Raw genomic sequence first — 57,671 nt, 5'->3', positions numbered from 1 at the left:
AGATAGAAGCAGAAAAAGTCTTGTTAGATTTGAGCAATGGCATTGCCGCAGCTCAAGGTAAAGTCATGTTTACTGACCAAGCGACAGGTCAGCAAGTATCACCTAGCAACGCACTAGATAGCAATGCGCCAAACCGCTCATCGAATAACCCCCAAGCCAATTTCACTGAAAAAGCATCAAAAGGCGGGCTTATTGGGGTTGCCGATAGTTTAAATTATAATACTGAAACTGGGCAGTCGACAGCCAATGATGTGGCTTTTGCTAGTGTAGAACTGCAAGCTCATGGTTATGCCAAGCGCTTGAACAGACCAAATGACAGTCAGTATGAGCTAGATGATGTCATGTTTAGTACCTGTCCACCAACTAATCGTAAATGGCAGTTTGATGCCAAAAGCATTGATTTGGATACCGATACAGGTCGCGGCGAAGCCTATAACACTACTTTCCGTATCGCTGACGTGCCTGTGTTCTATTTGCCTTATTTCAACTTCCCGATTGATAATCGTCGCACCAGTGGTTTTTTATTGCCGAATGCCAGTATCAGTAGTGAAAGCGGTCTTGAGGTTGATATACCCTACTATTTCAATTTGGCACCCAATTATGATGCCACGCTCAATACCCATATTTATACCGATCGTAATCCTATGGTGTCAGGCGAGTTTCGCTATCTGACCGAAAGTTATGGCGAAGGTATTTTTAATGGTTCATATTTACCTAATGACAAAGAGTACAATGACGAAGACCGCTCTAGCTTCTTTTATGATCATTATTGGTCATCTAAGAGCATTCCACGCTTAAGCGGTGATGCAAAATACAGCTATGTGTCAGATTCAGACTACCTCAATGATTTTGACACGCTGGGTCTATCAGACAGCACCATAAACTTACCACGCCGTGCGCGTGTCAATTATTACAATGACTATGTTGATGGTGAATTGAAGGTAGAAACCTTTCAAACTCTAGACGCTTTTACCAGTAATGGCAAACCCTTAGAAGACAAAGATAAGCCTTATTCAAGATTGCCGCAGCTCAAACTCGATTATCGACTGCCTTGGGCGAAGAGCTTCGATATCACTGGTGTACACGATTCCGCTTATTTCAAAAAATCCATCGACGATGGCTCTGAGAATGAAAAAAGTGGCGGGCGAATTTATAATAAACTCAGCGCCGTTTATCCAATGGAAAAATCTTGGGGTTATATCAAGCCCAAACTGAGCTTGCAACATCTCTATACCTCTTATGATGAGGATAGCTTAGCCGACAACCAGTTGAGTGATAAAGACGGTAGCCAGTCGGTATTTGTACCGCAAGCCAGTATCGATGCAGGTCTGAATTTCTATCAAGCAGGCTCGCCTTTTGGCGCATTCGACGATACCATGGGTGGCTATCGCTTGCTTAGTCCGCGATTGAAATACACCTACTCGCCATATGAAGACCAAAACGATATTCCGAACTTTAATACGCGTATTGCCTCTATTAACTATGAACAGCTGTTCTCTGACAGTTGGTTTTTAGGACATGATCGCTTGCAAGATTTGCATTCGCTTACTCCTGGTATCAATTATCGTTACATCGATGCAACGGGTGTGACACGTTTTGATGGTAGCATTGCAGAGCAGTTTTATATCGATAATGGACGTGTTACGCTTGATGATCAGCAACCTGTCTTCACATCTTCATCTTCAGGGATGGTTTGGGATACCAGCACACAGCCTTACAACAATTTTTGGGTTGATGTTAGTGGCGCACTGACCAATGATTATGATTTAAATTATATTACGACTGAGCTGCGTTATCAGCCGTCTGACAACAGCTTGTTTAATGTTGGATTTGTCAAACGTCAACGTGATGAAAACACCGATCAGCTGCCACTCTCTGCTTTTACCGCGTCGGCTGTCTTTCCAATCAATAACAGCTGGCGAATCTTGGCTCAAGGTCAATACGATTACAATCGTGATAAAGTTCTTGATTCATTGGTCGGCGTTGATTACGAAGATTGCTGTTTTGGTTTTGCAGTTTATGGTCGTCGTTACTATAATGACTTAAATGTCAAAGACAAACCAACGCAAGCCATTATGGCAGAGATTAGATTGAATGGTTTGGGTAGTGGTAGCAGCCGCCTGACTCGCTTACTCTCTGATAAAATCTTGGGCTTTGAACCTGTCCAGACTGCTTGGAAAGATTAAGACCGTGCTTGTATAAATATTTTTACTATATATTTCATAACCCAGTTTGTAACCCTATTATGGTCAACCCTGTCTAATATTTGACTGTTAAAAGTATTAAACAGCGTTGACCAACTACCATCCGATGCGATGACATTGATGAGGAGCATCATGAGATTTTTTTCTTTACGTCAAACCAGCCATGCTGTATTGCTATCTATGAGTGCCAGCCTTGCGCTTACATTGAGCGCCCAAGCTGCCACCGTTAAACCTGCAAAAGCACAAGCGCCTCAAGCAAATGCCATGACCGCGCAGAATAACGTCAATCGTTTGACGCCAGCCAATAGCACCGACGGCATTATTGCTTTAGTCAATGAAAATGCTATCTTAAAGAGCGATTTGATCGATGCTATCACCCAAGCACAAGCACGTGCACAAGCAGCAGGTGAACCAATAGCAAACTCAGCACAGCTACAGTCTGAGGTGTTAAATGCGCTCATATTGCGTGAGTTACAACTATCAATGGTCAAGCGCGTCGGTTTAAACCCTGATGAAGCGGCTATCAATCAACGCCTTGGTCAAATCGCTCAAGCAGAAGGGCTGACGAGCATCTCAGCTTTGCAACAGCGTTTGGACGCAGCAAAACCTGGTAGCTATGCGGCGCTACGTGCGCAATTAATCGAAGACGCAGCCATTCAAGCCTTGCAACAGCGCCAAATCGGTAACCGCGTGCGCATTAGCGAACAGGATATTGATGCATTTTTGGCCTCGCCTGAAGCCAAGCGCTTAAACCAGAGTGAGTATCAAACGATTCATGTACGAGTGCCTTACATGGATGACTACAGCCGACTATCAGAAGCCCAACGCAATGAGGCGTTAAAGGTAGCAGAAGCTCTGCGTACTCGCCTGCTTGCACCAAACGTTGATGTCGCTGAAGCGGTCGCTGCTAGCCAAGGCAACTATCCTATTCCGCTACAAGGTGGCGATATGGGCTTTCATAAAGCCGCGTCTCTACCTACAGAGCTATCAAGTGAGATTACCAAACTTGAGGTTGGCGCGGTCAGCGCACCATTAATAACGCCTGAAGGTATCGATATCATCAAACTTGCTGACAAAAAAGCCAGCGACACTATGCTGATACCGCAGTGGCGTACTCGTCACATATTGGTGAAAGTTGATGAGCTACAGACAGATGCGCTTGCTGAGCAAAAGATTAATGATTTGTATGAACAGTTACGCAGCGGCGCTGATTTTGCTGGTTTAGCATCGACCTATTCAGATGATCCCGGTTCCGCTGGCCGCGGTGGCGATCTTGATTGGGTGAGCGAAGAAGACATGATTGGTCCATTCGAAGCCATGATGAAAAACACAGCAGTTGGTGACTACTCTGCTCCTTTCAAAACCCAGTTTGGCTGGCATATATTGAAAATAGAAGGCAAACGCCAACAAGATGTTAGCGATCAATATCGTCGCAACATGGCACGTCAAGCGCTTTATCAGCGCTTAGCACCGCAAGCCAAAGAAGACTGGCTACAAGAGCTACGCGCAGGTGCTTACATCCAAGTACTTGGCTAACTGATATAGGCATCGATAAGTCAAATCTAATAATGCTTTGTCAAAAAGGGTATATGCTAATGCATGTACCCTTTTTTTATTAACGTTTATTTATGCGCTAAAAATAATCAGAAGGTAATCTCAAATATATTGCAGCATGTCCAAACACCAGAATATCGAATAAAATAAATGTAAGCATTACACACACAAAGAAAAGCCCCGAACCTAGGGCGATTGGTTCGGGGCCATGGCGCTTCATATTGTTGTTATTATTTCTTCCATGCTGACTCATCCTAAGTCATAAACAGTATCCTATAAGACAGCGGGCTGACCTGTGCTTTTATTGATACTGTCTCAACACTGCATCCATGCGTATCCTTGTGTTGATGCAGGTATTGTAGGGTAATCAGTTTAATGCGACTAGAGGCTAAAGACCTTATTTAACGTAAGCATATGCTTACAGCCTTTTTTAACATTGCATCATACGATGGCTATAGTGTTGGCAGGCTATCAACCCTAACTTCTCTGCTCTTCTGCATGTTCATTTGAGACTTTTTCACCTTCTTTTTTACCTTCTACTATTTTATTATCAGTCTCTTTGATATCTTCCGCTTCTGCAGTAGGGGCATTTTGCGCTTGATTGCTCTCCTCTTCTGGTTCGTATTGTAAAGTCGTCATAACAGGAAAGTGATCCGAGCCTATCGACGGCATACGCCGAATATCCACTACCGTAAAGCAAGCACTATGGAAAATATGATCCAGCGCCCAACGTAAAAATGGATAGCTGACATGAAACGTATTGATAAAATGTCGACCAATACGCGGATCCAACAATCCTGAGATACGTTGAAAGCGTCGCGTGGTCTTTGACCATGCTACATCATTGAGGTCGCCTGCCAATATCGCCGTTTGCTCATTTTCTTTGATGTGCTTGCCAACCATCAATAGCTCAGCATCGCGGGTGGTAGATTTATCTGCTTCCGTCGGGCTTGGCGGCATGGGATGCAAGCAATACAACCAAATCACGCGACCACTTTGCAGGCGCAGTTGTGCATGAATAGAAGGTATGTCATCAATCATCAAGTACTTAACTTCAGGATCAATCAACTCAAGCTTAGAATAAAGATGCATCCCATATAGATTGTCTAATGGCACTTTCACGGTGTAAGGATAATCAGCTTCGATTTGATGCAGCGCTTTTTCCCATTTTTCATCACTCTCTAGCGTAATTAAAATATCAGGCTGTCTTTGCTTCACCAAATCCACCAATTTTTGGGTGTCATCATTGGGCGTTAGTACGTTTGATACCATTATTTTTAGTTGATGCGCCTGCCCTTCTGGCTTGTCTTTTGCCTTTTGAACTTCTTTTTTCCATAGCTTGGTATAAGGCAATACCATCCTGAGCTGAAAGGCTAATGTAATGCTTAAGACGGTAAATAACAGCCACTGTCCCAGCTGCCACTCTGACCAAAAAATCAGCATACCAATCCAAGCGATGACACCCAACACCATGATCTGAATACGCGGAAATTCAACACCGCGCACCCACCAATTATCCAGTGGTATCCAGCCCCAAATCGTCACAAATGCGATGAACCCTGCTAGCCACTGTATGCTGTAATATAATAGTGAGAGATCCATAGTATGTATTAGCCGTCTATTAAATGATGAATATCGCCATGGTTTTAACTGAACTGACGTTAGCTGTTTACTTTAGCATTTCAGGAGGTTATCGCCTACTAATGAGCATGGATTATTCGTTAACCGCTATAAAACATACCCCACTCTCAACTTCGAAAGTGATTGAAAAAAGAAGAGCACCTCACTAATCTATTGTTTTCGACCAAGAATACAATGGAGTCATGAGATGCCCATAGACGAATTTATCATCAATATCTATTTAATGGTAGAGCAATATTACAAAATAGTCGTCACCAAACCCTTGCGAAGTGCAGGTTACGCACCAAAGTTGAGTGATCCTGAGATCATTTGCATGGAGATGGTCGGTGAATTTTTACACCTAGATCAAGACAAACAAATTTGGCAATACTTTACCCAGCATTGGCAAGACTGGTTTCCAGCCATCGGCTCATACCCTAACTTCGCAAAGCACTGCGCCAATCTGTGGCAAGTCAAACAGCAGATACAAGATAAAGTCAGTGAACTCGAGGGCCGTGACAACATCCATTTTATGGATGGTTTTCCGATACCCGTCTGTCATTATGGACGCGCTTATCGGCATAAAAACTATCAAGACTTAGCGGCTTTTAGCTACTGTGCGGCTAAGCAAGAGAGGTACTATGGCTTTGAAGGACATTTGCTTGTTAACTTATCGGGCATGATTAAAGGCTTTACCTTTGCTCCTGCCAATGTTGATGAAAGAGCCGTTGCCCCAGAAATCACCACTCATATTCATGGGCTACTTGGCGCTGATAAAGGGTATATCAGCCCTAGTCTGACATCGTACTACGACGCTCAAGGCGTGGATTTACAAACGCCACTCAGAGCTAACATGAAAGAGGATAGGCCCAAACCTGTGGTAAGACGGCTGATGAAAGCCCGCCGTATCGTTGAAACAGTCATTGGTCAGCTATCAGAACGATTTAATATACAAAGGGTACGAGCAAGAGATTTATGGCATTTGTCTCATCGATTGATTCGTAAGATTCTTTCACACAATCTGTGCTTTGTACTCAACAAAAAACTTGGTAATCCGCCTCTTCAGTTTGATTTGCTTATTTCAAGTTGAGAGTGGGGTAAAACATTACACTTTTAATTCGCCCACCATAACGAGTACTACGGACGAACTTATTTTTAGGGCTATCTACTTGTGGCGAGTGAGGTATCGCCGCTATCGCCATTAGGTTAATAACTTAAAGTTATACTGAACATCATTAATAGTGTATGAAAAACCCCTAAAAACGGCCAAAACGCCTTGCTTTTTATGGCTATTCACGGCATTGTTATCGGCTGGCAATGCAACAATTTATGGTAAAAAGGATTGAGTTTCATGAGTAATTTAACAGTAGGCTTGGTAGGCTGGCGCGGCATGGTCGGTTCAGTATTAATACAACGTATGACTGAGGAAAAAGATTTTGACGGTATTACACCCGTGTTTTTCTCAACCAGCAACGCAGGTGGTGATGCCCCAAGCCTTGATGGTATTCATACCGGCCAATTAAAAGATGCTCATGATATTGACGCGCTAGCAGCTTGTGATGTCATCATTACCTGCCAAGGCGGCGACTATACTTCGCAAGTCCATCAACCGCTACGTGATAGTGGCTGGAATGGCTACTGGATTGATGCGGCAAGCACCTTGCGAATGGAAGATGACAGCATCATCATTCTCGATCCAGTCAATCGCGCCGTTATTGACAGCGCCCTAGCCAATGGCAAAAAAGACTTTATCGGTGGTAACTGTACCGTGTCATTGATGCTCATGGCGATTGGCGAGCTGTTTAATAAAGGCTGGGTAGAATGGGTCAGCGCCATGACTTATCAGGCTGCTAGTGGTTCTGGTGCTAACAACATGCGCGAATTAATCACTGGCATGGGCGTGCTACACGATGCAGTCAAAGACGAGTTGGCTGATCCTGCCAGCGCCATCCTTGAGATTGATAAAAAAATCGCTCAGACTCAGCGCTCAGATGATTTTCCTAAACAGTACTTTGGTGTGCCATTAGCAGGTAGCTTGATCCCCTATATCGATGTTCAGTTAGAAAACAAGCAATCCAAGGAAGAATGGAAAGGCGGCGTCGAGACCAATAAAATCCTTGGTAACGCAGAAGCTGATAAGATTGCTATCGATGGCATGTGTGTCCGCGTTGGCGCGATGCGCTGTCATGCGCAAGGCCTTACCATCAAGCTCAAAAAAGACATTCCGCTAGAAGAAATCGAAGCAGCACTTAAAAACAGCGGCAATGAATGGTTGGACTTGGTCGAAGACGACAAAGAAGCGACCATGAATCGTTTAACGCCAGTGGCAGTGACTGGTACATTGACAGTTGCACTAGGTCGCTTGCGTAAGCTCAATATGGGCCCTGAGTATCTAGGCGCATTTACCGTTGGTGATCAACTATTATGGGGCGCAGCCGAGCCGCTACGTCGTATGCTGAATATCATCCGTGAGCAAAAAGACTAAGTTTATTTTCTTAAAAAGTCAGTACAAAAAAGACAGCAAATGCTGTCTTTTTTTATGAGCATATCATTTCCAAAAATTTGAATAGCACTGCAAACAGATGCAAACACTACTTATAATAAGCTCAGCAAATGTGACAACGCTCATCTTATGCTTTGAGGCTAGTATTACTTTGGCTTGTAAGCAATCATCACTTCATTACGGCGCAAAAAAGGCAGCGTCCAAGGCGGATTATAACGTGCCAGTTCAGGCTCGCCCGTTATAGTCAAATTTTGGGTTTGCATCCAAGATTGTAGCTCTTCCGTTTTAGTCGCTACTTTTTTACTGCCTGCCAACCCTGAAAACTTAATCACACCGTACGTCTGTGCTGGCACCTCGGTAATCGTGATGTTTGGATTATTGGGCTTTGGCAGTGTTTGCATCGTGTATTGACTGGGCATAGTAAATTGTACACGCCACTTACCATCGTCTTGCTGCATGCTTACTGGTGCTGTCATCGCAATTTTCTGTGATTCGCTATCACTCTTTTTGTTATTGGGCTGCATCGTAACGGGCGCAGTCATGCTAATTTTACTACTACCGCCAGTTGGCGCTGTATTATTGCCAAATATATAGTCAGCTAACACCTTAAACCCTTCGCGACTGGCGGAGCCTTGGTCACCACTTACCAACGTTTGCGCCACTAGCTGCTTATCGTAACGACGCAGCTCAAAGTCATCCATTTGCGACAACACTGCATAATTCGGCTCTTCGGTCGCCATAGCTGCTCCTGAGGTTAATAATGAACCACTTAATAATAAGTAGATTGCCTTTTTCATAGTATGTCTCCAGTAGTTGAAACATCGCTTAGCAATGGTTACTGTCTCGCCATTATGATTTCTACTTTACCAACTACTCATAAGTACTGTCTGTGTCTTTTGGTTATGACAAAATACTATTAACCGAAAGACCCATTTGTCAGATATATCAATACCTCATAAACATCCATGTCCAAAAAAACTGCTAACAATGCTATAATTAGCACCATTTTCATAGCTTACATAGCGGTTATCATATGCAATTTGTCTTACATAAAACGGCCAGCGGTGATACGCGTGCGCGCCGTGGTACGGTTCATCTCAATCATGGCGACGTACAAACGCCAGCGTTTATGCCTGTTGGCACTTATGGTACAGTCAAGGGCATGCTGCCACGTGATATTGAAGCCATTGGTGCGGATATTATTTTGGGCAATACCTTTCATTTATGGTTACGTCCAGGCACCGAGGTGATTGATAAGTTTGGTGGCTTGCATAAGTTCATGCATTGGGACAAGCCTATCTTGACTGATTCAGGTGGCTTTCAGGTATTCAGTCTGGGTGCCATGCGTAAAATCACTGAAGAAGGGGTCGACTTTAAATCTCCTATCGATGGTGCGAAAGTTTTTCTGTCGCCAGAAAAATCGATGCAGATTCAGTACAGCTTGAACTCAGACATCGTCATGCAATTTGATGAGTGTACGCCTTATCCAGCCACTCATGACGAAGCAAAAAAATCGTTAGAGCTGTCATTACGTTGGGGACAGCGCTGTGTTGATGAGCACAAAAGACTGGGCAGCACCAACGCATTATTTGGCATTATTCAAGGCAGTATGTATCCTGATTTGCGTCAGCAATCACTTGAAGGCCTGCTCGATATCGGCTTTGATGGTTATGCCATCGGTGGTCTGTCGGTTGGTGAACCAAAAGATGAAATGATAGATGTCCTAGACTACCTCCCTGATGATATGCCAGCAGATAAGCCACGCTATCTGATGGGCGTTGGTAAGCCTGAGGATTTAGTTGAAGGTGTACGTCGCGGTGTCGATATGTTCGACTGTGTGATGCCGACGCGTAACGCGCGTAATGGTCACTACTTCGTCACAGGCGATGCAGACAATGCTGGTGTGGTACGTATCCGTAACAGCCAGTATCGCAATGACGAAGGTCCACTAGATCCTGAATGCGACTGCTATACTTGCCAAAATTTTAGCCGTGCTTATCTCTACCATCTTAATAAGTGTAAAGAGATGCTGGGTGCTCAATTAGCGACTATCCATAACTTGCGCTATTATCAGCGTTTGATGCAAGGTATTCGTGATGCCATTGAACAAGACAAATTTGATGAGTTTGTCAGCGAATTTTATAACAAACGTGGACAAACAGTACCTGAGTTAAATCTACGCTAATCATATTTTTGCCATTGTCATAGCTATAAAAAGGGCTTAAGAATTAATTATCTTAAGCCCTTTTTGGTGTGTTGCTTTTATTATTTCTAGTTAATCAGTACTAGCCCATTAACGAGGTTATAAATACCACGAGCACGGCAATTGGTGCTACAAACTTAGCAACGATTTGCCATAATTGCCATGCACCATTAGACAGACCAAGCTCTTGCTGAATACTGCGTTGATCCATTTGCCAACCAACGAAAATAATTGCAGCAAGACCAGTTAGCGGGAGAAGGAATTTACTGGTAATTTTATCCAATGCATCAAAGATACCGTTACCCATGATAGTAAAGTCAGACCATAGGTTAAATGATAGTAGTGCCGCAACGCCTAATAGCCAAATCACTGTACTGGCAACGATGGTTGATACCGTACGACTCATCGGTGTACGTTCTTCTAAAAACTCAACGGTTGGCTCAAGCAATGAGATTGATGAGGTAATAGCAGCAAAAGTAATAAGTAAGAAGAACAATGTACCAATGATCGTCCCTGCGCCCATGCTACCAAAAGCGATCGGTAAGCTGACAAAGATAAGACCAGGACCTGAAGCAGGGTCTAAACCATTGCTAAAGATGATTGGGAAGATTGCTAGACCAGCAGCCAAAGCAATAACCGTATCTAAAATCACAACGGTACGGGCGGTTTTTAGTAAGTTCACTTCACGACCCAAATATGAGCCATAAGCAATCATAATACCCATACCAATAGATAGAGTAAAGAAGGCATGACCCAATGCTGCAAGCATCACATCGCCAGTCAACTTGCTAAGATCTGGTGTGAATAGATAAGCCACTGCTTCACCAAAACCACCGTTAATAACGTTATAACCAACGATAACGAACAAAATCACGCCGAGTAGTGGCATTAAGACTTTAGCCGTAGTTTCGATACCTTTGGTCACACCAATACCGACAATCAAAGCAGTAATAGCCATAAACACGGTATGCCAAATCGTCAACGTCCCTGCTGAAGCCAACATAGCATCAAAGGTCGCAGCAATAGAATCACTGTCTTGACCAATAAAACTGCCTGTACCTGCTTTAGTAATATAGTTGAGTGCCCAACCGCCAATCACACTATAAAACGATAGAATTAAGAAACCACCTAAAATACCTGACGCGCCAATGATGCCCCAACTGCGCGACTTACCTTCACTTGCTGCAACATCCGCAAAAGTGTTGACTGGGTTCTTTTGCCCACGGCGACCAATTAGCCATTCAGCGACTAGAATTGGAAAACCTACCAGCGCGATACAGAATAAATAAGCGATAACGAAAGCTGAACCACCGCTTTCACCGACCATATAAGGAAACTTCCATATGTTTCCCAAACCAACTGCTGAACCAACCGCTGCCAATACGAAGCCAAAACTTGAGCTCCACTGTGCATGTTCTTGTTTATTAATAGCCATTTTTTCCGTCCTCGTGCTTCAATTAATATCACTGATAATCTTCCTTGATTATCATAAATAGCCATGAAAAATATCAAGCTATTCAATAAACACCTCAATGTGAGGCGTCCAGCAACATTAAGAAAGAATTGTTTACAATATCGTAAAGGCTCAGTTTCTGCTAAGCCACCAAAAAAGTCAAGCGCTCATAAACATAAAAAGCCATAACAATTGGTTATGGCTTCTGGTAATTTTATCTATAACTGACAAGAGTTTGGCTAATTAAAAAAGGCATACTATATATGATTTTCAGCAAAAGCCAGTCGCCGTTCTAACGCACCACACCACGACGGCTTTTTTGTAGTGAATCAATGAGCAACTGGATTTTCGGCTCTTTTGGTAGCAGCTCATTATTCAAAACCTCAAGCGCTTGCACGGTCGTCAGACCAGATCTAAAAATCATACGATAAGCTTGACGCAATACCTCAATTGTCTCTTTTGACCATCCTTTACGACGCATGCCTTCCACATTGAGACCATGAGTCGTTGCTGGATTACCAGATACCATGGTAAAGGCGGCTACATCTTTTAGAATCAGACTTGCGCCCCCAATCAAGCTATAGTCATCAACCGTACAAAACTGATGAATACCTGAATTACCGCCAATGATCGTGTGATTACCAATAGTCACATGCCCTGCAACGCCAACATTGTTAGCCAATACATTATGATCGCCAATCACACAATCATGAGCCACATGAGTGTTCACCATCAGTAGATTATGGCTGCCTATCTTAGTTAGCTCACTATCTTGTGCGGTACCGCGGTGTAAACTACAGGCTTCTCGAATGGTATTATGATCGCCAATCTCAAGCCAAGTACGCTCACCAGCATACTTCAAATCCTGAGGATCTTCGCCAATGCTCGCAAATTGATAAAACTCATTGTGTTGACCAATACGAGTCAATTTGGTAACAACTACATGGCGATGCAGAACCGTGTGAGCGCCAATAGTGACCTCATCACCGACGATACAATACGGACCAATGATAGCAGTCTCATCAATTTGGGCGGACGGTGAGATGAGTGCTGTTGGATGGATCTGACTCATAATGTGGGCCTTTGTATGATCTGATGCGAGTAAATAGTAAAACAAATACAGCCAATTTAGTTTTATGAAAAAACCTAAGCATGGCTCTGCTGTTAAATGCGAGTGTCAATTATAATGCTTATGACCCGCTTTGACCTAATTCTTTAGACGCTTTGTTTAAAGAATTAGGTCGGCTACGAGGCACAATGACTATTGGTAAACGTTATTGTTCTTGGCGAGCAATCATTATTTGCGCACTGGCAGCTAACTCATCGTCAACATGTACAGTACAGTCAAATTTATAAATACCGCGCTTCTGCATCACTGTTTTAGCACGAATAGTCAGCTGATCACCAGGAATCACTCGACGCTTAAAACGGACTTTATCAACACCTGCAAACAGATATAAATAACCATCTTCTGCGGTTAGACCAGCACTGATAAATCCGAGCACGCCTGAGACCTGAGCCATGCACTCAACCATGAGTACCCCTGGCATAATCGGCTCATCAGGAAAATGACCATTGAAAAACTCTTCATTGATAGTCACATTCTTAATACCCGTAATGCACTCACCAGGTGTGCAATCAATAATCTTATCTACTAAAAGAAAAGGATAACGGTGTGGCAAATAATGCTTTAACGTATGATAAGTTAATGGCAGCGTAAGACCTTGCTCAGCTAAGCTTTTCATTTCTTTATCATTCAAAATATCGATATCGGTGCTGCTCATAATGGTGCTTCCTTGCTATGTTTCAAATCGCTATGATTTTACTGTGTTTGTATATATGCATTGATATTTTCGCTAATCACGCCCAAGCTGACGGAAGCGTACAGCTGCCCGTCGCCAGTTAGCTGTCGGCATAGCAGCCGTTCCAGAGGAGTATGAACCAGCGGTTTTGATAGATTTGGTTACCATGGTCATCCCAGATAAAGTGACATCATCTGTAATCTCGATATGACCTGTGATACCGACCGCACCGCCAATAATACAGCGCTTGCCGATACTAGTACTGCCCGCGATACCCGTTTGAGCCGCGATGGCTGTGCCATCACCGATACGCACGTTATGAGCAACTTGTACCAAATTATCAATAATAACGTGATTGCCAATGACCGTATCATCAATGGCACCTCGGTCAATGCAAGTTTGACTACCAATTCGTACATGGTTGCCAATTACGACCCGTCCTAACTGAGCGATACGCTCCCAGCCACTGGTACTAGGATCTTTGGTTGGTGCAAAACCAAAACCTTCTGCACCCACACTGACACCCGCGTGTAACCTCACATGATCACCAATGACACAATCATGCCCGATCACCACTTGTGATTTAATAACGCCATCAGTACCAATAGTCGTATTTTCTTCGATCACCACATGCGCCGCAAGTGAGGTACGCGCACCAATTTGCACATAATCGGCTATCACACAAAAAGGTCCGATATTCACCTGCTCACCAATGACCGCACTATCAGCAATCACAGCGCTAGGATGAATACCACCAGACAGTGACTCACGAGCAAACAACTGGCTAGCACCAGCATAAGCTAAGTATGGGCTTGCAACGACTAACGCTATCGCTGTGGCGGGCACTTGGTCGCGATATTCTGCAGTAACCAATACAGCTCCTGCCTCGCTAATAGCCAGACTAGAAATATAATGAGGATCGGCCAAAAAGCTTAACTGATTATGACCAGCCGTGGTCAAACTACCAATACTGCTGAATTTTTGACGTAACTGTTCAGCGCTGATTTCAGCCTTATTAGTGATGGGCTGACGCTGCTCAATCCGAGTGATAAGTTGCTCAATCGTTATCATAGTGACTATTAATATAAATATTATTATGAATAAGACAATCGCCAAGCTGAACAATCACCTTGGCGATCTACTAATATCTAACAGATGCTGCGTTCATTCAAGTAACTGCTATGGTTAAAGACATGAACGCAAACAATCATGCTACGTTAGAACGTATTACCAATCTGGAACTGAACTTTTTCAGTTTCATCGCCTTCTTTATCACCAATAGGTACAGCATAACTTAATGAAATTGGACCAATTGGCGTATACCAGGTTATACCTGCACCCGCACTAAAACGCATACTATTGTCTTGCGTCAACAGTGGTACGCCCGTATCAGTACCGTCATTAGGATTGATAAAAGTGCGATCTTCCTTATCAGTCGTATCAAATACTTGACCACCTTCAGCAAACAATACGGGACGCACCTGATCTGCCCAATCACCCTTAAACGGCATTGGCAAAATTAGCTCACTACCGAAGCTGACTAGCGCATTACCACCGATGTCTTCGTCTTTGTAACGCACATCATCATTTATGGCATCATAATACGTTTGTGATTTTGGCCCAAGGGTTGAGGCCTCATAACCACGTACAGAGCCATAGCCACCAGCATAAAAGTTTTCATAAAATGGCAAATCATTACCATAGCCAAGCTTAGTATAACCGCGTGCTACCCAGTCTTTGTAGAAGGGATAATAGATGTTGCCGCTATAAACAAGTTTTTGATAGTTGGTATCACCCAAGCCAATGGTGGCATCGACCGTATGGCTCATACCTTTGGTCGGGAATACTGGACGATCTAAGGTGCTATAGTCCCAGCCGAATAGTAGATTATAAGTATTGTAATCATTTTTGAAGCCTGTGCGTCCAGAAGCCTCATTTTCATCATTGACAAAGTTCTCAAACGTACCGCCATCATCAATAATTTGCTGAACGTTTGATACACCTAAGAAGCGACCACCACGTACTGAAGTGTTATCAACGTTCAAACCGGCACTAACGCGTTTGGTTTCATCAACAGGATAACTGTAGTTCAACGTAGCACCATAAGAATCGGTGACATAGTTACTGACGTTTCTATCATCGTATTTTGTTTCACGATAATAGGCACTAAGACCTTGTGAGACGCCGTTTTCGGTAAAGTACGGATCGGTATAACCCAAGCTATAAGAATCACGGGTTTCTGAGCGTGATAGTGCCGCTTTCACACGGTTACCTGTACCCATAAAGTTGTTTTGTGTTAGATCTAACTGGAAAGTCACACCGCCGCTTTGTGAGTAACCCGCGGCAATCGTTGAGCTACCAGAAGGCTGCTCTTCAACCGTATAATTGATATCTACTTGGTCTGGTTGATTCGGTACGGGCTTGACATCAACGTTGACAGCTTTAAAGAAGCCTGTACGCATCAGGCGTGTCCGTGACAACTGGATTTTGTCACTAGTCGCCAATGCGCCTTCTAATTGACGCATTTCACGGCGCAGTACTTCGTCTTGAGTTTTGATGTTACCAGTAAAATTAATACGACGAACGTAAATAGGACGTGCAGGGTCGATGAAATAATCGATATCTACTACTTTGGTCTCGTCATTGATACGTGGTACTGGTCTCACCTGCGCCAAATAATAGCCTTCATTACCGTAACGACTCTTAAGTGCTGCGGTGGTTTCATCGAGCTTGGCTTGCGAGTATTTTTCATTGGGTGCAAAAGTCACCAACTCTGTTAGTTCATTGTTCTCAAAAGTCGGCTTACCTAAGAAATTCACTTCACCAAACTGATATTGTTCGCCTTCGCTTAGACTCACTTCGATAAACACACTGCTCTTATCTTCACTGATGTTAAGCACCGCATTATCTACTGCAAAACGCACATAACCATCGTTTTGGTAAAGCGCTTTTAGATTCTCTAAACTGGCAGCCAGCTTTTCTTTGGCATAACGATCAGATTTAGATAACAGGCGCGTCCACGATGACTCTTTTACCGCAAAAACGTCTTTGATTTCTTCATCACTAAAGTGTTTATTGCCAATGATATTGATATCGACCACTTTGGCAGGTTTGCCTTCGACAAAACGCACATCGAGCTTGACGCGATTGCCATCAAGTAACGTTTGATCAACCTCGATATTGCTGTTGTAATAGCCTTGGCTGATATATTGCTGCTGTAGCTCATTGGCGACGCCTTGTAGCGTGGCTTGTTTCAGCACATTACCGGCAGACAGACCAGCATTGTCCAACCCTTGCTCTAGCCCTTCTTTTGGAATGAGCTTATTGCCCTCAAAATTGACTTCAGCAATCGTTGGGCGCTCAACGACATCAAACCGTAGCTGCCCACCTTCGATACGGCTTTGAATATCAGCAAAATTTTCGGTCGCATAAAGCGCCTTAATACTGGCCGCTAAACTACTGTCATTTACCGTATCCCCTACCGAAATAGGTAGAACCGGATAGAGGCTATCGGGGGTTAAACGTTGCAAACCATTGAAACCGATGTCAGTGACTACAAATTCTGCAGCCTGTACTGGCATACTCATCATCGCTACAACTAACGGCAACCCTGCCGCGCTCATAAATAAAGGCGTACGCATAAACACTATCCGTCAATAAAAAACTTGCTTAAGTTAAGTTAAAAAGCCCATATTGTCTAGCGCATTTCGCATGAAATTTAAGCGCATACGCAGCAGACTCAGAACACTTTATATAAAATGCATCACAAAATAAACTAAAAATTACGATTAGTACAGAGGCCATGATACAAAGCATGCTACCTATCACGGTCATAATCATCCCGTAGTAGGCGTAAAACCATTAGTATCTCGTGCCTTATCGATTATATTAGGGATTCGCTGGTCAAAACAGCCGACTAATATCATTACCAATTGCTAACACCATGAAACCTGCCAGCAAGAGTAAGCCGATATTTAGTCCAATCATTTGCACCCCTTCCGAGAGTGGCTTACCACGAATCAATTCAATAAGATAATACACAATATGACCGCCATCCAACACAGGAATGGGCAAAAGATTGAGTACAGCAAGGCTCAAACTAATCAAAGCCGCCGTCGATAATACCATCTGCCAACTGATATCAAAACTCTGTTTGGCAACTTTGGCGATGGTAATCGGACCTGACAAATTATCCAAACCAATCATGCCTGATAACATCTTACCCATTGAGCTGACGGTCATCACTGCGAGCTGTTCAGTTTTCTCAAATGATTTCACCAATGACTCACCAGGGCCATAGACTACGGTGGTCTTGTAAGCGTCAGGAATAGCAATTTCGGACTGTGCCACCATAGCACCAATTTGCCCATAATCGTTACCCAAATTGTCTTTTTTACCTTGCGGCATAATCTGAAGCTGTACGGTTTTACCATCACGCAATACTGTGAAGTTAAGCAAAGTTTCAGGACTGTCGCGGATGATACGAGTGGCACTGAGCCAATCTTTAATTGGTTGATCATTGATAGCAACAATACGATCGCCTACTTTTAGTCCTTGGCGACTGGCGGCACCATCAGCGGTCAAATCACCTACTATCGGTGCAATATCTGGTTGCCATGGCAGCATGCCAAAGCTGGTCAACGCATCTTTACCTTGCGCGCTGCCTTGCATAAACTGAGTTACGGGCGCTTGATAAGTTTTGATTGCATTATCAGCTTGTGTCTCTGATTGCAGAGTAATACTGACATTATCTGTCTCGCCCATCCGTCCAGCAAGCCGATAGTTGATGCCTTCCCACGTTTGTACCTCATGCCCATCAATCGCAACGATTTTGTCGCCAACTGGCAACTGTGCCATAGCAGCAGGCGTCTCGGGTAATACCTGCCCAATCTTCGTCGCTAACTGCTCTGATGGTGTCATAAACAACACCCAAAACAGCGCAATAGCAATGATAAAGTTCATGATAGGACCGGCTGCAACAATCGCAATCTTTTTTAGTGGATGCTGACGATTAAACGCCAAATGTTGCTCAGCTTTTGCTACCTCGCCTTCGCGCTCATCGAGCATTTTGACATAACCACCAAGTGGCAAAGCAGAAATGCGATAATCAATACCGCTTTTTTTGCTCGTCCAGCCAAAGAGTTTGGGACCAAACCCGATAGAATAGGTCAAGACTTTAACGCCGCAAAGACGAGCGACGATATAGTGTCCCCACTCATGTAAGGCAATAAGCGGACCTAAGACAAATATTGCCGCAAGGAGCGTTAATAAAAACGTCATGATCTTTTCTCAGTATGGTTTCTCAGCATTCTTTCTTTGCATCTTTTATTAACATCATTTTTTAACGACGCAGTTGTTGATACACTTACACCAACTTTGCCACAAGTTTTTCTGTAAGGTGACGTGCTATTTTATCAATTGCGAGTATATCTTCTATGTCAACCGTTTCGTTTAACGGTGGCAGCTGTATGTCATTCAAAGCATGCTCGTTGATATCAGCAATGTCAGTCAGGCGAATTTTTTCAGCCAAAAACGCCGCCACGGCAATTTCATTCGCTGCATTTAAGACAATCGTCGCTTGTGTGCCCGCTTGCATCGCCTGTCTTGCCAAACGCAAACAGGCAAATTTTTGCAAGTCAGGCTCAATAAACTCTAAGCTGCTGAGCGCAAATAAGTCTAACGGCTGTGAGCCGCTATCGATACGATCAGGGTAACTGAGCGCATGGGCAATGGGCGTTTTCATATCGGGGCTGCCAAGCTGCGCCAAAAAGCTGCCATCGCTATATTCTACCATTGAGTGAATGATACTTTGTGGATGAATCACCACATTTATCTTATTTTCAGGCAAATCAAACAAATGGCAGGCTTCAATCAACTCAAGCCCTTTATTCATCATCGTAGCTGAGTCGACAGATATCTTTTGCCCCATTGACCAATTTGGATGTTTGACCGCTTCGGCGACGCTCGCTTGTTGCATCTGCGCAAACGTTTTTTGCAAAAACGGCCCACCAGAGGCCGTTAACCATAGCTTACGCACGCCGTGGTTTAGCTGATGAATTTGGGTATTGTCCTGCTGAATAGCCAGTGGTAAACACTGAAAAATAGCATTGTGCTCAGAATCAAGCGGCAGCAAAGTAGCGTTATGCGTTTTGACAGCAGTAATCATCACTTGTCCTGCCATTACCAGCGCTTCTTTATTCGCCAGTAAAATACGCTTACCTGCACGAGCAGCGGCTAAAGTAGAAGGCAGACCAGCTGCGCCTACGATCGCAGCGACAACGGTATCCGTCTGCGAATCAGTGGCAATGTCGACCAGCCCTGCTTCGCCGCCTACCACATCGATGTCAAGACCTGCCGTACGGAGTCGCTGGGCAAAATCATCGACTGCGGCGGTCGGTACGCTAACGCGCTTTGGCAAAAACTGCTGGCAAAGTGCAAACAGTTTGTCTAAACGGTGATAGCCTGACAGAGCGTAGACCGTGTAAAGCTGTGGTTGCGCCGCTAATATTGCTAACGTGCTATCGCCAATCGAACCTGTCGCGCCTAGTACGGCGATGCGTTGCGTCATAACCATCGGTGCCTGTAAATGATACTCTAAAAAATTAAATAAGAAATCGATAAAACGTCTGATAAATAAGAGATAGACGATATCCAATGTATTGACTAGTCACTCATCTTAACTACTATAATTAGGGCGTATCATCGTCTATGAATTATTTTTTCAGTCCTAAACCACTATCAAACCTAACTGCTGTATCGCCCAAAAACCAAGCGCAAATATCGGTGTGGCAGAGAGCAGTGAGTCGATACGGTCAAGCACGCCGCCATGCCCCGGTAAAATCGTTCCTGAATCTTTGACATCAGCGCGGCGCTTAAGCATCGACTCAAATAAATCGCCAAGTACCGAGGCTAAAATGGTCAAGGCTGATAATGCTACAAATGCGACTAACGGCACACCCGTCAATTGCAACTTAAATACACTGATGGCAATGACCACGAGCAGACCAGTGACCAAGCCACCAGCCAGCCCTTCCATACTTTTATTGGGTGAGACATTTGGTGCCATTTTGCGGCGACCAAGCTTACGCCCCACAAAATAAGCGCCACTATCTGCGCACCAGACCAAAAGGAACACATAGAGCAACCACCATGCTGACAGTTGCCACAAATAAAACATCGCCGTAATCGATGCGGTCAATATCACCGCACCCATCAATGCCAGTTTTTTGCCATACCAATTGGTATGAGTCGGGAACACTCGCACCCAAGACAGCGCCATTAGCCATATAGCCAGTGAAGCCACCCACCAAAATAACCATGTCACTTTAAACATGAGTGATACTAGGGTCAACACCAAAACCAATAGCACAAACAGCGCAGGATGACGCCACTTAGGCATCAGCTTAGTCCATTCGTGAGCGGCAATAATGACGCCAATCGCTAACAGCGGTGCAAATAAAATAGGGGTTTGGCTCGCAAACATTGCAATACCAACGATAATAACGAGAACAACTGCCGTCTTAATTCGTTGCCACATACTTATTGAGCCTTATAATAATGAAAAACGCATGGTCAAAACGTGCATTATAGCAGCTAATCTACAATAGCCCACTAATAGCAGTTGACGCTTATTGACGCGGTTTATTATTTCACAAACAAGCAATATTAACTACTTATACGATAGCGGCTTTGTAAGAGCTTTTTCCTTTACAAAATAACAGGCAAATGCTTAACACCATTAACGACTTGCTTGCTCTATCACTATCTGCTCACTGGTTTTGCCAAAACGGCGCTGCCGCTGAGCGAACTCTTTTACCATTGCTGCCAGCTCATCGGCTGCAAAATTCGGCCATAATGTCTGGGTAAAGAATAGCTCAGCATAGGCTGACTGCCACAATAAAAAGTTAGAAATTCGGTATTCACCGCCTGTGCGTATCAGCATATCTACTGCTGGTGCATCTGCTAATTGCACATAGTTACCGAGCAATTCTTTGTTAATATCATCAGCACGTAACTGACCAGCCTCTACTTGCTGCGCCAGCTGTTTTGCCGCATGGGCAATATCCCATTGCCCACCATAACTGATAGCGATGACTAGAGTCATGGCTTTAAAGTCTGCTGTTTTTGCTTCAGCGTCCGCCATTAATGCTTGCAAATCATCACTCAGCTGACTGCGGTCACCAATAAAACGCAGACGAATACGATACTCATTCATGCGTGGTATTTGCTCATGAATGGTTGAGGCTAACAGTTGCATGAGTAGTGCCACCTCACTGGGCGGGCGTTGCCAATTCTCACTAGAAAATGCAAATACCGTTAATACTTTGATACCCGTATTAACGCAATACTCGACGATAGGATCGAGTGCATCTTTGCCAGCCACATGCCCTTGGCCTTTGCCCAAATCATTGGCTTTACCATAACGATTATTGCCATCCATGATGATAGCAATATGGCGTGGAAGAAGATCAGGAGCCAAAACGGCTGAAGTGGACATAGGCGAAAGTGCTTATTGTTAAGGTAAAATAATAATAACGGCTGCGATAACGATTAGAAAGCGTCATAACCACAATTCACAAACTTATCATAAACCCGTCTATGGGCGTGATTTAGTTTGCAGGATAGCGCTTATGAAATACAGACCGTATCCGATTGATATAACATTGACGCTATTATCGGTACCATCTACACAATAATAAGCAGCCAATAGTACTGACAAATTGGCTGCTTATTATAAGGATATGACATAACGGATTTTTTCTAAAATGATCGAAAAACCAGTGCTTTACACGTCCATCAAGTCAGTTTCTTTTTTGCTCAAACGTTTATCGATGGTTTCGATATACTTGTCAGTGATTTTTTGAATGTCATCACTGGCACGGCGCTCGTCGTCTTCTGAGATCTCTTTTTCTTTGGCCAATTCTTTGATGTCATTCATCATGTCACGGCGAATATTACGGATAGAAACACGGCTACTTTCTGCTTCTCCACGCGCAAGCTTTTGCATGTCGCGGCGTGTTTCTTCTGTCAATGCAGGCATTGGCACACGAATCACATCGGCGGTCACTGGGTTGAGACCCAAATCTGCTTCGCGAATGGCCTTGTCGATTGCTTGTACCATGGTACGGTCAAACGGCTGAACCATGAGCGTACGTGAGTCTTCAACGTTGACACTCGCCACTTGATTCAAAGGTGTAGGCGACCCGTAGTAGCTAACCATCACGCCTGACAACATACCCGGATGTGCGCGCCCTGTACGGACTTTGCTAAAAGTGCTCTCAAGCGCTTCCAGTGTTTTTTGCATACGCGCTTCGCCGTCTTGCTTAATCTCTTTGATCATTAGATATCCTTATTTATCGCTATCGATAAATCATTCATTTGTTAGTAAATATATGGTTGTTCACTACTAATTATTAGCGCTGGTAGTTATTAACAACTGGTCTAATTTTAATGACTGGTATTCTCGTATTAATATTTAGAGCGTTCAGAGCGTTCAGAGCGTTTAAAGTATTCAGGCAAGTCAGTGATAAACGCGTGTGCCTTCATTTTCGCCCATAATGACATTTAATAACGCATTAGGCTTGGTCATATCAAACACTTGTAGCGGCACGTTGTGCTCACGGCATAAGGCAATGGCAGTTAAATCCATCACGCCAAGTTTTTGTTCTAATACTTCATCAAAAGTTAAACCATCATATTTAACTGCATCGTCATGTAAGCTTGGGTCTTTGTCATAAACGCCATCAACTTTGGTGGCTTTTAGAATTAAGCCCGCTTCGATCTCAATACCACGTAAGCAAGCTGCCGTATCAGTGGTAAAGAAAGGATTGCCCGTACCAGCAACAAAGATACATACTTCGCCATTTTTGAGATAGCGAATGGCATTGCGACTGCTATAGCTTTCGGTCACTTCACCGATTGGCAAGGCTGACATCAAGCGAGTTTTAATATTGCGGCGCTCAAGCGCATCACGCATCGCCAGACCGTTCATAACGGTTGCTAACATACCCATTTGATCACCAGTCACACGGCCGACTAAGCCTTCTTGTTGCAACTGCGCGCCGCGATATAAGTTACCGCCGCCGACCACGATACCGACTTGAACACCAAGACCACGCAAATGGGCGATAGACAAGCTCATCTTATCGAGCACTTCGCTATCAATTCCCATCTCTTTGCCACCAGCTAAGGCTTCGCCAGAGAGTTTCAGCAAGATACGAGAGTAACGCGGGTTTTTGTCAGACATGAGGTCACCTTGTTGGCATTAAATTATAATTAAAATGAGCGGTAAAACACAAATAGAGTTTGCCTTCGAATTTACTCGAAGTGTCATCACCGAGGTACTATATAAGAAATACCGCAACTGATGACAAACGTGTAAAAAGGCTAAATTGCGCTAATTGTAGCAAAAACTGCTCGCGATTGGGCAATTTTCACTCGTATATTGTAGTGACTAATCAGCTACAGTGACTGCTTAGCCTTTGTAACTGGCAAACAAATCATATTCGCTAGCGTCGTCAATCGTAACCGTTAGGAATTGTCCGACTTTAACTTGAGCAGTAATCTCATCAACGTAGACGTGACCGTCAATCTCTGGTGCATCGGCATAGCTACGACAAATCGCAACACCCTCTTCACTATCAATTTCGTCGACCAATACCATCAAGGTTTTACCGACTTTCTCTTGTAGCTTTTGCGCTGAGATGTCTTGTTGCAGCGTCATCAAACGCTCATAGCGCTCTTGCTTAATCTCTTCTGGCACATGATTTGGCAGGTCATTAGCCACTGCGCCTTCGACTTCTGAATAGGTAAACGCGCCAACACGATCAAGTCGAGCTTCTACTAACCAATCAAGCAAACATTGGAAATCTTCTTCTGTCTCGCCAGGGAAGCCAACAACGAAGGTTGAACGAATGACGATATCAGGGCAAATCTCACGCCATGCATGGATACGCGCCAAGGTGTTTTCGCTATGCGCTGGGCGTTTCATCGCTTTTAGGATGCGATGGCTGGCATGTTGAAACGGAATGTCGAGATAAGGCAGTAGCTTTTTCTCGCCCATTAGCTCAACCACTTTATCGACATGCGGATATGGATAGACATAATGCAAGCGCACCCAAATGCCTAAGTCATTTAAGGCTTGGCACAAGTCATAAAACTTAGACTTCAGCGGCATACCATTCCAAAAACTGGTCTTATATTTCAAATCCAGTCCATAAGCAGAGGTATCTTGCGAAATAATAAGCAATTCTTTCACGCCAGCATTTTTCAGTGCAAGCGCTTCATTCATCACGCTATCAATCGGACGTGAAACCAAGTCTCCACGTAAGCTTGGAATGATACAGAAAGTACAACGATGGTTGCAACCTTCTGATATTTTTAGATAAGCATAATGGCTTGGCGTCAATTTGATACCCGCTTCATTAATCAAATCTATCTTTGGATCATAACTAGCGTCCTGACTGCGGTCAGGCTTGGGCACATGCAACGCAACGGCTTTAATGACCTCATCATAAGCATGCGCGCCCGTCACAGCTAGCACAGCTGGGTGCATTTCACGGATTTTGTCTGCTTCTTTACCCAAGCAACCTGTGACGATGACTTTACCGTTTTTGCTAATCGCTTCGCCGATGGCATCAAGCGACTCTTGTACTGCTGACTCAATAAAACCGCAAGTATTCACGACCACTAAATCAGCACCTTCATAATCGCTCGCCACTTGATAACCATCACGGCTAAGCTCAGTGATAATGCGCTCACTATCAACCAAGGCTTTTGGGCAACCAAGCGACACAAATCCAATCTTTGGCGCTGCACTAACTGGCATCGTAGCAGTCGCATTGGCAGTCGTTACATCACTACTTTGGGCTACACTACGGTTTTGATTGTGATTGGCTTTATGATGGTAAGGTTGGTTAGTATTTGCTTGACTGACATCTGCCTGATTGTCTTGTTCTATATTTGGTTTGGCAGGATTAAAAACGGTGGCAGTGTCTTTTAACATAGAATCTGTTGGCGTAGAAGTTGACGGTGAGGTAGTAACAGTCGTATTAACCGACTCGGTAGAAGTGTTGGGCATGGCTGACCTTGCTAGAGATAAATTGGCTGTGCGCATTGTACGTTTTTTTTGCAAAAATCGCCAGTTTTGCCGCTCTATAGTGTTGATTTATGGTTAAATATTATATCGCATCTTCTTTTATTCTAGGCAATAGCCATGACAACCCTTTTGACAACCGTAAAACCGACACCTGACTTAGCATTTATGTCACAGCATTTGTTCACCGCTATTTTATGGATCAATGATGACTTATCGATCACTTGGCTAAATGCCCAAGCCGAACAACTACTCGCTATTAGTAGTGGGCGCTTACTGGGTCAGTCTATATTGACCCTGCTTACATCAGAAGCATCCAAAGCATCCAAAGCATTGAAATCAGCCGATAGCAATCATGACAGTGATAACCATGACAACCATGTAACTGTCGATAAAAGTAGTGGTGAAGATATCCATGAACAACCGTGCTCTTTGAAAGAACGATTTCAGCAAGCAAAGCAGTATCAACAACCCTTTATCGATCATGATCACCTTATCAGCACACCGCTAAATGGTAATTTATCATTCTCAGTTGATTATAGCGTGACCCCTGTCATTTATGAGCAGCAACCTTATTTTATTATTGAGATGTGGGGTAAGGATCGCCAAAGTCGCATATCAGAGGAACAACGCCAGCAGCAACAATATAATGTTGCCCGTCATATGCTGCGCTCGGTCGCTCATGAAATCAAAAATCCGCTTGCCGGTATTCGCGGGGCGGCGCAATTATTACAGCGGCAATTCATCAAATTCAGTGACACCTCGCCTCTTAATAGTGCTCCTCCTGCTATTATTGGTACAAACCCTATGGTAAACCCGAATAGCCATCTGCAAAAAACGGCTGAAAAACTGCGCAATTATACTGATATCATCATCTCAGAAACGGACCGTCTAACCCATCTTATTGGGAAATTCCTTGGCTCCAATCAATTACCAAATTGGCAAACGCTAAATATCCATGAGCCACTGGAGCATGTTTTATCTTTGGTCGTCAATCAATATCCGCAAGTGACGCTACAGCGCGATTATGACTTGTCATTGCCTGAGTTATGCGCTGATAAAGATCAGCTGATACAAGTGTTTTTAAATCTGATTAATAATGCCTGTGAATCGATGACTGAGTTTGAGCAAACGCTGCAGCAAAGAGAGTTGTCCGAGCCTAAGGTGCAACAACCTGTCACTTCACAAACGAGTAATAACGACAGCACCAGTTATAAGCCAACACTGCACATTCAAACCCGCATTGCCTTTCAACATACCATTGCTGGGCAACAGCACAAGCAAGTGCTACAAATCAATATTGCCGATAACGGTTCAGGCATTGATCCTGCATTGATCGGACAGATATTTTTCCCAATGGTGACCAGCCGTGCCGCAGGGACGGGGCTAGGATTGTCTATCGTGCAAGATATCATCAGTCATCACCATGGTATGATTGACGTAAGCTCCCAGCTATCAAAAAGCCTTAACGACAGTGTCAAAAATAATCATAACCATCAACACACCAGTTTTACGCTGTACTTGCCTTTCAATCAGCCATCGCACCATGCTTAAAACAGCCAGCACCCAAGGCTTAGAAACCATGACCTAACTTATGAAACAATCACCCTGAATTACTTGCTTATTAGGCCTGATAAATGACTGCATATAATGACAACGCCACATCTAACAGCGACAATCAAGGCTCTGCCCAAACATCAGACAATCAAGAATCTAGTAACCGAGAGTCTGATAATCAAACTACAAAAGTAACGGTCAATAATGCGCCTGATGCTAACCCTGCAACGTTATGGCTCATCGATGACGATGCAGCCCTGCGTTTGGTATTGGCAGATACTTTTGAAGATGCCGGATTGACGGTTATCAGCTTTACCCAAGCGCAAGCGGCGTGGACACGCCTCAACGATATTTTGCAACATCAGGAATCAGTCGCTCAGTTGCCCGATGTGATATTGACCGATATTCGTATGCCCATGATGGATGGTTTGTCTTTTAGTGATTGGGTACATGAGCATTTCCCTAAGCTGCCCATTGTCATTATGACGGCGCATTCCGACCTCACCTCTGCTATTAATAGCTATCAAACAGGTGCTTTTGAATATCTGCCAAAACCTTTTGACTTAGATGATGCAGTCGTCACGATTTATAAAGCCATTAATTATCAGCCCGATATGCTGGCAGCGGCGGCAGCAAACTCTGCTCCGAAGACCATTACCAAAAATTCATCAGATACTTTACCAAATATCAAGGTAAAACCTGATACCAGATCCAAGCTTGCTAGCAAGGCTACTCTGATCAGCCAAACCAATAAAACATCCAGCCCTAAAATTAAAGTTAAACCTGCCATCAGCGCTAATGACAATCCGAGCGGCATCATTGGGCAATCACAAGCGATGCAGACGGTGTTTCGTGCCATTGGGCGCTTAGCGCACTCACCCATTACCGTCTTGATTACTGGTGAATCAGGTACGGGTAAAGAGTTGGTCGCCAGTGCATTGCACCAGCATTCACCGCGTCACCAGCAACCTTTTATTGCCCTCAATATGGCCGCCATTCCACATGATTTAATTGAATCTGAATTATTCGGTCACGAAAAAGGGGCGTTTACTGGTGCGACGACGACGCGACAAGGGCGTTTTGAGCAAGCGGATGGTGGGACATTATTTCTAGATGAAATTGGTGATATGCCTTATAGCACCCAAACTCGGCTGCTACGAGTACTGGCCAATGGTGAGTTTTTTCGCGTCGGTGGACAGCAGCCGGTCAAAGTGAATGTACGCATCATTGCCGCTACTCATCAAAACTTAGAAGAACTGGTCAAACAAGGCAAATTCCGTGAAGATCTGTTTTATCGCCTCAATGTAATTCGCTTGCCGTTGCCGCCATTACGGACACGACCTGAAGACATTCCAGCATTAGCCCATTACTTTATGCAGCGCGCTGCTGAACAGATGAATAGTGCAGAGAAACAGTTACATCCGACAGCGCTACACATCATGCAGGCTTTTGAGTGGCGTGGCAATGTCCGCCAACTTGAGAATGTCTGCCTTTGGTTGACTGTAATGGCCACAGGCGACACCGTGATGGTGGATGATTTGCCACCAGAGCTACTTGAAAATATCTCGTCTGATTTAGAAGAATATCAAGAGCAAAGTCAGCCTACACAAGCTATGACTCACAATGACCAAATACGCCCTCATTCCCACAGTTCAAGTTGGCAACAAGCATTGGCTGCTTGGGCTGAGCAATCTCTACAAACAGGAGAAACCGATATCTTGCAGACGGCAACCCCTGAGTTTGAACGCGTTTTATTGACGGCAGCGCTCAACCATAGTGGTGGCAAAAAGATCGCTGCTGCCAATTTACTCGGTTGGGGGCGCAATACCCTGACACGTAAATTACAGCAATTAGATATTTCTTCAGTAGAAGGACAAAACAATCGTTATTAAGGGCGCAAATTCATAAATATGAATGCTATTAATATCAATTACTTATAAAACAAAGTGAAAATAAATGATAAATATTTAAAAATAATTGCAAATAGGGGTTGCCAAACGTTTCAAACTCTATATAATAGCCAACCACTGAGACGCACTACCGAATCAGTTAACTGTCTATATTGTGTTTGAGTTTAAACGCTAATAATGATAGAGTAACGGAAAATGGGGCTGTGGCGGAATTGGTAGACGCACCAGATTTAGGTTCTGGCGCCGCAAGGTGTGAGAGTTCGAGTCTCTCCAGCCCCACCATTTTCGGATAGTACATCTTAGACCAAATATCAAAGCCTGCTTTTTAGCAGGTTTTTTTGTGTCTGTTCTTTTTGTATTTAGAGTGTGGTGGATTTATATTTTCCGATTTATTTGCGTAGAGCCATTACCTGTCAATACTTTCTAAATCTAAAAGTATCTGCTTCATATTCTGATACCTTCTTTCCACCCGCTTTGCCAATGCTTTATTAATGATACCTTGATAGTGACTATATTCTAACGGTAAGGTTGGAATAGGCTGTTGGCAATGCTGAATCGCCCATGCTTTTAATTTGTCATTACTGTTAGCACTTATCTGAAACGGTCGCTTGCCTGTTAGTATTTCAACCATCATGATGCCAAACGCATAGATATCACTTTGCACTGTTGCACTCTGACTCTTACTCTTACTCTGACTTTGCCAGCGTTCAGGGGCAAGATACGCAGGTGTACCAGCAGGACTTGCCAAAATTGGGGCGTTAAGACATTCTGCTAAAGCAAAATCGGTTAACAATAAATCAGCCTTGATACAGCTATCATCCGCATGATTTGGTAAAAAATCATCTAGCAAAATATTGCTAGGCTTAATATCATTGTGTAGCCAGCCAGCGCTATGTAGAGTGGCGATAAGGTGCGCAGATTGCACAATAAAATGATGCTTTTTTTGAGTGGTTAATAAAGAGTAATTTCGAATATTAAGCTGAGTTGCTAAGCTACCACTGAGATAATATGGCATGGTAAGTATCGTCAGCTGCGAAAACTGATCTAATACCTTTACCCTTAGAGTTTCATAAGCGAGCATTGGCGGAGCAATAGCAAAAAGACTGTCTTGAAATCTCTTTTGATTGGCTGATAAATTATTGATAGATTTTAGAACACCGATTTCATGGGTTAAGCCCGCCAAATTTTGATTGCTAGCAGCCGTTAACTGCCATTTAATCATCACTCGACCAAATTGTGGATGCTGGGCACGCGCCAAGCCTTGAAAGTCATTCTCATTATAGTTACTTTGCTGGCTGATGCGCTGATGCGAAATCTCGCTATAATTCAAGCTTGAGAATAACGCAGTCAATGTTGGCAACATTTGCTGCGCTTGCATTTGTAATGCTTGTTTTGCACACGCTTTTGCATTAGAGGAATTACTGGCACTATTTTTCATGGTAAAGTGATACCTCTATATAGCTAGTATGCCACACGTCATTTTAATTTTATGAGCGACTGAGTATTATGCCCCAATCCACTAAGCCTGTTACGAATTACGCCCTACCCGACCATTTATTGGATTTACTCGGACAGTATTTACAAGAGAAAGTCACGCCCACTATCGAGATTGATCCTGCACAGTTGGCCTATCGCTGGGTCGGTGGTCATAATGGACATTTGGAGCCATTGGCAGTGAACTTATTTTTAAGTTTAGATGATTTGCATGGTATCGATACGCAAAAGGCAAAACTGGTACAAAACACACGGCAATTTCTAAAGGGCTATCCTGCCAATCATGTCTTGATGACAGGGACACGTGGTGCTGGCAAATCATCGCTGATCCGGGCATTGCTACAAGCCTATCATAGCGAAGGACTGCGCATTATTGAAATTGCCCGTGATGACCTGCGAGTGCTTGATAAGATACGCGCCGCCATTAATGCACTGCCGACCGAGTGTAGTTGTCACTATATGGTGTACTGTGATGACTTGGCATTTAATGGTCAAGACGAGAGTTATCGGACGTTAAAAAGCGTATTGGACGGCTCGCTAGACTCAGAGCAAGACAAGTTATTGGTTTATGCGACCAGTAATCGCCGTCATCTATTGCCTCAGCTAATGAAAGACAATGTCAATATTTATAATGGTCAAACCGATGAGGTCAATCCTTATGAAACCATTGATGAGACGGTATCGCTGTCTGATCGCTTTGGGCTTTGGTTGTCCTTTCATCCAATGGATCAAAATACTTATTTGCACATCGTGCGCCATTATTTATCACTTTCGCCAAACCGCCATCTAGATAATGCGAATGACGTTAAAGAAACTAATAATGAAGAAAAAAATAAGATGCTACCTGATAACATCAGAGCAGCAGCGCTACGTTGGGCATCAGAGCGCGGTGGACGTTCAGGACGAGTGGCGTATCAGTTTAGCCGCTACTGGATAGGACAGACACGATTAGCAGCTGAAGACAGTCCATCGTAAGCTTCATTAAAAGTTATTTTTATGATGACGCTCAGTGCTTAACGACCGCGTGCAGAACCCAAATATTGTACGCGGTTATTTTCGTTAATATCTGCTAAATCAACGGCACCATCGACCATATATTGGTCAAAATCTGCGGCTAACCATAGATTACCTTTGTAAACACTTTCGGCATCCAAGCGAATATGCGCCATGTTGGGCGTGCTGCTGCTTGGATTATCAAAACCCTGATAACGCGCGCTAAAGTGAGTCAAAATTAGATTATTTACGCCACTATTTTCTACAAAACCCGCCACCCATTGCGCACTACTATGCATTGGATCAAACTCTAGGTTTTTGCCTTGAATCTTAGTCAATACCTCATGCGTATACGTCGCTTCATGCACCAATAAATCCGTATCAACCAACGCCGCAGTGAGACACGCTGGCGTATCGTTATCACCAGCCACCACTACTCGCGTTCGTGATAGTTCATCATTGACATAATCTACTGCACATAACTGCTGACCATCTCCAGTGATGACATCGTGACCTTGTTGCAATTTACCCCATAGCGCGCTTGCAGGAATACCTTGCGCCAGCAGTTTGTCCGTATCAAGCATGCGATGATGGATAGTCTGCGTGATACCAAATGCATGAGAAGCAACCCGATGTGACAGCGCCGTGATATCGATATCAAGCTGATGTTGGTCGCTTAAGCGAATATTTACCTTGTTTGTATCACTTTGCTCAGACAGTACCTCTTCAATCGCTATAAAATTAAGAGCAAAGGGTAAATACAATTCCGTGGTTAAGGTAATGGCTTCGAGCAATGTCGCGATGGCTTTTGGAGCAATAAGGGTCAATGGCTCATGGCGTCCTGACATCGCGGCACTCGCCAACAGTCCTGGCAGACCATAACAATGATCGCCATGCACATGGGTAATACAGATAGCAACTAGTTGATGCAAAGAAAGCTTGGTATGCAATAGCTGCTGCTGCGTGCCTTCACCGCAATCTATCAGTAGCCATGGACGCGATTTTTTATTTTGATTGGCATTCTGTTGACGACTGCCTTGCTGTGACCCAGACAAATAAGGATTCAAGCATTCAATCGCCAGTGCGGTCACATTACGCTGCTTGGTTGGCACACCGGCAGAGGTACCCAAAAAAGTCAGCTTCAACATAGATTACCTCTCTTACACATGATACTTATCTGCTATGACAATTGGCACATCATGGTTTTTTGCGCTGCAACCATCTGCCCACCATTGGCCGTACATTCACTGACCATATTGGACTCATAAGACTTCCAGCCGCCATAAAAGCTGGCCACACACAATATAACCACGAGCAATTTTTGTGACCATGCTTTAATGGATACCTGCTGATGGTTCACATTGTCAGCAGTAGTATCAAGCGCGGGCTTAGCAGCAATGCCAGTATCAACATCAGTATGCTTGTTATGCGATTTATTTAAGTCTGTCATTTCTTATCCTAAAAAAGGTTTTGTCTATGAATAAACAAAACCCTTCATTTTAATATCAAATTAGTTATTTATGAACGATTAAATGCGCCGCTTTTAGAACTGCAAACGACCACCCTTTTCTTCTGCACGCTTAAAGGCATCACGCTCCTCACAGCGTTTTAGCCAAATTAAGATATTGGCATATTTACTGCTATCTAATCCTGTACCAGCATTGGCACCCACAACCGCAAGATGCATTTGGATATCAGCGGCACTAAATTCAGCCCCTGCAAACCAATGATTGTCTTGCAAATGCTGCTCCATCATCGCCAATATAGCATCCAGACTTTTGCTTATCATATTTTTTTCGACTTGATTGCGAATGCTTTTGCTCACAGGCTTGATGAGCATGGGCGACTGCTCAACCACTTTGGTAAATACCAAACGCATGACCAATGGCGGCATCACTGATGCTTCAGCGAAATGCAACCAAAACGTGTAAGCCTCCCACGCCGCTTCATTATCATCCGCAGGCTTGAACTGTTTCTCGCTATCATAATGCTTCAACAAGTATTCGATTATAAACCCTGATTCGATGAGCACACGGTCATTTACTTCTAACATGGGTGCATGACCGAGCGGATGTATTTTTTTTAAACTGTCAGGCGCACGGTATGCTTTATTGCGCTCATAGCAAGTCAATTGATAATCGACGCCAAGCTCTTCTAACAGCCAAATAATACGAAATGATCGCGAATTTGCTAAATGATGAAGGTGTAACATAAACCATCCTAGTTATAATGTGAATAAGTTATCGCGTGAATAAGTCGTAATATGTATAGTTGGTGCCACGCATTCCATTAGTAAACGTTGTTAAGCGTGGCAGCAATGCTATCGATAATAGCGTAATTAATGCCTCTTTAACACAGAAACTGTGTAGAGTAATGACGAAAAACACTGCCCGCTAAGTCAAGTCTATATCGACTTGCTGGCAGACGCTACTTTGAATGCAGCTCTTCAATTTTGCGTGTCATCTTATGTATTTTTTGCTGATACTTTCTAATTTTACGGAAACGATGCGCGGTTAAAACACCTTTAATACGGCGGTTTTTCAGACGGTGACGTGGCGGGAAGCTACCCACTTGTGGCTCATTATAACCATGCAAACGGTCATCACGCTTACGTGCCAAGTAACCAAGCGCACTATCCACAATCATCATCAACAACGCGACAAAAATCATGCCGTACATAAATAAAGAGCCGCCCTCATCGATACTTTGATGCAAAATCGTGATGGAAAATATAAATAAAAATATCGGCTCAAGGTAGCATAAGGTGCCAAATAATGAGACGGGCAGCTTTTGACTGGCAACCATGGTCAATGACATCGCAGCCGTACTGATAATGCCTAATAGTGGCAACAGATACCAAAACTTATCGGTAGATATCGCGAGCGCAAACCCGCCATTGAGATATAAAGCAATCAACACCACCGGCGTCAATAAAACAAGGTCAGAGATAAGCCCTGTAATCGGCGGCACTGCCAATTTACGACGCAGTAGATAATAAGGCGGATAACCCAAGCAAACAAATAAAGTTGCCCAAGAAATACTACCGTACTGAAAGACATCATAAGCAATACCTGCGCCTGCACAAATAGTGGCAATCCATTGTAACAAGCTCATGTCTTCGTTATAAAAAAACCGACCAACCATAATCATAATCATTGGATATAAAAAGTAACCCAATGTCACCTCAAGCCCCAAATCATTGACAGGTGCCCACATAAATATCCAGATTTGCGCGCCCAATATTGGTGTGGGTATGATAAATAAAAACCATTCTTTAGGCGTCTTCAGAGTTTTTAGATAATCAAAAATATGCTGCCACTGCTTAAGCACACTAATCAGCAGCACCAGACTCAATAGCATCATCAGTACGCGCCAAGAAGCGACTTGCGTCCCTGACAACGGCTGCATCAATAGACCAAATAAGAATAGCAATGAATATAAAAAATTTGCTGCCACTGCGGCGATGGTACCTTGCGACGTTTGATTCGTGGTAAGCATAACGACAACCTTGAAAAATGAGCGCACGTCCTTGGCAATTTTAGAAAAAAACAAAAGCCTCCGACGCGGACGTCGAAGGCTTTTTGATCTATAAACTCTGTTATCTACAACATAATCATATAAGATTGAGATAAATACTTGGAATATATCGTGTTTATCTTATGGTCAGTATTATGTCAAAGTCAGAATAGATAAGCAATACACCTGCTTCACTAAAGCGTTCACCTACCCATTCAGCATCTTACTTTGCACTCAGCTGCTCGATTTTTTGCTGTATTCTATCCATCTTTTTTTGATAGCGCCGAATCTTGCGAAAACGATGCGCGGTTAAAACCCCATCAATACGCTGATCTATGAAACGACGACGCGGCGGAAACCCGCCCACTTGTGGCTCTCGATAGCCATGCAAATGATTGTCACGGCGGCGCTTAAGATAAGCTTTTATACTATCAGCAATCATCACCAGTAACGCCAAACTTACCATACCATACATGAATAAAGAGCCGCCTTCATCGAGGCTTTGACTTAGAACAGTGATCGATAAAACAAACAGCAGCATAGGCTCGACATAGCTTAACGCCCCAAACAATGACACGGGTAATTTGCTACTGGCAATCATGGTTAAGGACATCGCCAGCGCACTAAAAGCTCCTAGCAGTGGTAATAAATACCAGAACTTGATGTCCTGTGCTGCCGTACTAAAGCCGCCGCTAAAATACAACATAATGAGCACCACTGGCGTTAACAAAGCCAAATCAGACAACAGCCCTGTGATAGGCGGCACAGCCAGTTTACGCCGCAGCAGATAATAGGGTGGATAGCCCAAGCACACAAACAACGTTACCCAAGATACTGAGCCATATTGAAAGATATCATAGCCAATACCTAAGGCTGCACATAGCGCGGCCACCCACTGCAACGCACTCATATGCTCGTGATAAAAAAATCGACCAAGTACAATCATCACCAGCGGTAATAAAAAATAGCCCAAGGTAACATCCAGACCAAAGCCATTGACTGGTGCCCACATAAATAGCCAAATTTGACCACCCAAAATCGGTGTGGGCAAAATAAATATCAGCCACTCTTTCGGAGTTTTTAAGGTTTTCAAATAATCAAAAATGTGTTGCCATTGCTTGGTAAAACTGACCAACAATAGCAAACTTAGCAGCATCATGAGCACGCGCCATGAGGCTACCTGCGTACCTGTCAAAGGCAGCATAAATAGCCCAAACACAAACATCATCGAAAATAAAAAGCTCGATGATATCGAAGCAAGGGTTCCTTGAAAAGTTTGATTGGTCGAAAGCATAACAACAGCCTTAAAAATAGAACTTTATGGGCATTATTTATAAAAAATTAGAGCAGCAGAAACTTAAAGGCAGACTCTAACAATAGATAACATACAGAAAAAAATAAAAGCCTCCGACGATAACGTCAGAGGCTTTTATAGAACAATCATATAAGACTAGATCAAAAAGCTAACTACTGAGACATTTATTCGTCGTCTGCGTTTTCACCGTCTGTACTGTCAACATCTAATTCATTGTCAGTAGCAATATCCATAACGTCATTCGTTGCCGTGTTGCCAGTCGCCGCATCAATATCTATCTGCTCTTGACCTGCCACATCAAATGTACCATCTTCTCTCATGGCATCAACCAGCTCATCGTCACCTTCTTCATGCTCAACACGCGCCATAGCGACAAGCTTCTCGTCTTTTGATAGACGAATCAGCGTAACACCTTGCGTATTACGACCAGAGCTAGCGACATGCTCAACGGGCGTACGAACCAATGTACCTTTATCAGAGATTAAAATAATATCGTCTGTAGAGTCAACCTTGGTGGCTCTTACTAGCGCACCATTACGCTCACTGGTTTTGATAGCAATTACACCGCCGCCGCCACGATTTTGGGTATTGAACTCATCGATAAAGGTACGTTTACCAAAGCCGTTTTCACAAGCAATAAGGATTTCGCGGACATCATCTTCGATCACAACCAATGATTTTATAGACTCATTAGCCGCCAAACGCATACCACGGACACCTTTAGCCGTACGACCCATCACGCGAGCATCATTTTCATCAAAACGAATGGCTTTACCACTGGATGCAAACAACATCACTTCTTGGCTACCATTAGTGATACGAGCACTGACCAGCTTATCGCCCTCTTCTAGTCCAACCGCAATCAAGCCGTTCGAGCGAATATTGGCAAACTGCTTAAGCTCTACCCGCTTCACCGTACCATTGGCAGTTGCAAAGAACACAAAAGGTGGCTCTGCTTGCGTGCTAACGTCTAATGAATCATCATCCCCATCTATTAGATCATCTGTTAATGCTTCACCTTTTACCGATAGCTCTTCCACTATTTTTGGAATCGGTAGTATCGTAGTAACAGTTTCATCAGGATTTAAGCCAATTAAATTCACTAATGGACGACCACGAGCACCGCGACTGGCAATCGGCACTTCAAAACCACGTAAGCTAAAGACACGACCGCTATCCGTGAAGCACAATACGGTAGCATGCGTTGAGGTCACCACCAAATGATCAATCACATCATCTTCTTTCATTGCGGTTGCAGACTTGCCTTTACCGCCACGTTTTTGTGCGACATAATCATCAATCGGCTGAGTTTTTGCATAACCTGTACGCGAGACCGTCATGACAACCGTCTGTTCAGGAATCAAATCTTCACGGTTAAAGTCAGTACGTGAGTCAATAATATCGGTACGGCGCTCATCACCAAAGTTATCACGAATCTCAATCATCTCATTGGAGATAATGGTCATTAGCTTATCAAAATCACCAAGAATAGACTCTAAATGAGCGATTTCACGTAGCAAATCCTGATATTCTTCGGTCAATTTGTCTTGCTCAAGACCCGTTAGACGATGCAACTGCATATCTAAAATTGCGTTGACCTGCTCAAGTGATAAGCGATAACGTTCTTCGCCCTCAATCAAGCCAAATGGTGCTTTAGGATCTTCGCCTTCGATATAGTCAGGACGCACAGATTGGCTACCAGCAGCGGTCAGCATCGCCACCACGCTACCTGAACCCCACGTATTATTTAATAAGCTTTCACGTGCCAAACCGTGGTTAGCAGAGGCTTTAATCGTTGCAATAATCTCGTCGATATTGGCTAATGCAACGGTCAAACCTTCGAGTAAATGACCACGTACGCGCGCTTTGTTTAACTCATAAATCGTACGGCGTGTCACCACTTCTTGGCGATGACGTACAAAGGCGGCAATCAGCTGACGCAAAGTTAGTAGCTTAGGCTGACCATTATCGAGCGCAACCATATTGATACTAAAGCTTGATTCGAGCGGCGTTTGCAAGAACAAGTTATTAACGATAACTTCAGCTGTCTCACCACGGCGCAAATCAATGGCGATACGCATACCATCTTTGTCAGACTCGTCACGAATCTCGCTAATACCTTCAATCTTTTTATCACGTACGAGTTCTGCGATACGCTCAATCATTTTGGCTTTATTAGATTGATAAGGTACTTCGGTAAAGACAATACGCTCACGATCACGGTTGACACCCGTATCACTCATGGCTTCAATATGATAGCGACCACGGATGTGCAAACGACCTTTACCCGTGCGATAAGCATCTAAAATACCAGCGCGACCATAAATGATACCGCCTGTAGGAAAGTCAGGACCTGAGATGTGTGACATCAACTCTTCAGCTGATACTTGTGGGTTTTCGGCATAAGCCAAACAAGCATTAATCACTTCTGTCAGGTTGTGCGGCGCCATATTAGTCGCCATACCAACAGCAATACCAGTCGCACCATTGATTAGCAAGTTTGGAACACGCGCAGGCATGACGCTAGGCATACGCTCAGAACCATCGTAGTTGTCTTCCCAATCAACCGTGTCTTTGTCTAAATCAGCAAGCATCTGATGCGTCAGCTTGGTCATACGTACTTCGGTATAACGCATCGCTGCCGGAGGATCATCATCGATCGAACCAAAGTTACCTTGACCGTCAACCATCGGATAACGCAAACTAAAATCCTGCGCCATCCGCACAATGGCATCATAGACCGCACTATCGCCATGTGGGTGATATTTACCAATGACATCGCCGACGACACGTGCAGACTTCTTATATGGCTTATTATAGTCGTTAGATAGCACGTGCATGGCGTACATCACACGGCGGTGTACAGGTTTGAACCCATCACGCACATCAGGCAGCGCACGCGAGACAATCACGCTCATCGCATAATCCAGATAGGATTGCTTTAGTTCCTCTACGATGCCAATAGGACTGACCGATTCGCTCATATACACTCCTTCACTCACATTGTTTTTCTAATGTTGACACGTTTGTTCAAGATACTCATGGGTTATACAAAAATATAGCTGCATCAATGCGCAGCTACTATCAGAATAGTGACCCTAAAAAAGCACTGTCAAAGGTGCAAAACAATAGGAAAATAGTGATACGGTTTTTGTTAAAAATAATGTTCAATTAAAGAAGCTATTTTAGCACAAATTTGCTGATTTAGGGGCGTCTGGCTGTTATTAAAATTAAGCAAAACAGCTGATTAGCGGTTTTTTTCACTCTAATAACAAGGGTAAAAACAACTTTAACGACATACTTGTTTTGATTAACTGATTTTGCCGTTTTTGCAAACAAATTTACCATCTTTTGAGCAGTGAGATACGCCGCCCATTTTGCCCGAACAAGGTGTATTCTTAGCCTGTGCTTGACTGATCGGAGCTGTGATAAAGACACAGGCAATTAGTGATAATATTATCGATTTCATATCTTTCTCTTATTGAGGATTAAAGGATATTCATGAAAAAACTGCATCCAGTGGATACAGTTTTTTCGATAGTCAGGCTATTTTTTATGGTTAAAATGACCTCTATTAAGCAGGTCTAAATTCCTGATTAAAGAACTCACGTGTGGCTTGCGTACAAGCCGTACTGACCAGACCGCCGTGATAGTTGCCCAATACAGCAACGCTTGCAGGTATGCCTTGCTGTGCTCCTGCAGCTACTACGCGTTGAAGGTTTTGGTTAAAGTTACTTTGAACACTTGTTACCACAGAATTAATATTCCATTGGTTCATGGACGCCTGTCCAATAAGTTGAGCATTAGGAGTATTAGGACGATCATCAGCTGTCGTCGCATCAACATCTAATACTGTCACGTTAACGGTAAGGGCTGGATTTTGTGCGACACTCCCTTGAATAATAGCGGCCATTGAACTGGTATTTAGGTCATAAAAAACCGTTGGATCTTGATTACCACCACATAGCAGAGTTGGCATTTTTGGTACATACCCACGTAGATCATTGGCTTTTAAGGCTTTTCGCAAGTTGTTTTGTGGATTGGCTGCTGGTAATGCTCCTGTCATCGCGATTAGGCTATCAGGGTTCTGTAATGCATCTGCGACATAAGCGGTACGGAAGTCTGTTTTGATCAGATAGTTATCATCCGCGAAGCCAATAGAGGCAAAGGGAACGGTAGGCGCTGGTAGAAGATCAAGCGTAGGATTGTTTTCAGGATCTTTTTCAAACAGCGCATTATCAGGCAATTTATTAGCAGCGACCAACTCACCAAAGCTCAATAAACTTGGTAATTGTGTGTTTGCATAGTTGGCAGTGAATATATCAGCAGTATTGTTATAGACATTGCCATACGCATTTTGGAGACCAGATGCCAGTAGCGGTGCAAAACGCGATGCGCCGATATTGACGTTACCCGAAAATATTGCATCACCAAACGCTGCTAGTGCATAAGGCCCTGATAAAGGTGCAATGGCAGTGACAGGCTCATCATTTTTCTCGAACATTCTTGCAGTTGCCATCGCCACATGCCCACCCTGAGAGTAACCACTGATGAATAACTTACCAGAGTCATCAAGGTTGGTGTAATCAGGATCATTAGCGCGCTGTTGTCTTGCAATGATGGTACGGGCACTGTCTAATGCATCAGCCATGTCAGTGGCTTGTTGTTCAGCCACAAGGTATGGATGGTAATCAAGATCAGACTCATCATAACCAGCATAGTTTGGTGCAACGACGATGTAGCCTTGAGCGGCAAAGTTGGCAGCGATTAATGTCGCCTCACCAGCGGCTGGATTTTGAGGATTAGCGACTTGACTAAAATCATAGCCTTTGTCCGTAGTTGTGCCATGGGCATACAGCAAGATAGGTCGATCGCCTTGACAGTCAGCACTGTCGCCACTTGGTAGCATCAAAGCTGCTGTCGCGTTGGTACGCTCCCCCGCTGCCCCTACTGTCGGATAGCTGACTTTTTCGATTGTGATATCGCATTTGGCATCAGGGGTTGCCGTACCATCAAGACCAAACTGGGTATTTATTTGCGCGGTGTTAAATGAGCTGATTGATTTAACTGACGTCGCAGAGTCAGAGCCTATGACAGCATCAAAGTCATTGTCATCGCCACAACCGACGAGTAGCAAGCTACTGGCAATAGCGACGGATAATAGGCAGCGCAGCATCACAGGCTTGCCCGTCGTAATGGATACTGATTGATGGGTACTGCTAGATGATTTGTTATTTATAGTGGTAGTAGATTTAGATACGATCATGGTTGCTGTCCTTAGCGGTGGTAGATCAGACGTTTGCTGAGAGTCCTTGACAATAAAAAATTTCAGTATGGCAGACTCTTTTTATCGATTGGTTTTTATCGAATACAGTGAAGTATCAAATATTCTCAATAAAACTTACTCAATAATTGTTTCTTAAACCTTACTACTTATACCGTAAAATATTGTGAAAAGCTACTGGAAAACATGCACTTAACAGCATCTTTAACCTGATAGTAAAATTAGTATTATTGTCAAACCTAGCTTAGATTTTGTCTTTGTTGTACGATGTTCCAAAATACAACCTTAATACAGATAGCGCTTTATGCAAACCAATAGTGAAAGTACAAAAGAACATGACAACCAATCGGCTGATCTGACACAACCAAGCGCTGCATCAGGCGATATACGTGCCGATCGTAGCTTCGATGCGATTGCGGATCATTTTGAAAAAAAGGTCTACGGTGGCTTAAAAGGCGATATTCGATTGGCAGTGCTACGCCGTGATATCTTTGAATATAGCGCGCAAATGAGTGAAAGCCTTGGGCGACCTTTACGTATTTTGGATGTAGGTGCAGGGCTTGCGCAGATTGCAATAGAGCTTGCAGCTCAAGGTCATACATTGGTCATCAATGATATCTCAGCTAATATGCTAGAAAAAGCGAAAGCGAGTACCGCGCAGATAGATGAAGACCTGAATATCACATGGTACGTTTGCCCCTATCAGGAGCTGCCAGAAAAGTTAGACAAAGAAAAGCATGAAAAGTTTGATTTAATCATGTGTCATGCGCTGCTTGAATGGTTGGCAGAGCCCGCTGCGGTGATGGACTTTTTTGATCAGCAATTAACGGATAATGGTGCGCTATCTTTATGCTTTTATAACCCAGCAAGCTTTGATTATCGCAATCTGATCATGGGTAATTTCAACTTACTCGACAATACAGAATATAAGGCGGATAACAAAAAAAGCCTCACACCCAACCATCCTGTCGCCAAAGAAGAAGTTGAATCTTGGTTGACGGCGCATCATTATCAGACCATACGTACCAGTGGTCTGCGCGTATTTCATGATTATGCCCCGCTTAAGCGTGGTGGTCACAATGACCCAGATGCCGTGATACGCATGGAGCTGCGCTACTCGCAATTAGAGCCGTATAAACGGTTGGGACGTTATTTGCACATATTGGCGACGCGATAAGCGTAAGTGCAAGCCGCAGTTGTTTGACGTAAACATGAATTAATATAGTCGCCGCAGTTTAAAATAGATATAAAGTAGATACAAGGCAGCCAAGCGTCAATAGCATACCGTGTGCATGTCGCGAGGTTAATTCCCTAATCACTTATAAATGCTGCGACTATTCTGTCTCATCAACTCTCTCTGACCTATCATACTCTGACCAAGTCGTCGCATTGATGTCTTTTTCATCAAATACTACGACATGCTCTAGGATAGGTAAAATACCAATCTGTGACCCAATCTCGTGATTATGGTGACTGGCGACTAAAGACAGTACCGTTTGCCCGTCATCGAGCTGCAAGCGATATAAATAGTTGGCACCGCGAAATACGCGTCCAACGACTAAAGCGGTTTGGTTGCTCTCATCGTCATGAATGATATCATCAGGGCGCACCAGCACCTTAATCGGTGTGCCATTAGGATAATCGTACTCGCAATACTGTGGATACCCTGATTCATCATACACTTCCATACGTCGATAGATATCGCCTAATGCCGTCTCAACATGGCCTTCTTTGATGATGCCATCTATCATCGCGCCTTCGCCGACAAACTCGGCGACAAAAGGACTGATTGGCTCGTGATATAGCTCACTTGGGGTTGCCCACTGTACCAGTTTACCTTTATGCATCACCCCCACTTTATCAGCCAGTGCAAAGGCTTCGTTTTGATCATGAGTGACCAATATTGCCGTGGTATTGGTGCGTTTAAGAATATCACGGACATTCATTGCCAATGATTCACGTAGCACCACATCTAGATTAGAAAACGGCTCATCAAGTAGTAATAGTTTTGGCTTTGGCGCTAATGCACGGGCTAATGCCACCCGCTGCTGCTGACCACCTGATAGCTCATTTGGACGTTTATCGGCATGCTCAGACAATTCAACCAGCTCTAGCATCTCAGCGACACGGGCTTTTTTGTCAGCGGCAGACCATTTATTCAAACCAAAAGCGATGTTTTTTGCCACGCTCAAATGCCCAAATAACGCATAGTCCTGAAACACCATGCCCATACCGCGTTTGGCGGGTGCGACTGCATATGAGTTGCGGTCAGTTTTATCAGTAAGACATTGATTGTTTAAGAGAACCGTACCATCCCGGCTTTGTTCCAGCCCTGCAATCGCTCTTAGTGCCGTGGTCTTACCGCAGCCGCTATAACCTAAAAAGCAACCAATCTCGCCTTGCTTCAATTCCAATGACAAACCATTGACGATAATCGTATCGTCATAACCAACGATTAAATCTTGCACACTAAAATAAGGACTAGTAGCCGTAGCTGCCTCAGTATTTGTATCAACATCTTGGCTAAAAGCACTGTTTTTTTCTAAAGACTTACTAGGCTGGGCGGGCGGCTTCTTAACTTGAGCAACTGGTAATTTTTTTATATGCTCCAGTCTTGCCTTGGCCTTTATTGACTTGGCATTGATTGATTTAGAGTCTGCTGAGCCTTTCATTGAATCAGTGTACATAGACGGTACCAGTTAGCTATTAGTAAATAAAACCCATAGATAAAACAGTGAAAACAATCATAAAATGGAGCGCTATCGGATAATGCAGATTCACTCTAAAAACACCTTAACCTTGCTTATCGCTTTGACGCAATAATATCCAAACAGGCAGCAGCCCAACCAGCACAATCAATAAACTGGGCAACGCAGCTCGTCCCCACATGCCTTCACTGGTCATCTCAAACACCCGCACCGCCAGCGTATCCCAGCCTTGGCGACGCGTCATTAACGTAATCGGCATCTCTTTCATGACTTCAACAAACCCCATCAATAGTCCTGTCAATATTCCTGGACTAATAACAGGCAACATCACTTGCCGCCAGCGCTGATAAGGACTGTCACTCAGTAATTTGGCAGCCGCTTCTTGATTGACCGTTAGTCGCTGTAGCTGTCGATCAACTGGCTGAAAACTCACCGTCATAAAACGCGTCGATAATGCCAATAGCATCACAATCACACTGCCTGATAGTACTTGCTGCGTGGTAATCCCGAAGGCAATCATTTGGTTGTCTAGCCAAGCAATTGGGATAAAGATGCCCACTGCCAATACTGTGCCCGGCACCACATAACCCAAATTTGCCAAAGTAGTCATGAGCTTGGTCAATTTATCAGGATACTGCCGCTTAATCCACGCAATGATAATCGCCAAAAAGGCAATAAAAATCGTGGTCATGCTAGCAATCATGAGGCTATTGGTCACAAAATCAATATAGCGCGCATCGAAATCTTGGCGAAAATTCAATGCCGTCCAGTAGATGAGCTGCAAAAATGGGATTAAAAAAGCGCCAGCAAATACCAAGGTACACAGCAATGTCATGCCCAATTTCGCAGGCGTGCTGGCATCAAAACGCTGACTGCTGCCTTGAGTCACGTTATTGCCGCGCTTGGTTTGCCAATACTGCTCAAACAATACCACAATAAAGATTACACCGATGAGCAAAGCCGCCAATTGTGCCGCAGTGGTCAAACTAAAGAAACCAAACCATGCTTTGTAAATAGCCGTGGTAAAGGTATCAACATTAAAGACTGACACGGCACCAAAGTCTGCCAAGGTTTCCATACTGGCAAGCAATAGTCCGCCAATAATCCATGGCAATGCTTGTGGTAATGCCAACCGGAAAAACACGCGGCTACGGCTTAAGCCCAGCATTTGTCCTGCTTCAATCGCGCGCCTGCCTTGCGATAAGAACGCTTGACGCGCCAACAAATAGACATAGGGATAAAATGCTAGGGACAATACCAAACCTGCTCCCCAGACATTACGGATCGAAGGAATCGCTGCATCAAAGCCTAGGTCACGCAAACCTGTTTGTAATGGTCCACTAAAATCAACAATACCAATGGTGACAAACGCCAATACATAAGCAGGTATCGCCAGTGGTAACATCAGAGCCCACGAAAAAAAACGCTGTCCAGGGAAGCGGTACATACTGGTTATCCAAGCAAGCGCGGTGCCAATAGTGCCAGACACGACCGTTACCATCAGCAATAAAATTGCGGTATTTTTAAGCACTTGCGGCAGTACATAATCTGCCATGTGCGTCCAGATATCGGCAATTGGCTGCGTCCAAGATAGCAACACAATCAAAATTGGCAAAAGCATAAACGACGAAATCAGTCCTAAGACTGATTTTGAGATAATACGTTTACGGACGGCGCGGTCTTGGCTGACAGTCTGCTTTCCATCAATATTATGATTATCCATATTGTTGGCATTAGCACTATCATTGACTGTATCGTTTTGACGTACAGACGCGTCTGGCGTTTTGATCATATCATTATTACCGTGTCATACGCATAAAGACCTTATAACATTATACCAAACTCAAAAATACGGCTAAAAACACCGTCTGCTTTGAACATAAACACTATCATTTAGCCTATCAAGCTTGATACTCGTGCTTGATAGGCATTGTCATTTTTGAGAATGATATGACTGTCAATACCTTATTTATAGCCTGCTTTGTCCATCAACTGAATGGCTTGGGTTTGTAGCTCACCAAACTTTTGCACATTGATATCGTCTTTTTTGAACTCACCCCATGATCTGAGCATTTCTGACTCATCAACCCCTACTTTTACTGGGAATTCTTTGTCTGAGCTGGCATAAAGACCTTGCGCCTCATCAGAAGACAACCACTCTATCAGTTTAAGCGTCCCATCTGGATTGTCTGAACCTGCGACCACACCAGCACCTGAAATATTTACGTGTGTACCAGTCGTGCCTTGGTTTGCCCAAAATATCTTCACAGGGAAGTTAGGTTTTTCATCGAGCAGACGACCGTAGTAGTAACTATTGGCAATGCCCACTTCACACTGACCAGCAGCGATGGCTTCTAGCATACTGATATCATCACTGAACACGTCAGTCGCTAAGTTAGCGACCCAACCACGGACGATTTCTTCGGTTTTCTCTTCGCCCAAATGCTCCATCATACTGGCCACAAGCGACTGGTTATAGACCTTTTTAGAGGTACGTAAGCATAACTTGCCTTTCCACTTCGGATCGGCTAAATCTGCATAAGTAGATAATTGGTCGGCACTGACTTTACTTGGGTCATAAAAGATCGTACGAGCACGCAATGATAGCCCTGTCCACTGACCTTTTGGATCACGATATTTGGCAGGAACGTTGGTCTCTAACACAGTAGAGGATACTGGTTGTAACAAGCCTTGCTGAGCGGCTTGCCATAAGTTGCCAGCATCAACCGTGAGCAGCATGTCGGCTGGCGTGTTCTGACCTTCAGCTTGCAAACGCGCCATGAGCGGACCTGTACTATCTGTGACCAGCTCAATCTTCACACCTGTCTGTTCGGTATAACGGTCTAGCAATGGCTTAATCAGCTGCTCATTTCGCGAAGAATAAATAGTAATCGTCTGACCACCTTCACTCGTAGCACCATCATTAGCAGCTGGTTGCTCAGTAGCCGCCGCTGATGTCTCCGCCTCCACGCTCTCTTCTGTTGTAGATGAATTGCTACAACCAGCCAGTCCCAACATCATGCCAAATACGGCAACAGGCAAGATAAGCTTAGTAGAAGTTAGGTTAGCGCTAATGGCATTCAATGACATGGTTTTCCCCATAATGATGCTACGAAAAGGTGAGATAAATAGATGAGATGACAATAAGATAAGACGGCGCTAAAGACCTCTAACAATAAGGTTTAATCACGCGATAATCTCTGAAACAACATACTAATAGAAATGAGATTAATTATCAATACATTTGTTTAACTCAGAAATACACCGATAATTTGGCTCAATTGTCTCTTCTTAAGGATAAATTTATAGATCTTCACGGAGCAATATATAGATTTTCTAAGTGATGGCACGTCTTAATTATCTTTCAACGATCTGCTGATTCACGACAGCAACCATTGACCTAAAATCACATTGACGGCGGCTTCTGTACGCAGGATACGCGAGCCTATAGTGACTGCCGCGCAGCCTTGAGTGGCAAGCAGTGCTATTTCATAATCAATCCAGCCGCCCTCGCTACCGATACAAACCAGACTTGGCAATCCTAACGATGGCTGCTGTCGTAGATACTGTGTAAAGGATAGCTCACTATACGGGTGCGCCACGATGGCTCGATTGGTTACCAAACCTGCCAGCTCGTCTTCCACGAATGGCTTAAAGCGTTTTTGTAAAGTGATACGAGGCGCTATGGTGTCAACTCCTTGTTGCAGCCCTTCTAATACAAACTCATCAAGGCGCTCAAGCATCGGACTTTGCCAATAGCTTTTTTGCGTGCGATAGCTATTGATTAAGATGATATCGCGCACCCCAAGCGCGGTCATATCTATGATTAAGCGGCGTAGCACTTTAGGACGCGGTAGTGCCAACACAACGGTCAAATCCAGCTTCGGTGGCGGCGCAGTGGTGAGCTGAATATCACGCAACTGAATCGCATCAGAGCGGATGCTCTCAATCACAGCAGTGCCCAAATGACCGCCCATTTGACCGATTTTCAGCGTATCACCAACTTTTGCTGTTAGTACTTTATTGACGTGATTTATTTGTGATAATTCATCAATATATGCCGCATCCGAAGAGAAGTTTTCAATGGGTAATAGTAAACAATTCATAGCAGCTCTTGGCTTGGTTGTTGAATAGCATGCTGCTCGACAACCTCTTTAATCATGGTAAATTGGCGGGTCAATACGGCTTGCTGTTGTCTTGTCATTCGCGCGCCAGCTTGCCCTGCTTGTGCCGCTACCTCAAGATCACTGAGCCAAGACACTAGCTGCTGATAAATGAGCGCTACATCCTCTTTAGCGGCAGGTTTCTTACGAGAGGATTGTTGATTCGTATCATCATTAGTAGTAGCCGTATTAACAGTAACGGGACGATAGAAAACATTGTTTGGCTGATATAACGCGCCGACCTCCGCCAATTTATCCACCACGCTTTGACAAGACTGCGTATAGCGCCCCATGAGTACAGGCGTTGCCACACTCGCTGGCTCAACAGGATTGTGCCCACCGACATCCACTAACGAGCCGCCGACCAGTGCCACATCTGCCAACTTATACCATGACATCAGCTCACCCATGCTATCAGCCAGATAGACTTGTGTGTCTACATGAATGCTATCTTCTGCACTACGCCGTGCCATTGTTAATTCAGACGCTTGAATGAGCGCTGCTACTTCATCAAAACGTTCAGGATGTCTAGGTACAATGATAAGCAGCGCATCAGCGAGCGCGGGATGAGACAATAGCTGTTGATGCAATGATAGTGCCGTCTCTTCTTCGCCACTATGGGTACTTGCGGCAACCCAAATCGGTCGACCAGCGATATTCATCTCTTTTGCTAATGTGGACTCTTTGACCGATTCAGAATATTGGTTTGGTACGCTAGGATTTTCTGTATAGTTATTTTCTGTATGAGCTTCTATATCAGCCGCTTTATCTTCAGTTTGAGGCGTATTAATCACCCATTTGAGTGAACCTGCGACACGAATTTGCGCGCTATTCGCACCCAATTGTCGAAAGCGTTTCGCTGAGTCGCTGTCTTGGGCGATAATCAAAGTCAGATTTTTCATCATACTGGCACTGACCGCAGCAATTTTTTGATAACTTTTAAAAGAAGACGCTGACAGCCGACCGTTGACCAAGATACTGGGAATATGGTGTTCGGATAATTTGGTTAGGATATTTGCCCACAGTTCCGTTTCTACAAACAGAGCAGCGATGGGCTTGACATGCGCCAAAAAAGCCTCAATCACAGTTGGGCTGTCGACAGGTACGTAGCTATGGCTCATCCGACCTTGAGCAATATCATCGGCGAAACGGCTGGCACCGCGAGCAAAACCTGTCTGCGTGGTATTGGTTAACCATATTTGATAGCCATCAGCCAATAATGTATCTAATAATGGCGCGACAGTATTGGTCTCGCCCAATGACACCGCATGACACCAAATCACACCTTTAGCGGTTTGCGCATTAGTCACTTTAGCCACTGGTCGTGGCGGATATTGTTTGCCAAAACGCTGCGCCACTTCTTGCTGATAGTTGTCGCGGTTGTGTGAGCGTTGCCAAACTTGCAGTCGATATAGCGGCTTAAGTAAGCCAATGGCGCACTGATAATACAAAGGCGCAGTATAAACAGTGCGACTGGGCAACGATACTGGGTCAGTCGCTTCTAAAGCACAATCAGAGGATATAGGAGAAGATGGCATAAAGTTGCCCAGATTAGTAATGGCTTAAATAATATAGTCAATTCACTATAAAAAAGTGACGGCATTAACCTCTTTAAATTAAATCGACTATAGTAAGGTGACGGTAAAAAATGCGCCAATTCTACCTGAATTTAGCGATTAACAATACGCTTTACAGCGTGTTGCCATAAAATATTTTAGACAATAATTAGGATCAATATTGATACTACGAGTATGGCGGCGAATAACAACTGATAGCGCTTCATGCTATGTTGCTCTTGTTTTTGTGTCGTTATCAGCGCTTGCGCCTGTTGCCACTGCCCTACTACGCTCGCCGCTTCCACGTGTCCATTCTCCGCTGCTTGCTCTAGCCAATATTTACCAGTGTCTATATCTTGCACTACGCCAACCCCTTGGTAATACATCTTGCTTAGTAGGCGCTGCGCACGACTGTCGTTTTTGCTGGCTGCCTGCTTAACCCACTCAACCCCTGACGCTGTAGCAGCACCCTTATCAACCGTTAATCCTTCGCCAAGTAACTCATACATTGCCAAATGTAGCATGGCAGCACTATTACCCGCCTGCGCCGCCTCTTGTAGTGTTAATAACGCTTGCTTTTTTGTCGTCAAATGACTCTCTGAAAAGCGCATTTGCGTGCGCGGCTGACTTTGCTTGGCAATATGCTGTTCTAACTGCTCCAACACTTTATGGGCTTGCTGATACTCACTATTGCCAGCCGTTTGAATGACCTCTATGTTATCCAGCTCTACGAGCAATTGCATAAAAATCGCGGGCGTTGGCAATTCTTGAGGAGAAGGCACTAACGATGGTAGTGGCTGCTCTAATACCGTATTTTCTGAGGTTGTATGAGGTTGCACTGTTTCTGATTTAGACAGCACAGGCTTAGTTTGGCTCTCTTGCTGAGACAGGTTCTGAGATTTTGGCGCATCATATGGCGTATGACTCAACCCTTCTTTTTCTAACGGTTCCTGACTATCAACCGTTTTAATGCGCTCTAGACTAGCGCTTGTATCTGGTGTGCTGATATTAATGGCTGGTGTGATCGAATTAGTAACGTGATTGTCGTGCGCATGTGGCAACCTTGCGCTAACCGCTTGATACAGACCACTCGCCACTTGACCGCCTTGTACCGCCTCAAACGGCCGATCAATATGACCAAATAGACGCATCCCTATCGGCTCTAGCGCAAAAAACAATGACGTAACGCTATTAGCATCAGCCGACTGACAATAGACAACTGCCAGATGTTGATAAAAATCATCGGTTGTAAGAGCCAGTTCAGGATAGCGCTTATGTAGCTCAAATTGTCCATAACAATGCGGCGTACTTTGCCAGTGCTGCGCCAATACTCGCCCTGCATAAAACGCCAAAAATACCATAAAGTTACGATAGCGTTCATCGAGCAATAATCTCTCTTCATGCCATCGACCAGTTTTAACCATCTCACGGCGTATGTGCGACAGCAGCGTATCGACTCGCTGTAAGCTGGCCAATGACTCATCTAATATACAATCGCGAAGCTCGCTCTCGTAAGCAATGCCACCAGCGATAGGACGATCCGCTAGAAAGTCTTGCCAATAGCCTGCTGCAATATAATCAAAGGGCGTTAGAGGTGATGCAGACGATGCATACATAGACAAGCGCATCCTTTATCGGGATAAATTAATAGTAATAAAAATAAGGTCATCATGGGACTAAACTGATATCAGTCGTTTACCTTACCCTAAAATCGAAAATGCTACAATAAAGGACTAAACAAGCGTACCACATTATCAAACAAACGCTCTGCACCATGGCGCTGTTGCCACTGCTCTAAACTCAAAAAATGGCAACTTTGTAAGTAGACTTCTTGGCAATCAGCCACTTGAGCGACCATCTCTGGTGTATAAATGGCCAAACTCACTTCCATATTTAGATAAAAACTGCGCATATCGATGTTTACAGTACCAAATAAACAATAATCATCATCGATAACCACTGTTTTGGTATGCAACAAACCACCCTTAAACAAGGCAATCGTCACGCCTGCATCGAGTAGCTCTTGATAATAGGCTTGTGACGCATGCTGTACAAGAAACGAATCCACCTTTTCAGGGACAATCAGCGTCACCTCAACCCCGCGTTTGGCAGCGATTGTTAATGCTCCCGAGAGCGCCTCGTCAGGTACAAAATACGGTGTGGTAATGCGAATACGTTTATTGGCGCGATGAATAACGGTCACCAATGTATTGTAAATCACATGGGCCGTCACTTGCGGTGCGGAGGGTATCAGCTGCGCCAGCACCCCTTCTACCATTGGCATCTTCGGTATCACAATCGATGTCGAGCCGATATTTGGCTGCTTATAATAGTCGATCTCACCAGCCAATACCTTTACCCGACTGTTTAAATCATTAATGGTTGGGTTCATCACATATAGTTTACGAGTATAGCCATTTACTCGCTGATTGAGCGCGTCTAAATTGTCATTGTTTTCCGCACCAATATCCGTGGCTACCACGATTGCCATGGCTGTCGTAATACTAATAGAGTGTTGACTGGTCGTGCGTATCGCCACATCGATCCACTGTCCAACGTTTTTATTTTGTTTAAAAAATCTTGGATCGACCAAGTTAAAGCTACCGATATAGCCAATGTGCTCATCAATCACCACAATTTTACGATGATTGCGCAAGTCAGAGCGCTTAAATAGAGTTTTAAACAAACCCACTGGCAGTGACTGATGAACAAAAACACCTGCTTTTTCTAAAGTACGATGCGCGCTACTATTAAAAAAACTAAAGCTGCCCACGCTATCGGCCAAGATATGACACTCAATGCCACGCTGCGCTGCTGCTGACAACGCCTCTATCACCTCTAGTACTTGTCCCTTAGGATAAACAATATAAAACTCCATCAGGATAATACTCTGAGCGGCATTGATATCTTCGATTAATCGCTGAAAAATAGTATGAGGATCTGTCAATAGCTGCATATTGTGATTAGGAAACACGCCCAGCCCCGTCCAACGCGTGCCTATTTGACTGACACCGCGGTAGTTGGCTGGCAGCAGCTCTTGTCCCTGATCAAAAACCAAATTCTCACGCCGTGCCATATCATCCATCAATAAGCTTGCTTGGTCTACCCGTTGACGATAGCGCCGCCCTATCATCGGCTCACCCAATAGTATATAAGCGATAAAACCGAAAAGAGGCAAGGTATAGAGCATAGCAATCCAAGCAATAGACACACCGATATTGCGCTGTACTGATACAACACGTAGCGTCATTACTATCATGAGAACAATATGCAATACCAGACCCAAGCCTGCGAAGTCTCCCCAAGACCAGGTCGTAAAAGTTTGTTCAATAGTGGAATTTTCTATGCCCGCCTCCAACAATCAACATAAAATAAAGCATGAGTCGTAAAACACCCTCAATAGTATAGTAGTTTTTGACCATCAAACAATGACTAACCATAATAAGTTTTTAGGCAGCAACCTTAGGAAACACGTGCCTCAGACTACTATTAATAATAACTTTCAGACAGTATTTTCAATTATTTTTCAAAATAGTTAAAAAACTGTTTGACAGCCATGTGTAAATCTATATAATACACACCCACAGCAGCAGAGCTTAGTGACAAACTTAGAGCTCAGTTGATGTTGAATAAATTGCATAGCAATTGTTCGAAGGGTGATTAGCTCAGTTGGTAGAGCGTCTGCCTTACACGCAGAATGTCGGCGGTTCGAATCCGTCATCACCCACCACTATTTAGTATAGCGTTACTCTCAAGTAGTAGGCTAAGTGGTTAAATAAACTAAGTACGACCTAAGCAGCGGTAGTTCAGTTGGTTAGAATACCGGCCTGTCACGCCGGGGGTCGCGGGTTCGAGTCCCGTCCGCTGCGCCATATTTAGTAAAAAGCTAAAACGAATTTAAACTGTAAAGTTTAAGCAAGTTTCGCCTCAAGTATTAGTTTACTTGAGGTTTTTTTGTGTCTATTAATTCTGCCTTACCTCTATTCACTTGCCTCTCATATCATTTGTCGTAAACCACCCTACCAGCTCTTCTCACTACTCTGAATCGTAATAATTATTGCTAGTGGTTTAGCCTATCAACTACTTCAACACATCTCCTTATTTACAAAAATAATAAAGCTGACCATTTAGTCAGTTAATTTAATAAAATCATAAACTTAGCTAATATCAAATACTTAGAAGGCTTGATAGACCATTATTTTGAGCCAGCTTATGGTTGTTACTCATTATAAAACATGCTTAACTGTTTCAAAGTGTTAAGAATTATTGCGGATAATATAGCCAACAGAGCATTTTTTATACTTTTGACAATACTTATATTGATAGCATTTATCTTTATTATTTTAGATTACTATCAAAAATTGACCGCGCTTCGTCCTTAGCAGCATTGACCCGTTTTGACAGGAAGTTAAAACGCGCTTCTGTCATATACCCAGCCTGCTAGGATGACCCACTCTATATAAAGGAATATTACTGTGCGTTATCACTTGTTTGTAAACCTGCCACTGGCTAGCCAATTATGTAGAACCAATATTCAGAAAAAACTGTTTTTTAGTAGCTCATTAACCACCGCTTTAGCCGCGATCGTTGCCTTGGGTACGATGAGCAGCAGCCATGCAAAGGTGCTTTTCACCGATACCAGTCTTTCTGTACTGTATGGTAATGACTATGAACTGGTAGAAGCCGGAGAATTGACGACCATCACTCTGGAGCACGCATCCACCCACAGTTGGGGCGGCGTGTTTTTCTTCGTCGATCGCCATCAAGGCGCAAATGATATTGAAAACAATAGATTTAAAGAAACGTATGGTGAGTTTGCGCCCAAGCTTAAGCTCACAACTTTCGATGATAGCTTTATCAAACAGCTCAATCTAGCGGGGCAATATGAGTTTGGCTCGAACAGCAAAGGCTTTAGCCAAGACAACTATATGATAGGACTAGGGGCAGATTTGAATGTCCCTATTTCAGGTATGAAGTACGCCTCTGCTTCCCTATATCATGTCTTCAATGATAATACTGATGATGACCAGCAAATCACCTTAACTTACGGTTGGGAGAAAAATAACGTTGTGGTCGATGGTTATGTAGACTACTCTTTTAACAACGACGACTTAAAAAACCAACTACATATCAATCCGCAAATAAAGTATAACTTACAACCACTATTAGGCATTGATAATCGCTTAGAGGTCGGTATGGAATATAGTTACTGGAAAAATAAGTATGGCAGTGATACGACTCAAAACGTGCCTAGCGCTCTAGTGAAGTTTCATTTTTAACCGTCTAATTGGTTTGACGAATAGTTCTAAAACAGCTCTCAACAGTTTCTCAATAAAATAAACAGTTTGTTAATAAAACAAATAGTCCTCATGCAACCTGTCAATTTTGCATGAGGACTATTTGTTTTATATTTGGTAGATTAACCCTTAGGATTCCACTGATTCTCAAGCTGGATACGCATTCATACGTTTTATAAGGCTGTTACGACGTATAATTATTGGCTATTTATAGCCGCTAAATAATCATTTTTAACTGACTTTATCAATGGCTATGTTTCAAAATTATTCAGCATTTTTTTATTATGAAAGGGACAAAATATGGAATATAACCACATACCCAGACAATCATTGGGCTTCTTTCCCACTCCATTAATAGCACTCAGCAGATTGAGTAAAGCGCTTGATGGCCCTACTATTTTTATGAAACGAGATGACAACACGGGACTGGCATTGGGTGGTAATAAAACCCGTAAGCTTGAATTTATCATGGGTGATGCCCTTGCTCAAGGTGCTGATTGCGTGATTACGGCAGGTGCCGCACAATCAAACCATTGTCGCCAAACTGCTGCCGCAGCTGCAAGCTTGGGACTTGACTGCCATTTAGTATTGGGTGGAGAAGAACCCGAACAAACAAGTGGCAATCTTTTATTAGACAAAATTTTTGGATCACACATCCATTGGGCAGGCGCCAATCGCAAAGGAGAAGACATTCCTAAAATCGTTGAGCAGTTAACAAAACAAGGCAAAAAATCATATGTCATACCCTATGGCGGCTCCAATGAGCTGGGTGCTTTAGCGTTTGTAGAAGCTTTTAAAGAGTTGGAATCGCAACGCGAAAGCATGAACCTATCATTTACTCATATCGTTTTTGCTTCTAGCTCTGGGGCAACACAAGCCGGCTTGATGCTTGGCAAAAAAATACTCAATTCGCCCGCCCAAATCGTAGGTATCAATATCGATAAAGGTGAAACAGACAAAGTGCCTTTTGATCAGTATACCGTCGCGCTTGCCAATAGCACGGCCACCCTTATCGGTGCCGATCATCAGTTTTCAGAAACCGATTTAACACTCAACTCTGATTATGTGGGCGAAGGCTATGGCGTGGTTGGTACATTAGAAAATGAAGCCATTGCGATGACAGCTCAAACAGAAGGCATACTTTTAGATCCTGTCTATACGGGTCGTGCGATGGGCGGACTCATAGATATGATTCGGTCTGGCAAAATCAAGAAAACCGATCGTGTCTTATTTTGGCATACGGGCGGTGCACCAGCTTTATTTGCCTACTCAAGTGACTTAGATATGATGAAAAAAAATGGATAAATAAATTTTAACGCATTAACTCAAGCTATAGGTATTAACTGCAATCTTATGAGCGTTGATTCAGCCGGCTCACACTAGCAATCAACGCCACCATAACCACTCCCATAATGATGAGAATCCCAGACATCATGTGCGCTGCCTCGTAATTTAGCGCCTCTACTTGCTCATATATCGCAATCGAGACCACTTTAGTCTCATCGGCTATACTACCCCCTATCATCAAAACCACGCCAAACTCACCAATAGTATGGGCAAAACTTATTAAGCTGCCGAGCACAATACCGACACGCGCTTGTGGCAGAGCGACTCTGAGAAACCGCTTGAAACGGCTTGGCTCCAATAAATGTGCCACTTCCATCACGCTTTGTGGAATACGTAAAAATTGGGCATAAACAGGCTGAATATAAAAAGGCAAGGAGTAAATAATCGAACCAATGACAAGACCTTCAAAGGTAAATATCAAGGGGCTGATATGATGTTCGCTAAGCCATTTACCAATACCGACACTAGGGCTTAACAGTAATAAAAGATAAAAGCCAATGACGGTAGGCGGCAAAACCAATGGCATGGCAATGATGCCCATAAGCAAGACTTTAAGACGTGCCACAACTTGCCTACGACTGGGCTTAGCGAGCCAATAAGCCACAGGCGTTGCAAACAGTAGTAGACAAATGGTAGTGACCCCAGCAAGCTTAATACTGACCCAAAATGGACTAAGCATATCGGACATAAGAGATTGGTCTATCATAATGCCACTGCTCGTTGCCATTCGTTATGAGGATAAAGGATCTATTGTATCTAATATTAAAAGATTGAACAGACAAATATAATGTCAGCTCTTATAAATAGCGCGTTGATAAACAAAGCGCATGAATAAACAAACATTGTAGCGTTTATCAGTCACAGTATCAGTCTTCTTGTGTCGATATTATTTATTGAAACCTAACAAGATTAAAGTCTGTTGAAAAATAATCATAGCGTAAAATAAAAAAGCACCCTAATAAGGTGCTTTTTTATTTTATTCACTAAGCTCATCGTATTAAATATTACCGTCAAAAATGATGGTTAAAAAATTTCTTTTAGCACGCTAATATGAGAATTAATACGAGTCAAAAAAAGTTCTATCAACCTGTTTCACCA

43 protein-coding genes and 3 tRNA genes (2 of these 46 running past the window's edge) are annotated in these 57,671 nt (G+C 43.7%); 14 read left to right on the top strand and 32 right to left on the bottom strand.

The features are described from left to right. Both JMW85_RS04725 and JMW85_RS04720 read left to right on the top strand, forming a co-directional pair. Positions 1-2,186: the 3' portion of an LPS-assembly protein LptD gene (locus JMW85_RS04725; RefSeq protein ID WP_087814615.1), read on the top strand. It extends 964 nt beyond the left edge of the window; the window shows 2,186 of its 3,150 coding nt (coding positions 965-3,150); its start codon lies beyond the left edge, outside the window; its stop codon occupies positions 2,184-2,186. Positions 2,187-2,336: 150 nt separating this feature from the next. Then, the gene (locus JMW85_RS04720) at positions 2,337-3,740 is read left to right on the top strand and encodes a peptidylprolyl isomerase (protein WP_201581096.1); all 1,404 of its coding nucleotides are present in this window, start codon (positions 2,337-2,339) and stop codon (positions 3,738-3,740) included. Between the two features lie 495 nt (positions 3,741-4,235). Here JMW85_RS04720 and JMW85_RS04715 read toward each other — a convergent pair whose 3' ends face one another. Then, complete coding sequence (locus JMW85_RS04715; protein ID WP_201581095.1) at positions 4,236-5,360, bottom strand: endonuclease/exonuclease/phosphatase family protein; 1,125 nt, start codon at positions 5,358-5,360, stop codon at positions 4,236-4,238. A 226-nt stretch (positions 5,361-5,586) separates the two neighbouring features. Here JMW85_RS04715 and JMW85_RS04710 point away from each other — a divergent pair, with 226 nt between their 5' ends. Together JMW85_RS04710 and asd are read left to right on the top strand one after the other, a co-directional pair. Beyond that, positions 5,587-6,468, top strand: a complete 882-nt coding sequence (locus JMW85_RS04710) for an IS982 family transposase (protein WP_201580713.1) — start codon at positions 5,587-5,589, stop codon at positions 6,466-6,468. A gap of 261 nt (positions 6,469-6,729) precedes the next feature. Continuing rightward, positions 6,730-7,863: an aspartate-semialdehyde dehydrogenase gene (gene asd, locus JMW85_RS04705; protein ID WP_201581094.1), complete on the top strand. Its 1,134-nt coding sequence runs from the start codon at positions 6,730-6,732 to the stop codon at positions 7,861-7,863. Between the two features lie 164 nt (positions 7,864-8,027). Here the strand turns inward: asd and JMW85_RS04700 are convergent, their stop codons facing one another. Continuing rightward, positions 8,028-8,678 (bottom strand): SOUL family heme-binding protein, encoded by a 651-nt coding sequence (locus JMW85_RS04700; RefSeq protein WP_201581093.1) that lies wholly within the window; start codon positions 8,676-8,678, stop codon positions 8,028-8,030. 236 nt (positions 8,679-8,914) lie between these two features. Here JMW85_RS04700 and tgt point away from each other — a divergent pair, with 236 nt between their 5' ends. Further along, the gene (tgt, locus tag JMW85_RS04695) at positions 8,915-10,066 is read left to right on the top strand and encodes a tRNA guanosine(34) transglycosylase Tgt (protein WP_198329785.1); all 1,152 of its coding nucleotides are present in this window, start codon (positions 8,915-8,917) and stop codon (positions 10,064-10,066) included. 100 nt (positions 10,067-10,166) lie between these two features. On the opposite strand, the gene JMW85_RS04690 is transcribed toward tgt, so the two are convergent. From JMW85_RS04690 to rimO, 12 genes are all read right to left on the bottom strand, one after another. Then, entirely contained in the window at positions 10,167-11,519 is a 1,353-nt protein-coding gene (locus tag JMW85_RS04690; protein ID WP_201581092.1) for a sodium-dependent transporter, read from the bottom strand. A gap of 310 nt (positions 11,520-11,829) precedes the next feature. Further along, positions 11,830-12,609, bottom strand: a complete 780-nt coding sequence (gene lpxA, locus JMW85_RS04685; RefSeq protein ID WP_060490688.1) for an acyl-ACP--UDP-N-acetylglucosamine O-acyltransferase — start codon at positions 12,607-12,609, stop codon at positions 11,830-11,832. A gap of 202 nt (positions 12,610-12,811) precedes the next feature. Then, positions 12,812-13,282: a 3-hydroxyacyl-ACP dehydratase FabZ gene (fabZ, locus tag JMW85_RS04680; RefSeq protein ID WP_198329829.1), complete on the bottom strand. Its 471-nt coding sequence runs from the start codon at positions 13,280-13,282 to the stop codon at positions 12,812-12,814. 111 nt (positions 13,283-13,393) lie between these two features. After that, on the bottom strand, positions 13,394-14,410 hold the full coding sequence (lpxD, locus tag JMW85_RS04675; RefSeq protein WP_201553580.1) for a UDP-3-O-(3-hydroxymyristoyl)glucosamine N-acyltransferase: 1,017 nt from the start codon (positions 14,408-14,410) through the stop codon (positions 13,394-13,396). A 146-nt stretch (positions 14,411-14,556) separates the two neighbouring features. Beyond that, a complete protein-coding gene (gene bamA, locus JMW85_RS04670) occupies positions 14,557-16,980 on the bottom strand; it encodes an outer membrane protein assembly factor BamA (RefSeq protein ID WP_193216919.1) in 2,424 nt (807 codons plus the stop codon). A gap of 262 nt (positions 16,981-17,242) precedes the next feature. Continuing rightward, positions 17,243-18,619 (bottom strand): RIP metalloprotease RseP, encoded by a 1,377-nt coding sequence (gene rseP / locus JMW85_RS04665; protein WP_087814624.1) that lies wholly within the window; start codon positions 18,617-18,619, stop codon positions 17,243-17,245. Between the two features lie 85 nt (positions 18,620-18,704). Next, positions 18,705-19,913, bottom strand: coding sequence for a 1-deoxy-D-xylulose-5-phosphate reductoisomerase (gene ispC / locus JMW85_RS04660; protein ID WP_201581091.1), 1,209 nt, complete (start codon positions 19,911-19,913; stop codon positions 18,705-18,707). Positions 19,914-20,066: 153 nt separating this feature from the next. Further along, complete coding sequence (locus JMW85_RS04655; RefSeq protein WP_045451791.1) at positions 20,067-20,876, bottom strand: phosphatidate cytidylyltransferase; 810 nt, start codon at positions 20,874-20,876, stop codon at positions 20,067-20,069. Between the two features lie 201 nt (positions 20,877-21,077). Then, positions 21,078-21,836 (bottom strand): polyprenyl diphosphate synthase, encoded by a 759-nt coding sequence (uppS, locus tag JMW85_RS04650; RefSeq protein WP_201581090.1) that lies wholly within the window; start codon positions 21,834-21,836, stop codon positions 21,078-21,080. A 288-nt stretch (positions 21,837-22,124) separates the two neighbouring features. Continuing rightward, positions 22,125-22,679: a ribosome recycling factor gene (gene frr / locus JMW85_RS04645; RefSeq protein ID WP_045451790.1), complete on the bottom strand. Its 555-nt coding sequence runs from the start codon at positions 22,677-22,679 to the stop codon at positions 22,125-22,127. A 180-nt stretch (positions 22,680-22,859) separates the two neighbouring features. After that, on the bottom strand, positions 22,860-23,585 hold the full coding sequence (gene pyrH / locus JMW85_RS04640) for a UMP kinase (RefSeq protein WP_045444979.1): 726 nt from the start codon (positions 23,583-23,585) through the stop codon (positions 22,860-22,862). A 228-nt stretch (positions 23,586-23,813) separates the two neighbouring features. Beyond that, positions 23,814-25,418 (bottom strand): 30S ribosomal protein S12 methylthiotransferase RimO, encoded by a 1,605-nt coding sequence (rimO, locus tag JMW85_RS04635; protein WP_201581089.1) that lies wholly within the window; start codon positions 25,416-25,418, stop codon positions 23,814-23,816. Positions 25,419-25,553: 135 nt separating this feature from the next. Between rimO and JMW85_RS04630 the strand changes: the two genes are divergently transcribed. From JMW85_RS04630 to JMW85_RS04620, 3 genes are all read left to right on the top strand, one after another. Next, positions 25,554-26,987, top strand: a complete 1,434-nt coding sequence (locus JMW85_RS04630) for a two-component system sensor histidine kinase NtrB (RefSeq protein WP_201581088.1) — start codon at positions 25,554-25,556, stop codon at positions 26,985-26,987. Between the two features lie 83 nt (positions 26,988-27,070). Further along, complete coding sequence (locus JMW85_RS04625; RefSeq protein ID WP_198329794.1) at positions 27,071-28,882, top strand: sigma 54-interacting transcriptional regulator; 1,812 nt, start codon at positions 27,071-27,073, stop codon at positions 28,880-28,882. A gap of 215 nt (positions 28,883-29,097) precedes the next feature. Then, positions 29,098-29,182 (top strand) — tRNA-Leu (locus tag JMW85_RS04620). A 124-nt stretch (positions 29,183-29,306) separates the two neighbouring features. Here JMW85_RS04620 and JMW85_RS04615 read toward each other — a convergent pair. Continuing rightward, positions 29,307-30,338, bottom strand: a complete 1,032-nt coding sequence (locus JMW85_RS04615) for a protein kinase domain-containing protein (protein ID WP_201581087.1) — start codon at positions 30,336-30,338, stop codon at positions 29,307-29,309. 68 nt (positions 30,339-30,406) lie between these two features. Here JMW85_RS04615 and JMW85_RS04610 point away from each other — a divergent pair, with 68 nt between their 5' ends. Then, positions 30,407-31,369: an ATP-binding protein gene (locus tag JMW85_RS04610; protein WP_201581086.1), complete on the top strand. Its 963-nt coding sequence runs from the start codon at positions 30,407-30,409 to the stop codon at positions 31,367-31,369. 38 nt (positions 31,370-31,407) lie between these two features. On the opposite strand, the gene JMW85_RS04605 is transcribed toward JMW85_RS04610, so the two are convergent. From JMW85_RS04605 to JMW85_RS04570, 8 genes are all read right to left on the bottom strand, one after another. Beyond that, positions 31,408-32,535 (bottom strand): ribonuclease Z, encoded by a 1,128-nt coding sequence (locus tag JMW85_RS04605; RefSeq protein WP_201581085.1) that lies wholly within the window; start codon positions 32,533-32,535, stop codon positions 31,408-31,410. A gap of 32 nt (positions 32,536-32,567) precedes the next feature. Next, positions 32,568-32,837, bottom strand: a complete 270-nt coding sequence (locus JMW85_RS04600; RefSeq protein WP_060490674.1) for a hypothetical protein — start codon at positions 32,835-32,837, stop codon at positions 32,568-32,570. Positions 32,838-32,930: 93 nt separating this feature from the next. Next, complete coding sequence (locus JMW85_RS04595) at positions 32,931-33,599, bottom strand: glutathione S-transferase (RefSeq protein WP_045444962.1); 669 nt, start codon at positions 33,597-33,599, stop codon at positions 32,931-32,933. Positions 33,600-33,814: 215 nt separating this feature from the next. Beyond that, entirely contained in the window at positions 33,815-34,885 is a 1,071-nt protein-coding gene (rarD, locus tag JMW85_RS04590) for an EamA family transporter RarD (protein WP_201581084.1), read from the bottom strand. A gap of 241 nt (positions 34,886-35,126) precedes the next feature. After that, on the bottom strand, positions 35,127-36,197 hold the full coding sequence (rarD, locus tag JMW85_RS04585; RefSeq protein WP_201581083.1) for an EamA family transporter RarD: 1,071 nt from the start codon (positions 36,195-36,197) through the stop codon (positions 35,127-35,129). Between the two features lie 185 nt (positions 36,198-36,382). Beyond that, entirely contained in the window at positions 36,383-39,202 is a 2,820-nt protein-coding gene (gene gyrA, locus JMW85_RS04580) for a DNA gyrase subunit A (protein WP_201581082.1), read from the bottom strand. Positions 39,203-39,528: 326 nt separating this feature from the next. After that, the gene (locus JMW85_RS04575; protein ID WP_201581081.1) at positions 39,529-39,687 is read right to left on the bottom strand and encodes a hypothetical protein; all 159 of its coding nucleotides are present in this window, start codon (positions 39,685-39,687) and stop codon (positions 39,529-39,531) included. Between the two features lie 105 nt (positions 39,688-39,792). Next, positions 39,793-41,484, bottom strand: a complete 1,692-nt coding sequence (locus JMW85_RS04570) for an alpha/beta hydrolase family protein (protein WP_201581080.1) — start codon at positions 41,482-41,484, stop codon at positions 39,793-39,795. Positions 41,485-41,806: 322 nt separating this feature from the next. Between JMW85_RS04570 and JMW85_RS04565 the strand changes: the two genes are divergently transcribed. Further along, a complete protein-coding gene (locus JMW85_RS04565; RefSeq protein WP_201581079.1) occupies positions 41,807-42,679 on the top strand; it encodes a methyltransferase domain-containing protein in 873 nt (290 codons plus the stop codon). 157 nt (positions 42,680-42,836) lie between these two features. Here JMW85_RS04565 and JMW85_RS04560 read toward each other — a convergent pair whose 3' ends face one another. The 7 genes from JMW85_RS04560 to JMW85_RS04530 all read right to left on the bottom strand — a co-directional run bounded on the left by JMW85_RS04560 (position 42,837) and on the right by JMW85_RS04530 (position 53,287). Continuing rightward, positions 42,837-44,189, bottom strand: coding sequence for an ABC transporter ATP-binding protein (locus JMW85_RS04560; protein WP_201581078.1), 1,353 nt, complete (start codon positions 44,187-44,189; stop codon positions 42,837-42,839). A gap of 106 nt (positions 44,190-44,295) precedes the next feature. Next, the gene (locus JMW85_RS04555; RefSeq protein ID WP_201581077.1) at positions 44,296-46,002 is read right to left on the bottom strand and encodes an ABC transporter permease; all 1,707 of its coding nucleotides are present in this window, start codon (positions 46,000-46,002) and stop codon (positions 44,296-44,298) included. 173 nt (positions 46,003-46,175) lie between these two features. Then, positions 46,176-47,300 carry an extracellular solute-binding protein gene (locus JMW85_RS04550; protein WP_201581076.1) on the bottom strand — a complete coding sequence of 375 codons (1,125 nt, stop codon included), beginning with the start codon at positions 47,298-47,300 and terminating at the stop codon, positions 46,176-46,178. Positions 47,301-47,590: 290 nt separating this feature from the next. Continuing rightward, complete coding sequence (locus JMW85_RS04545; protein WP_201581075.1) at positions 47,591-48,316, bottom strand: 16S rRNA (uracil(1498)-N(3))-methyltransferase; 726 nt, start codon at positions 48,314-48,316, stop codon at positions 47,591-47,593. Continuing rightward, positions 48,313-49,911 carry a 3-deoxy-D-manno-octulosonic acid transferase gene (locus tag JMW85_RS04540; RefSeq protein WP_201581074.1) on the bottom strand — a complete coding sequence of 533 codons (1,599 nt, stop codon included), beginning with the start codon at positions 49,909-49,911 and terminating at the stop codon, positions 48,313-48,315. Before JMW85_RS04540 ends, JMW85_RS04545 begins: the two co-directional genes overlap by 4 nt. 176 nt (positions 49,912-50,087) lie before the next feature. Beyond that, positions 50,088-51,545, bottom strand: coding sequence for a tetratricopeptide repeat protein (locus tag JMW85_RS04535; protein ID WP_201581073.1), 1,458 nt, complete (start codon positions 51,543-51,545; stop codon positions 50,088-50,090). A 104-nt stretch (positions 51,546-51,649) separates the two neighbouring features. Beyond that, positions 51,650-53,287 (bottom strand): cardiolipin synthase, encoded by a 1,638-nt coding sequence (locus tag JMW85_RS04530; RefSeq protein ID WP_201581249.1) that lies wholly within the window; start codon positions 53,285-53,287, stop codon positions 51,650-51,652. Between the two features lie 296 nt (positions 53,288-53,583). Between JMW85_RS04530 and JMW85_RS04525 the strand changes: the two genes are divergently transcribed. The 4 genes from JMW85_RS04525 to JMW85_RS04510 all read left to right on the top strand — a co-directional run bounded on the left by JMW85_RS04525 (position 53,584) and on the right by JMW85_RS04510 (position 56,531). Then, positions 53,584-53,659, top strand: a tRNA-Val gene (locus JMW85_RS04525). Positions 53,660-53,724: 65 nt separating this feature from the next. Continuing rightward, a tRNA-Asp gene (locus tag JMW85_RS04520) sits at positions 53,725-53,801 on the top strand. A 603-nt stretch (positions 53,802-54,404) separates the two neighbouring features. Then, a complete protein-coding gene (locus JMW85_RS04515; protein ID WP_227681664.1) occupies positions 54,405-55,208 on the top strand; it encodes a DUF5020 family protein in 804 nt (267 codons plus the stop codon). A 318-nt stretch (positions 55,209-55,526) separates the two neighbouring features. Beyond that, on the top strand, positions 55,527-56,531 hold the full coding sequence (locus tag JMW85_RS04510) for a D-cysteine desulfhydrase family protein (protein ID WP_201581072.1): 1,005 nt from the start codon (positions 55,527-55,529) through the stop codon (positions 56,529-56,531). Positions 56,532-56,577: 46 nt separating this feature from the next. Here JMW85_RS04510 and modB read toward each other — a convergent pair whose 3' ends face one another. Together modB and JMW85_RS04500 are read right to left on the bottom strand one after the other, a co-directional pair. Continuing rightward, positions 56,578-57,279 carry a molybdate ABC transporter permease subunit gene (modB, locus tag JMW85_RS04505; protein ID WP_201581071.1) on the bottom strand — a complete coding sequence of 234 codons (702 nt, stop codon included), beginning with the start codon at positions 57,277-57,279 and terminating at the stop codon, positions 56,578-56,580. Positions 57,280-57,665: 386 nt separating this feature from the next. Next, positions 57,666-57,671, bottom strand: the end of a protein-coding gene (locus JMW85_RS04500; RefSeq protein ID WP_055124471.1) for a lytic murein transglycosylase. 1,299 nt of this gene lie beyond the right edge of the window; 6 of the gene's 1,305 nt are visible here — the last part of the coding sequence; the start codon falls outside the window, past its right edge; it ends in the stop codon at positions 57,666-57,668.

The sequence above is a fragment of the Psychrobacter glacincola genome (assembly GCF_904846075.1).
In the GTDB taxonomy this organism is placed as follows: Bacteria; Pseudomonadota; Gammaproteobacteria; order Pseudomonadales; family Moraxellaceae; genus Psychrobacter; species Psychrobacter glacincola_C.
The sequence above is the reverse complement of the archived record's forward strand: the minus strand, read 5'-3'. Positions and strand labels throughout refer to the sequence as shown.

Coding starts and splice junctions, on each gene's coding strand:
- JMW85_RS04720 (WP_201581096.1), top strand. CDS start 2,337: ATGAGATTTTTTTCTTTACGTCAAACCAGCCATGCTGTATTGCTATCT.
- JMW85_RS04715 (WP_201581095.1), bottom strand. CDS start 5,360: ATGGATCTCTCACTATTATATTACAGCATACAGTGGCTAGCAGGGTTC.
- JMW85_RS04710 (WP_201580713.1), top strand. CDS start 5,587: ATGCCCATAGACGAATTTATCATCAATATCTATTTAATGGTAGAGCAA.
- asd (WP_201581094.1), top strand. CDS start 6,730: ATGAGTAATTTAACAGTAGGCTTGGTAGGCTGGCGCGGCATGGTCGGT.
- JMW85_RS04700 (WP_201581093.1), bottom strand. CDS start 8,678: ATGAAAAAGGCAATCTACTTATTATTAAGTGGTTCATTATTAACCTCA.
- tgt (WP_198329785.1), top strand. CDS start 8,915: ATGCAATTTGTCTTACATAAAACGGCCAGCGGTGATACGCGTGCGCGC.
- JMW85_RS04690 (WP_201581092.1), bottom strand. CDS start 11,519: ATGGCTATTAATAAACAAGAACATGCACAGTGGAGCTCAAGTTTTGGC.
- lpxA (WP_060490688.1), bottom strand. CDS start 12,609: ATGAGTCAGATCCATCCAACAGCACTCATCTCACCGTCCGCCCAAATT.
- fabZ (WP_198329829.1), bottom strand. CDS start 13,282: ATGAAAAGCTTAGCTGAGCAAGGTCTTACGCTGCCATTAACTTATCAT.
- lpxD (WP_201553580.1), bottom strand. CDS start 14,410: ATGATAACGATTGAGCAACTTATCACTCGGATTGAGCAGCGTCAGCCC.
- bamA (WP_193216919.1), bottom strand. CDS start 16,980: ATGCGTACGCCTTTATTTATGAGCGCGGCAGGGTTGCCGTTAGTTGTA.
- rseP (WP_087814624.1), bottom strand. CDS start 18,619: ATGACGTTTTTATTAACGCTCCTTGCGGCAATATTTGTCTTAGGTCCG.
- ispC (WP_201581091.1), bottom strand. CDS start 19,913: ATGGTTATGACGCAACGCATCGCCGTACTAGGCGCGACAGGTTCGATT.
- JMW85_RS04655 (WP_045451791.1), bottom strand. CDS start 20,876: ATGTGGCAACGAATTAAGACGGCAGTTGTTCTCGTTATTATCGTTGGT.
- uppS (WP_201581090.1), bottom strand. CDS start 21,836: ATGTCCACTTCAGCCGTTTTGGCTCCTGATCTTCTTCCACGCCATATT.
- frr (WP_045451790.1), bottom strand. CDS start 22,679: ATGATCAAAGAGATTAAGCAAGACGGCGAAGCGCGTATGCAAAAAACA.
- pyrH (WP_045444979.1), bottom strand. CDS start 23,585: ATGTCTGACAAAAACCCGCGTTACTCTCGTATCTTGCTGAAACTCTCT.
- rimO (WP_201581089.1), bottom strand. CDS start 25,418: ATGCCCAACACTTCTACCGAGTCGGTTAATACGACTGTTACTACCTCA.
- JMW85_RS04630 (WP_201581088.1), top strand. CDS start 25,554: ATGACAACCCTTTTGACAACCGTAAAACCGACACCTGACTTAGCATTT.
- JMW85_RS04625 (WP_198329794.1), top strand. CDS start 27,071: ATGACTGCATATAATGACAACGCCACATCTAACAGCGACAATCAAGGC.
- JMW85_RS04615 (WP_201581087.1), bottom strand. CDS start 30,338: ATGAAAAATAGTGCCAGTAATTCCTCTAATGCAAAAGCGTGTGCAAAA.
- JMW85_RS04610 (WP_201581086.1), top strand. CDS start 30,407: ATGCCCCAATCCACTAAGCCTGTTACGAATTACGCCCTACCCGACCAT.
- JMW85_RS04605 (WP_201581085.1), bottom strand. CDS start 32,535: ATGTTGAAGCTGACTTTTTTGGGTACCTCTGCCGGTGTGCCAACCAAG.
- JMW85_RS04600 (WP_060490674.1), bottom strand. CDS start 32,837: ATGACAGACTTAAATAAATCGCATAACAAGCATACTGATGTTGATACT.
- JMW85_RS04595 (WP_045444962.1), bottom strand. CDS start 33,599: ATGTTACACCTTCATCATTTAGCAAATTCGCGATCATTTCGTATTATT.
- rarD (WP_201581084.1), bottom strand. CDS start 34,885: ATGCTTACCACGAATCAAACGTCGCAAGGTACCATCGCCGCAGTGGCA.
- rarD (WP_201581083.1), bottom strand. CDS start 36,197: ATGCTTTCGACCAATCAAACTTTTCAAGGAACCCTTGCTTCGATATCA.
- gyrA (WP_201581082.1), bottom strand. CDS start 39,202: ATGAGCGAATCGGTCAGTCCTATTGGCATCGTAGAGGAACTAAAGCAA.
- JMW85_RS04575 (WP_201581081.1), bottom strand. CDS start 39,687: ATGAAATCGATAATATTATCACTAATTGCCTGTGTCTTTATCACAGCT.
- JMW85_RS04570 (WP_201581080.1), bottom strand. CDS start 41,484: ATGATCGTATCTAAATCTACTACCACTATAAATAACAAATCATCTAGC.
- JMW85_RS04565 (WP_201581079.1), top strand. CDS start 41,807: ATGCAAACCAATAGTGAAAGTACAAAAGAACATGACAACCAATCGGCT.
- JMW85_RS04560 (WP_201581078.1), bottom strand. CDS start 44,189: ATGTACACTGATTCAATGAAAGGCTCAGCAGACTCTAAATCAATCAAT.
- JMW85_RS04555 (WP_201581077.1), bottom strand. CDS start 46,002: ATGATCAAAACGCCAGACGCGTCTGTACGTCAAAACGATACAGTCAAT.
- JMW85_RS04550 (WP_201581076.1), bottom strand. CDS start 47,300: ATGTCATTGAATGCCATTAGCGCTAACCTAACTTCTACTAAGCTTATC.
- JMW85_RS04545 (WP_201581075.1), bottom strand. CDS start 48,316: ATGAATTGTTTACTATTACCCATTGAAAACTTCTCTTCGGATGCGGCA.
- JMW85_RS04540 (WP_201581074.1), bottom strand. CDS start 49,911: ATGCCATCTTCTCCTATATCCTCTGATTGTGCTTTAGAAGCGACTGAC.
- JMW85_RS04535 (WP_201581073.1), bottom strand. CDS start 51,545: ATGTATGCATCGTCTGCATCACCTCTAACGCCCTTTGATTATATTGCA.
- JMW85_RS04510 (WP_201581072.1), top strand. CDS start 55,527: ATGGAATATAACCACATACCCAGACAATCATTGGGCTTCTTTCCCACT.
- modB (WP_201581071.1), bottom strand. CDS start 57,279: ATGATAGACCAATCTCTTATGTCCGATATGCTTAGTCCATTTTGGGTC.